At 63.6% G+C, this 57671-nt stretch carries 54 protein-coding genes (2 of these 54 cut by a window edge); 17 read left to right on the top strand and 37 right to left on the bottom strand.

The window, feature by feature from the left end; translation table 11 throughout:
- Positions 1–854: the 5' portion of an NtaA/DmoA family FMN-dependent monooxygenase gene (locus tag AC5RVD_RS03270; RefSeq protein ID WP_494125958.1), read on the bottom strand. 472 nt of this gene lie to the left of the window's left edge; 854 of the gene's 1326 nt are visible here — the first part of the coding sequence; it begins with the start codon at positions 852–854; its stop codon lies off the left edge, out of view.
- A 138-nt stretch (positions 855–992) separates the two neighbouring features.
- On the opposite strand from AC5RVD_RS03270, the gene AC5RVD_RS03275 reads away from it, so the two are divergent.
- From AC5RVD_RS03275 to AC5RVD_RS03290, 4 genes are all read left to right on the top strand, one after another.
- Positions 993–1922 (top strand): LysR family transcriptional regulator, encoded by a 930-nt coding sequence (locus AC5RVD_RS03275; RefSeq protein ID WP_494125959.1) that lies wholly within the window; start codon positions 993–995, stop codon positions 1920–1922.
- 203 nt (positions 1923–2125) lie between these two features.
- Positions 2126–3232: a zinc-dependent alcohol dehydrogenase gene (locus AC5RVD_RS03280; RefSeq protein ID WP_494125960.1), complete on the top strand. Its 1107-nt coding sequence runs from the start codon at positions 2126–2128 to the stop codon at positions 3230–3232.
- 129 nt (positions 3233–3361) lie between these two features.
- Complete coding sequence (locus AC5RVD_RS03285) at positions 3362–4732, top strand: MFS transporter (protein ID WP_494125961.1); 1371 nt, start codon at positions 3362–3364, stop codon at positions 4730–4732.
- A 298-nt stretch (positions 4733–5030) separates the two neighbouring features.
- The gene (locus AC5RVD_RS03290) at positions 5031–5741 is read left to right on the top strand and encodes an NADPH-dependent F420 reductase (RefSeq protein WP_494125962.1); all 711 of its coding nucleotides are present in this window, start codon (positions 5031–5033) and stop codon (positions 5739–5741) included.
- Between the two features lie 266 nt (positions 5742–6007).
- Here AC5RVD_RS03290 and AC5RVD_RS03295 read toward each other — a convergent pair whose 3' ends face one another.
- From AC5RVD_RS03295 to AC5RVD_RS03310, 4 genes are all read right to left on the bottom strand, one after another.
- Entirely contained in the window at positions 6008–6448 is a 441-nt protein-coding gene (locus AC5RVD_RS03295) for a riboflavin kinase (protein WP_494125963.1), read from the bottom strand.
- Between the two features lie 8 nt (positions 6449–6456).
- A complete protein-coding gene (locus AC5RVD_RS03300; protein WP_494125964.1) occupies positions 6457–6981 on the bottom strand; it encodes an NUDIX domain-containing protein in 525 nt (174 codons plus the stop codon).
- A 321-nt stretch (positions 6982–7302) separates the two neighbouring features.
- Positions 7303–7803, bottom strand: a complete 501-nt coding sequence (locus tag AC5RVD_RS03305) for a flavin reductase family protein (protein WP_494125965.1) — start codon at positions 7801–7803, stop codon at positions 7303–7305.
- A 124-nt stretch (positions 7804–7927) separates the two neighbouring features.
- Positions 7928–9319, bottom strand: coding sequence for an NtaA/DmoA family FMN-dependent monooxygenase (locus AC5RVD_RS03310; RefSeq protein WP_494125966.1), 1392 nt, complete (start codon positions 9317–9319; stop codon positions 7928–7930).
- 354 nt (positions 9320–9673) lie between these two features.
- On the opposite strand from AC5RVD_RS03310, the gene AC5RVD_RS03315 reads away from it, so the two are divergent.
- The 3 genes from AC5RVD_RS03315 to AC5RVD_RS03325 all read left to right on the top strand — a co-directional run bounded on the left by AC5RVD_RS03315 (position 9674) and on the right by AC5RVD_RS03325 (position 14519).
- Entirely contained in the window at positions 9674–10468 is a 795-nt protein-coding gene (locus AC5RVD_RS03315; RefSeq protein ID WP_494125967.1) for an HpcH/HpaI aldolase family protein, read from the top strand.
- Between the two features lie 50 nt (positions 10469–10518).
- Positions 10519–11379, top strand: coding sequence for an MBL fold metallo-hydrolase (locus AC5RVD_RS03320; protein WP_494125968.1), 861 nt, complete (start codon positions 10519–10521; stop codon positions 11377–11379).
- A 104-nt stretch (positions 11380–11483) separates the two neighbouring features.
- Positions 11484–14519 (top strand): AfsR/SARP family transcriptional regulator, encoded by a 3036-nt coding sequence (locus AC5RVD_RS03325; protein ID WP_494125969.1) that lies wholly within the window; start codon positions 11484–11486, stop codon positions 14517–14519.
- 411 nt (positions 14520–14930) lie between these two features.
- Here the strand turns inward: AC5RVD_RS03325 and AC5RVD_RS03330 are convergent, their stop codons facing one another.
- Positions 14931–16133 (bottom strand): AlbA family DNA-binding domain-containing protein, encoded by a 1203-nt coding sequence (locus tag AC5RVD_RS03330; RefSeq protein ID WP_494125970.1) that lies wholly within the window; start codon positions 16131–16133, stop codon positions 14931–14933.
- A 197-nt stretch (positions 16134–16330) separates the two neighbouring features.
- Between AC5RVD_RS03330 and AC5RVD_RS03335 the strand changes: the two genes are divergently transcribed.
- Positions 16331–16588, top strand: a complete 258-nt coding sequence (locus AC5RVD_RS03335; protein ID WP_494126064.1) for a transcriptional regulator — start codon at positions 16331–16333, stop codon at positions 16586–16588.
- A gap of 197 nt (positions 16589–16785) precedes the next feature.
- Here the strand turns inward: AC5RVD_RS03335 and AC5RVD_RS03340 are convergent, their stop codons facing one another.
- On the bottom strand, positions 16786–17958 hold the full coding sequence (locus tag AC5RVD_RS03340; protein ID WP_494125971.1) for a hypothetical protein: 1173 nt from the start codon (positions 17956–17958) through the stop codon (positions 16786–16788).
- Between the two features lie 701 nt (positions 17959–18659).
- On the opposite strand from AC5RVD_RS03340, the gene AC5RVD_RS03345 reads away from it, so the two are divergent.
- Positions 18660–20783 carry a calcineurin-like phosphoesterase C-terminal domain-containing protein gene (locus AC5RVD_RS03345; protein WP_494125972.1) on the top strand — a complete coding sequence of 708 codons (2124 nt, stop codon included), beginning with the start codon at positions 18660–18662 and terminating at the stop codon, positions 20781–20783.
- A 284-nt stretch (positions 20784–21067) separates the two neighbouring features.
- On the opposite strand, the gene AC5RVD_RS03350 is transcribed toward AC5RVD_RS03345, so the two are convergent.
- The 4 genes from AC5RVD_RS03350 to AC5RVD_RS03365 are packed head-to-tail and all read right to left on the bottom strand — an operon-like array spanning position 21068 to position 25286.
- On the bottom strand, positions 21068–22171 hold the full coding sequence (locus tag AC5RVD_RS03350; protein ID WP_494125973.1) for a zinc-binding dehydrogenase: 1104 nt from the start codon (positions 22169–22171) through the stop codon (positions 21068–21070).
- Positions 22168–23187 carry a Gfo/Idh/MocA family protein gene (locus AC5RVD_RS03355; protein ID WP_494125974.1) on the bottom strand — a complete coding sequence of 340 codons (1020 nt, stop codon included), beginning with the start codon at positions 23185–23187 and terminating at the stop codon, positions 22168–22170. Before AC5RVD_RS03355 ends, AC5RVD_RS03350 begins: the two co-directional genes overlap by 4 nt.
- Positions 23184–24281 (bottom strand): glycosyltransferase, encoded by a 1098-nt coding sequence (locus AC5RVD_RS03360; protein WP_494125975.1) that lies wholly within the window; start codon positions 24279–24281, stop codon positions 23184–23186. The genes AC5RVD_RS03355 and AC5RVD_RS03360 overlap by 4 nt, the downstream gene beginning before the upstream one ends.
- Before the next feature lie 33 nt (positions 24282–24314).
- Positions 24315–25286 carry a glucosyl-3-phosphoglycerate synthase gene (locus AC5RVD_RS03365; protein WP_494125976.1) on the bottom strand — a complete coding sequence of 324 codons (972 nt, stop codon included), beginning with the start codon at positions 25284–25286 and terminating at the stop codon, positions 24315–24317.
- 203 nt (positions 25287–25489) lie between these two features.
- Between AC5RVD_RS03365 and AC5RVD_RS03370 the strand changes: the two genes are divergently transcribed.
- Positions 25490–26203 carry a histidine phosphatase family protein gene (locus AC5RVD_RS03370; protein WP_494125977.1) on the top strand — a complete coding sequence of 238 codons (714 nt, stop codon included), beginning with the start codon at positions 25490–25492 and terminating at the stop codon, positions 26201–26203.
- Positions 26204–26394: 191 nt separating this feature from the next.
- Here the strand turns inward: AC5RVD_RS03370 and AC5RVD_RS03375 are convergent, their stop codons facing one another.
- Positions 26395–26589, bottom strand: a complete 195-nt coding sequence (locus AC5RVD_RS03375; protein ID WP_494125978.1) for a hypothetical protein — start codon at positions 26587–26589, stop codon at positions 26395–26397.
- A gap of 143 nt (positions 26590–26732) precedes the next feature.
- On the opposite strand from AC5RVD_RS03375, the gene AC5RVD_RS03380 reads away from it, so the two are divergent.
- From AC5RVD_RS03380 to AC5RVD_RS03390, 3 genes are all read left to right on the top strand, one after another.
- Entirely contained in the window at positions 26733–27263 is a 531-nt protein-coding gene (locus AC5RVD_RS03380; protein WP_494125979.1) for a hypothetical protein, read from the top strand.
- Between the two features lie 417 nt (positions 27264–27680).
- Positions 27681–28409 (top strand): hypothetical protein, encoded by a 729-nt coding sequence (locus AC5RVD_RS03385; RefSeq protein ID WP_494125980.1) that lies wholly within the window; start codon positions 27681–27683, stop codon positions 28407–28409.
- Between the two features lie 284 nt (positions 28410–28693).
- Positions 28694–29350, top strand: coding sequence for a 4a-hydroxytetrahydrobiopterin dehydratase (locus tag AC5RVD_RS03390; protein WP_494125981.1), 657 nt, complete (start codon positions 28694–28696; stop codon positions 29348–29350).
- A 559-nt stretch (positions 29351–29909) separates the two neighbouring features.
- Here AC5RVD_RS03390 and AC5RVD_RS03395 read toward each other — a convergent pair.
- Complete coding sequence (locus AC5RVD_RS03395) at positions 29910–30521, bottom strand: FMN-binding negative transcriptional regulator (RefSeq protein WP_494125982.1); 612 nt, start codon at positions 30519–30521, stop codon at positions 29910–29912.
- A 614-nt stretch (positions 30522–31135) separates the two neighbouring features.
- Between AC5RVD_RS03395 and AC5RVD_RS03400 the strand changes: the two genes are divergently transcribed.
- Positions 31136–32974: an FAD-dependent oxidoreductase gene (locus AC5RVD_RS03400; protein ID WP_494125983.1), complete on the top strand. Its 1839-nt coding sequence runs from the start codon at positions 31136–31138 to the stop codon at positions 32972–32974.
- 334 nt (positions 32975–33308) lie between these two features.
- Here AC5RVD_RS03400 and AC5RVD_RS03405 read toward each other — a convergent pair whose 3' ends face one another.
- The 8 genes from AC5RVD_RS03405 to AC5RVD_RS03440 all read right to left on the bottom strand — a co-directional run bounded on the left by AC5RVD_RS03405 (position 33309) and on the right by AC5RVD_RS03440 (position 39489).
- The gene (locus AC5RVD_RS03405) at positions 33309–33767 is read right to left on the bottom strand and encodes a sortase domain-containing protein (protein ID WP_494125984.1); all 459 of its coding nucleotides are present in this window, start codon (positions 33765–33767) and stop codon (positions 33309–33311) included.
- A gap of 275 nt (positions 33768–34042) precedes the next feature.
- Entirely contained in the window at positions 34043–34816 is a 774-nt protein-coding gene (locus AC5RVD_RS03410; RefSeq protein WP_494125985.1) for a hypothetical protein, read from the bottom strand.
- 91 nt (positions 34817–34907) lie between these two features.
- Positions 34908–35522, bottom strand: coding sequence for a TetR/AcrR family transcriptional regulator (locus tag AC5RVD_RS03415; protein ID WP_494125986.1), 615 nt, complete (start codon positions 35520–35522; stop codon positions 34908–34910).
- Positions 35523–35618: 96 nt separating this feature from the next.
- Positions 35619–36806, bottom strand: a complete 1188-nt coding sequence (locus AC5RVD_RS03420) for an NAD(P)/FAD-dependent oxidoreductase (RefSeq protein ID WP_494125987.1) — start codon at positions 36804–36806, stop codon at positions 35619–35621.
- The gene (locus AC5RVD_RS03425) at positions 36803–36997 is read right to left on the bottom strand and encodes a ferredoxin (RefSeq protein ID WP_494112212.1); all 195 of its coding nucleotides are present in this window, start codon (positions 36995–36997) and stop codon (positions 36803–36805) included. Before AC5RVD_RS03425 ends, AC5RVD_RS03420 begins: the two co-directional genes overlap by 4 nt.
- Positions 36994–38166, bottom strand: a complete 1173-nt coding sequence (locus AC5RVD_RS03430; RefSeq protein ID WP_494125988.1) for a cytochrome P450 — start codon at positions 38164–38166, stop codon at positions 36994–36996. The genes AC5RVD_RS03425 and AC5RVD_RS03430 overlap by 4 nt, the downstream gene beginning before the upstream one ends.
- Positions 38167–38471: 305 nt before the next feature.
- Positions 38472–38894 (bottom strand): DUF1801 domain-containing protein, encoded by a 423-nt coding sequence (locus AC5RVD_RS03435; protein ID WP_494112210.1) that lies wholly within the window; start codon positions 38892–38894, stop codon positions 38472–38474.
- A gap of 178 nt (positions 38895–39072) precedes the next feature.
- The gene (locus AC5RVD_RS03440) at positions 39073–39489 is read right to left on the bottom strand and encodes an ester cyclase (RefSeq protein ID WP_494125989.1); all 417 of its coding nucleotides are present in this window, start codon (positions 39487–39489) and stop codon (positions 39073–39075) included.
- Positions 39490–39774: 285 nt separating this feature from the next.
- Between AC5RVD_RS03440 and AC5RVD_RS03445 the strand changes: the two genes are divergently transcribed.
- The gene (locus AC5RVD_RS03445) at positions 39775–40743 is read left to right on the top strand and encodes a M20/M25/M40 family metallo-hydrolase (protein WP_494125990.1); all 969 of its coding nucleotides are present in this window, start codon (positions 39775–39777) and stop codon (positions 40741–40743) included.
- A gap of 108 nt (positions 40744–40851) precedes the next feature.
- On the opposite strand, the gene dnaB is transcribed toward AC5RVD_RS03445, so the two are convergent.
- Positions 40852–42219, bottom strand: a complete 1368-nt coding sequence (dnaB, locus tag AC5RVD_RS03450; RefSeq protein WP_493941666.1) for a replicative DNA helicase — start codon at positions 42217–42219, stop codon at positions 40852–40854.
- Positions 42220–42711: 492 nt separating this feature from the next.
- On the opposite strand from dnaB, the gene AC5RVD_RS03455 reads away from it, so the two are divergent.
- Positions 42712–43500 (top strand): hypothetical protein, encoded by a 789-nt coding sequence (locus AC5RVD_RS03455; RefSeq protein WP_494125991.1) that lies wholly within the window; start codon positions 42712–42714, stop codon positions 43498–43500.
- Positions 43501–43595: 95 nt separating this feature from the next.
- Here the strand turns inward: AC5RVD_RS03455 and AC5RVD_RS03460 are convergent, their stop codons facing one another.
- From AC5RVD_RS03460 to AC5RVD_RS03515, 12 genes are all read right to left on the bottom strand, one after another.
- Positions 43596–44435, bottom strand: a complete 840-nt coding sequence (locus AC5RVD_RS03460; RefSeq protein ID WP_494125992.1) for a PhzF family phenazine biosynthesis protein — start codon at positions 44433–44435, stop codon at positions 43596–43598.
- A 76-nt stretch (positions 44436–44511) separates the two neighbouring features.
- On the bottom strand, positions 44512–44961 hold the full coding sequence (gene rplI, locus AC5RVD_RS03465) for a 50S ribosomal protein L9 (RefSeq protein ID WP_493988326.1): 450 nt from the start codon (positions 44959–44961) through the stop codon (positions 44512–44514).
- Between the two features lie 27 nt (positions 44962–44988).
- A complete protein-coding gene (rpsR, locus tag AC5RVD_RS03470; RefSeq protein WP_136787674.1) occupies positions 44989–45228 on the bottom strand; it encodes a 30S ribosomal protein S18 in 240 nt (79 codons plus the stop codon).
- Positions 45229–45286: 58 nt separating this feature from the next.
- Positions 45287–45856, bottom strand: coding sequence for a single-stranded DNA-binding protein (locus tag AC5RVD_RS03475; RefSeq protein WP_493988327.1), 570 nt, complete (start codon positions 45854–45856; stop codon positions 45287–45289).
- 94 nt (positions 45857–45950) lie between these two features.
- Positions 45951–46256, bottom strand: a complete 306-nt coding sequence (gene rpsF / locus AC5RVD_RS03480; protein ID WP_136787676.1) for a 30S ribosomal protein S6 — start codon at positions 46254–46256, stop codon at positions 45951–45953.
- 280 nt (positions 46257–46536) lie between these two features.
- Complete coding sequence (locus AC5RVD_RS03485; RefSeq protein WP_494125993.1) at positions 46537–47256, bottom strand: response regulator; 720 nt, start codon at positions 47254–47256, stop codon at positions 46537–46539.
- On the bottom strand, positions 47249–48517 hold the full coding sequence (locus tag AC5RVD_RS03490; RefSeq protein WP_494125994.1) for a sensor histidine kinase: 1269 nt from the start codon (positions 48515–48517) through the stop codon (positions 47249–47251). The genes AC5RVD_RS03485 and AC5RVD_RS03490 overlap by 8 nt, the downstream gene beginning before the upstream one ends.
- Before the next feature lie 19 nt (positions 48518–48536).
- Positions 48537–49385: an ABC transporter permease gene (locus AC5RVD_RS03495; protein WP_494125995.1), complete on the bottom strand. Its 849-nt coding sequence runs from the start codon at positions 49383–49385 to the stop codon at positions 48537–48539.
- 2 nt (positions 49386–49387) lie between these two features.
- Positions 49388–50374, bottom strand: a complete 987-nt coding sequence (locus tag AC5RVD_RS03500; RefSeq protein WP_494125996.1) for an ABC transporter ATP-binding protein — start codon at positions 50372–50374, stop codon at positions 49388–49390.
- Between the two features lie 274 nt (positions 50375–50648).
- Complete coding sequence (locus tag AC5RVD_RS03505) at positions 50649–52007, bottom strand: protein kinase domain-containing protein (RefSeq protein ID WP_494125997.1); 1359 nt, start codon at positions 52005–52007, stop codon at positions 50649–50651.
- 299 nt (positions 52008–52306) lie between these two features.
- Complete coding sequence (locus tag AC5RVD_RS03510) at positions 52307–52714, bottom strand: NAD(P)H-dependent oxidoreductase (RefSeq protein WP_494125998.1); 408 nt, start codon at positions 52712–52714, stop codon at positions 52307–52309.
- Between the two features lie 73 nt (positions 52715–52787).
- Positions 52788–53777, bottom strand: coding sequence for a LysR family transcriptional regulator (locus AC5RVD_RS03515; protein ID WP_494024948.1), 990 nt, complete (start codon positions 53775–53777; stop codon positions 52788–52790).
- Positions 53778–53851: 74 nt separating this feature from the next.
- On the opposite strand from AC5RVD_RS03515, the gene AC5RVD_RS03520 reads away from it, so the two are divergent.
- Positions 53852–55600 (top strand): L-aspartate oxidase, encoded by a 1749-nt coding sequence (locus tag AC5RVD_RS03520; protein WP_494024947.1) that lies wholly within the window; start codon positions 53852–53854, stop codon positions 55598–55600.
- A gap of 125 nt (positions 55601–55725) precedes the next feature.
- On the opposite strand, the gene AC5RVD_RS03525 is transcribed toward AC5RVD_RS03520, so the two are convergent.
- The 3 genes from AC5RVD_RS03525 to AC5RVD_RS03535 all read right to left on the bottom strand — a co-directional run.
- Entirely contained in the window at positions 55726–55911 is a 186-nt protein-coding gene (locus tag AC5RVD_RS03525; protein WP_493967226.1) for a PspC domain-containing protein, read from the bottom strand.
- Between the two features lie 97 nt (positions 55912–56008).
- Positions 56009–56827 (bottom strand): class I SAM-dependent methyltransferase, encoded by an 819-nt coding sequence (locus AC5RVD_RS03530; RefSeq protein WP_494125999.1) that lies wholly within the window; start codon positions 56825–56827, stop codon positions 56009–56011.
- A 326-nt stretch (positions 56828–57153) separates the two neighbouring features.
- Positions 57154–57671: the 3' end of an MFS transporter gene (locus tag AC5RVD_RS03535; protein ID WP_494126000.1), read on the bottom strand. The gene runs 673 nt beyond the window's last position; only the last 518 of its 1191 coding nucleotides appear in the window; its start codon lies beyond the right edge, outside the window; it ends in the stop codon at positions 57154–57156.

The raw sequence follows: 57671 nt of genomic DNA on the forward strand, positions 1-57671 counted from the left end.
GCTGTTTCCGCATCCTCAGCGACGATGACCTGGACAGCAGGCAACACTTTGAGCGAACCCGCCTCACGCCCGGCTGCCAACAGCTGCTCCGTTTGGTTTTGGTAGTGCTCCTGGGCCTTTTGAAGATTGCGCGGACCGGTAAATGTCATGTCAGCCCAGCGAGAGGCAAACTCGACGCCCCGACCGGACTGTCCTGCCTGAAGGAGAACAGGCCATCCCTGCGGGGGCTGCGGAACGGTCAAGGGACCCCGAGATGAGAGCCACTTACCCATGTAGTTCACTTCGTGGACCTTGGCGGGATCGGCAAACACGCCCGTTTCCCGGTTCATCTGAAGTGCATCTCGTTCCCAGCTCTCCCAAAGACCAGTCGTGATCTCGAGGAATTCATCCGCCCGGTCGTATCGGGTTTCCGGATCCAGGTACTCGGTGCCAAAGTTTTCCGACTCATTGGAATTAAGTGAAGTGACGATATTCCACACGGCCCGGCCACGCGACAGATGATCCAACGTCGCGAAGGCACGCGCGACGTGGTAGGGGGTGTAGTGGGTCGTCGAGTAGGTGGCCCCCAAGCCGATGCGCTGCGTGTGCGAAGCAACCAGGGCCAGGATAGTGAGCAGGTCGAGCTTCACGGCGCGTGAACCAAACTTGGCGGTGGCCTCAATCGAATTCCGATATGCCGCCGGCATCGCCAGGCGATCATCGAAAAAGAGAAGGTCGAAGCCGCCCTGATCAAGGGTCCTCGCTAGGTTGATGTAGTAGTCCGGCTCCAGAATCCGCGGATCCGTACGAGGATGCATCCAGGAACCGATGGAGCCGTAAGTAGTCGACGCGGAAGCAAAAGCAGCCAGCGCCATGTGATCAGAACGAGGGGACACGTCTCACACACCTTTTCATCTCGTGATTTGGGTTACATCCATTTCATGAGAGACAACCACTTTTGTCCAATGCATTTATGCGGTCGTCACATGCGCTGACCGCATACTATGGAGGGTATGGAAATTGATCTGCACAAACTACGGCACGTTCTTGCGGTAGCACGCGAAGGAAGTTTCATAGCTGCTGCAGCTGCGCTGCCGCTTTCACAATCAGCACTAACCAGGAGTGTGCAAAACCTGGAAAGGGAAGTGGGATTTGCCATCTTTGAGCGCGGCCGCTCCGGATCCTTCCTGACCAGTGAAGGCACTGAACTGATTCGCCTCGCCGAAGACCTCCTCGCACGATCCGAGCATGTCGCGCACGAAATCCAGACCCTGCGGGACGGGAGTCGATCGGAGCCGGTGCGGATGGGAGTGGGGTCCCTCACGGCCGCTATGTTCATGCCCAGCCTCTTGCCCAAAATCCTTGATCAGTGCCCCAGAGTGCATGTGACGCTGGAAACGAACTCCAGACTCAACTGGATGCTGTCCCGCAATGAACTGGACTTCTACATCGGCGGAGTTCCGGCAGGCTCGGACAACTTCGCCATAACGAACCGCTTCGAGGCTAGAAACTTTGAGGGTGGAACAGTCTCGCTCCTGGTCAGGCAAGGCCACCCCTTGCTGCAGTCCACAGGATCAGCAGATGACCTCATGAGATACCCAGTGGCAGCGGGAACGTTCGTCGCAGAGACATGGGCGAAGCCAGAAATAGAACGCCTGGGACTCCACGAACCCACCGTCATAACGGACGACTACGCACTGCTGGCTGCACTGGCGCAACGTACCGATTACATCCTCGTAGCAAGCGAACTCCTTGCAGATTTGCGCCCAGATCTCGGCCTCACGGTTCTGGCCAATCTTGAAACCGATAACTCTCTGAGGACGCAGTACGTACTCATGTCACCCCCGCAGGAACTGATGACGGCCAACGCCAGAAACGCTGCGGACATCGCCTTCGACCTCCTCCAAAAGGCTCTTCAAAGACATCGCGAAAGATCGGCGTGAGGTCAATTGCATGCAGTGCAATTAGGCAGTGACGAAATGCATTGGATAACGTGCATCACACCTGCTTCCATTGGTCTGTAACTCAGGTCACCCTTCCCGCCACCATCGAAGGCAGGAAGGCGCCAAAGTGCGGCACAGTCACCTCAAGAGAGGTGGGAGTGTACACGGGGTTGGGATGAGCCATTTTCGGAGAAAGACTATTCATGACCGCCACCGCTCTCGTTCAAACAGGTCCACGCCAATGCGAGTTCCAGGAGTTCGCGCTTCCAAAACTCAAGGAAGGCGAAGCAATTGTCCGCGTTGAGGCGAACGGCGTCTGTGCCAGCGACATCGAAGCGTACGAGGGGACATTCCTGTCCCACACTCTGCCTCGCATCAACGGCCACGAAATCGTCGGTGTCCTCGAAGGTTTAGGCCCTGGAGGGCCAAGGCGGGATGGGCTTAAGGTCGGGGACCGTGTCGCCGTCAACCCTCTCCTCGGGTGCGGGCGGTGTCCGGCATGCCGCCGGGATGAGGCCGCCTTCTGCACAGGATGGGACTTTAGCCCCGCCACCTACGGGTTTATTCCAACCACCAATGCACCGAGCCTGTGGGGCGGCTACTCCACACATGCCTACGTTAGTCCGAACACAATTCTCTACCCTTTCCCCGAGGAGACCGACCCCCTTGACGCCACGTTGTGGAATCCTCTCGCAGGCGGAATCCAATGGGCTGTTTTGACCCCGGGCACGACGATCGGTGCGTCCGTCGCCGTCCTTGGCTGTGGGCAGCGCGGCCTGTCTTCCATCCTGGCCGCCCGCGCAGGAGGTGCCGGAACCATCATGACCACAGGCCTCACGCGTGACCGGCATAAGCTGGACCTCGCCCTTGAGTTCGGGGCAGACGCCGCTGTTGACGTCGAACAAGAGGATGCCGTCGACCGGGCACACGAAGTAACCCAGGGGCGAGGATTCGACATTGTTGTCGATACGTCGCCCGGTGCCACAAAACCGCTGCTTGACGCCATCGAGATGCTCCGCCCGGGAGGCACCCTCGTAGCCATTGGCGTCAAATCCCGCACTGTACCCGATTTCCCCATCGACAAAATTGTCTCAAAAGGGATCCGCATCATCGGCTCGATCGGCGCCAAGCATCAAGCCTTCGCCATGGCGGCAAACCTCATTGCTGAGGGCAAGGTACCGGTTGAGAAACTCCGAACGCACGTCTTTGGCTTTGATCAGCTACCGCTTGCTCTCGACACACTCAAGGGAGCTGTACCGGGCGAACAGGCGATCAATGTCGTCGTCAAACCAGAGTTCATGCTGAGCTGACCTTCACCCTGGACCTACCCGGTTTACCTGCACACAGGCGGCGCCGGCCCTTTCCCGTGGCCGTAGCCCGCCATGCCCTCTCCGCAGATGAAGAGGGTTTTCAAAACAACCACTAGAGAGCAGACTGCTATGGTCAATTCTTCTGACACGAACACCGTGGTGGCGGGGCCAAGCCTCAACGCCCGGCTCGACAGGCTCCCCACTACCAAATACCACTTGGTATGGGTCATTCTCCTCGGAGCCGCCTATCTGGTCGAAACGTTCGACAATACCGTTTTCGCGTTCGTTGCGCCGTCTATTCGAGAAAACTGGGGCCTTTCACTTGGCCAGGTTGGCGTGATTACGTCATCCGTATTCCTTGGGATGCTTGTGGGTGCCGTCGCCGGCGGGCGGTTGTCCGACCGGTTTGGCAGGCGTCCAGTCCTTATCTGGGGCTCTGTCTTCTATTCTGCAATGTCTCTGGTCTCGGCTATCGCACCCAATTATGAGATTCTGACTCTTAGCCGCGTACTCACTGGCATCGGTGTGCAAGCTGCCACTGGCGTTCTTATGGTGTATTTGAGCGAGATGTTCCCGAGAAGCACCCGCGGACGGGCTTTCACGGTCTTAACATTTGTCGGTTACGTCGGCGGGCCGGTCACGGCGCTGACCGCACTCGCAATCGCCCCCACAGGCCTCGAAGCATGGCGGTGGGTCTTCGTCATCGGCGCGGCTGGCCTACTCATCGCCCTCGCCGCCGCACTGTGGTTACCAGAGACAGTCCGTTGGCTCAGCACCCAGGGTAAAGAGGAAAAGGCTGAACGCATCGTCGCCAAACTCGAAGCCAGCGTGCTGGCCAAAGGAGGCACCCTCGCCGCCCCGGAGGCCGACCTCCCCGAGGTCAAACAAGGTTCGTTCCGCGACCTGTTCCGGCCGGAGTACTTCAAGCGGCTTGTGGTTATGTCCATCGCGTTCTTCCTCTATCTTTACTGCCTCTACGGGTTCATCTCCTGGATCCCCACGATCCTCACCGATCGAGGTATGCCCCAGGCTGAGGCGCTTGGATTTGCAAGCGTCCTATCGTTCGCGTCCTTGCTCGCACCGGTGTTGCTCTTCCCCGTTGCCGACAAGCTCGAGCGGAAAACGACAATGCTTATCGGTGCCGTTCTAGGCGCCGCATCGCTTATCGTCTTCGCTTTTGCCGAATCGACCGCCATCAGCATGGCAGCTGGGTTCGCGGCGCAATTCTCCACTTCGATCATGGCTGTAACTTTCTACACCTACCTGCCCGAAGTATTCCCCACAAATGTACGAGGAGTGGGAGCAGGCGTCGTAAGCGGATTCGGGCGCATCGCCGGAATAATTGCCGGCCTTTCAATCGCCGGCATTTATGCCGCGCTTGGCTTCCAAACGCTCTACGTCATACTCGCCGTCGGGCTCACCCTCACCGGGCTTGTGACGTGGCTGTTCGGCCCGCGCACAACAAACCGGTCGCTCGAGGCAATCTCGTCCAAAGGTTGACGATCACGCGCACTTCAGTGCCGGGGCTGGGCTCAGGCTCGGTCCCGGCACTGGGGCGCCACTCATAGATAAGCGTCCGCTATCGTTCATCGCTCCCATGGACCCCGGACAGGCGCACAGAGCTCTGGATATCACCCTCGTATCAAGCAGGATCACAGGTGGCCCCTTGACTGGACTTGAAGGTAGGGACGGTTTGAGCAGTAGGCGTTAGGGCGCGGATCCCCTGCCACAGCAGGGGAGAAATGCGGTAAGAGCGAAGAAACTCACAGCGACAGAAAGAGGTTGAAGAATGGTAAGCATGGAAATCGGAATCATAGGAGCCGGCTACATCGGGGGAACACTCGCAAGGAAGCTTGCATCTGTCGGACACCGCGTCCGGATCGCAAACTCGAAGTCACCCTCGACCCTCACAGACTTCGAGGGTGAGGACAACATCACACCGATGTGGGCGGCAGAGGCCGCCCGGGGCGCCGATGTCGCGATCCTCAGCGTTCCGCAAAACGCGATCGGGAAGTTCCCGGAGAACGTCCTGTCCGCCCTCTCATCGGTTCCGATCGTGATCGACACCGGCAACTACTACCCGGTCCGGGACGGAATCATTGACGACATCGAACAGGGCATAACCGACAGCGAGTGGGTTGCGTCCCGTCTGGAGCGGCCGGTGTTTAAGGTGTTCAACAACATCGCCGCCCCGAGTTTGAAGCACAAAGGAACGGCCGGTACCGGCCAACGTCTCGGACTGACCGTCGCCGGACCGGCCACACAGGACAAACGGAAGGTGTTCGCGTTGGTCGACCAGATCGGTTTCGATCCCGTCGACGGGGGCGAGCTGGAGCAGTCCTGGCGCCTACAACCCGGCACCCCGACGTACTGTAAGGACATGACCGCCGACCAGTTGCGGGCGGGGCTGGCCAAGACCACCCGGACAGACATCGGAAAATACCACAAGCTCCGGGATCAGTTGCAGGATTTTGACGCCGCGGCAGAACGTCAGCGCGCATTAATGTAGGTCTTGCTAAATACCTGACCGCCACCCCGCTGCCCAGGGCGCGCGCCGAGCGTGTGCCGGGCAGCGGGGTGCCGCACGTTAGACAAGGCAGTTAATCACCTTCTGAACGACGGGAGGCTCCGCACGCGCACTCATTCAAACTGGAGCCCAAATTTGGGCGGGTCAGATACGGCTGCTGTGTCGCGCAAGGCGGTCCGTCAATGCGACATGGTGCGGCCGTGAACCGCTGGTCCGATGCGGTGCTTCGGATTGCCGCGCGTGATCTCTCACGACCAAAATAATTCCTCGCCAGCACCCAGGGCCCAGTTACGGGCGCACGCCACGTCGTCCCTGATCTGGGTTACCAGTTCATCGGTTCCCTGGAATCTGCGCTGGGGGCGGATATAAACGTGCAGACTCACCATAACGATGCGATCGTACAAGTCGCCGGTGTAGTCCAGAAGGTGAGCTTCCAGCAGTCGCGTTCCTTGGCGGTAATACGTCGGGCGGCACCCCACTGAGACAGCGGCAGCATATGTCTCGCCTAGCCCTTCCGGCCCAAGGGAGACAGTGCCCGCCCAGACACCGTCCCGGATCTTCGCGTCCAGCACGGAAATGTTGGCCGTGGGATAACCAAGCTCCCGGCCACGGGCATCACCATGCTCAACTACGCCTTCAAGCCGGAAGGCGCCGCTGTTTCGGGCGCCGGCTTTGGTCATAACTTTCATTGGCTCACTCACTGATCTTGGCAGGTTTGGTTATAGTTCGGCCTAGTGGCATGCCGGGAGGGTTGCGGGCTGTGACCGGTTGCCTCGAGTACGTTGTCCAGCCAGCTGACCCGGTTGGCAAAGCGCTTCACCTTATGCGGGGCGGTCCACCGGTAAGAATCGTGTTCCAGGTCGATTTTCAACCGCCGCCGAGAGGTGCGGGCAGTGAACGTGTGCACAAGCCATGGGGATCCGGAGCCGTCAAGGACCACCAGGTCCGGTCCCTGACGTAGGTCCAGGAGGTCTTTGGTTTGCAGGCCCGCTTCTTCAAAAAGCTCTTCAAAAGCCTGCTGTTCAGGCGTTGCCCCGGCCTCCACAAATCCGGTAACGCAGTGCCAACGACCGCTGTCGTGGCCAAGGCTGCGGCTCCTTCTGAACAGGGCAATCTTGCCCCGCCACTCGACCACCGCAGCGATGACCACGTGATCCGGTGTGATCTCAGGTGCAGCATCAGAGGGAAACCTGACGCTAGGAGATGGATTGGTTGTGCTCATTATCCTGTCCTAACAACTTGCCCCTGGGTCGGGCACTTCTTTCCTTGGCTACCGCTGGCGACAACGGCCAAGCCGTCAGCAGCCGCAAAGTTCACGTCAAGTCAGCGCACCCGCGGTTCTCCGAAGGAAAACGCCGCTCGATAGAGCGGTAATCGTGCGCATACGAGAGCGTGCCGCTCCGAAGGGACTAAAACCACCTTCTCTTAGCGATGCCCCACAGCGTCGAGCTGGCCCGCCGGGAACGCGAAGGCGGACAGCGCCGGCAACGTTCACGACAATCCACCCCCGCCTCGCCGGCGCTGGCGCCATCGGCACGAATTTTTATACCAGCGCAGCAGCGCGGAGGTATTGACCCTTGAAGAAGAGGAGGGGGTCGGCGTCACCTCGGGCCTCCATGGCCCTGACTTGGCCCAGGACGATCGTGTGATCGCCTCCGTCATACTCCTCGAACAGTTCACAGTCGACCCAAGCCAGCGCGTTATCCAGGATCGGATTGCCCAGCGGGGACATTGAATGGCAGACGCCTTCGAATTTGTCCGTTCCGGACCGGGCAAACTGACCGGACAGTTCCCGGTGCTCTTCAGGGAGAACGTTGATGCAGAATTTCCTGGTTTCTCGGATTGCCGGCCAAGTGGTTGATGACCGGGCAGGACTGAAAGTGACCAAGGCCGGTTCCAGCGAGAGGGAGGCAAAGGACTGGCATGTGAAGCCGATTGGCCCGTTGCCAGTGGATGCTGTAATGATGGTCAATCCCGAAGCGAAATGTCCTAGGACCTCGCGCATCCGCTTCGGACTGACGTCTAGCGTGGTGGTGTTGTTCATATCCGTTCCTTCCATTGTGATCGAGGCAAGCTGTTCCAGGGGTTATGGAGCAGCAGTCCGCCGTTACGGGAGGGTCGAAGCTGCCTGCCGCCGCTCCACGCGTTGCGGCAGGCAGCCCTGCCCCCTAGCTGGTGAGGACCTGGGACGGCCGCAGGTGTGCCGCAGGGTGCCTACCGTTCAGACGCGAACCGCTGGCAGCCTCCGTTCCGGCAAACATTTTCTGGCGCAAAGTTCCGGGAGAGTACTGGCTCTGCATGAGCCCCCGGCTCTGCAACTCAGGCACAGCGTGCTCAAGGAATTCGTACGTCTCATTTGGTCCGGTGATCATGGTGACGTTGATGCCGTCGACGCCAGCGTCCTTCCACGCCTGAACTTCGTCTGCGATCTGCTCGGGCGTACCCACTGCGCGAGAGGTCGTCATCGCCATGACCACCTCGCGGAACGTCCAACTCTTATCGGGAGCCGCTTCGGCTAGCGCTTTGAACTGGCCCTGAAGGGAGTTTGTCTCAAAGTTGCCCACGGGCTTGTCGAGATCGATCGCCGAGAGGTCGGTGCCCATCGTGGAACTTGCGAAGACGAGATTCGCCTCGCTGCTCAGGTACTCGTCAGCCTCAGCACTCTTGCGCTTGGCTTCCTCTTCCGTCGATCCAACAATGAAGTTGCGGTGCACGAAGAAAAGGATGTCGCCGGTGCGTCGACCAGCGGCCTCGAGGCGGCGGTTCACGTCGGCAATAACCTCAGCGGCTCCGCGCGGATTATGCGCGGCAATAAACATCGCCTCAGCATTGCGGGACGCAAACTTCCGCCCGTCGTTTGACGAGCCTGCCTGGAACAGGAATGGGACGCGCTGAGGGGATGGCTCGAGCGTGTGGATACCGGGCACGTTAAAGTACTTGCCCGTGTGGTTGATCGTGTGAACCTTCTCGGCGTCTGCGTAGACCCGGCGCTCCAGGTCACGCACGACAGCGTCGTCCTCCCACGACCCCTCAAGCAACTTGTAAAGGACCTGGAGATATTCCTCGGCCTGCTCGTAGCGTTCAGAGTGCGCCGCGACGTTGCCGCGTCCCAGGTTCGCCCAAGCCGATGGCTGAAAGGATGTCACGATGTTCCAGGCGATGCGTCCACGCGTCAAATGGTCGAGGGTGGACAACCGACGAGCGAACGCGTACGGGTGATCCTGGATCACGTTGGCACTGAAGGCGAAGCCGAGGTCCGACGTCGAGCTTGCAAGCGCTGCGGTCAGTGACAAAGGGTCTCCGAGCGGGAACTGCATCGCTTCGCGAACCGCCGTCGCATACGACCCTTGGTAAATGTCATGAACACTGCTGTGGTCGGCCCAGAAAATTGCATCGAACTTCGCGCTTTCTAGCGCCTGAGCCAGGCTAATCCAGTGCTCGAGGTTGAGGTAGTCGAAGTCTCGAGCTTTTGGATGGGTCCACATGGCCCCCGGTGGCCCAGCAGGAGCGAAGCTCGTGAAGTGTGTGAAACGCATACGGCCGGGTTTGTGGTCAGTCATCGACTTCTCCTTTGTCAGCTTGTGCATTCATGGGCTCGCGCATGAGCGGCGCCCGGCCGCTGATCCGTTGGGACGATCCTGTCCATTTCAGCGGCGTCAGTATTGAGCTTCACCGGGCCATGTGATTCCAACGTGATCGTGAGGCGAGTCACAGATCACGCATGGATCACGGTGGGTGGCGATGCTGATTACACCAGGCACCCCACCGGGCGAGGGTTGGTCGTCTGCTGCTAGCGGATCCGCCGGCCGGCGGGAGCCCGCGGGTCGCCTACCACCGGTACCCCCTTCCGCACGGCTTAGCGCACCGCCACGGGAGGTCACATGACAACTAAAAGACGCCAAAGGAGACGCCACATGCCACGTATGAACGCACGGCAGAAGTTCGACCAGATGGTGGAAATACGCCGGCCACCCGCCGGCGTATTTGTCATGTCAATCGATCCAGCGATCACGGCAGCCGCTGCGACGACAGGGATCGACTTTGTAATAATCGACCGCGAGCACGGACCCAACGACACCGTCGCAACGGCGAACCATATCCGGGCCGCCGAAGCGAACGGAATCACGCCAATTGTGCGCGTGCTAACAAACGATCCGGCACAGATACAGGCGACTCTCGATGTCGGTGCGCATGGGATCGTCGTGCCGAAGATCGGCACGGCCGCACAGGCCCAAGCAGCGCTGCGAGCCACGCAATACACGCCCGGAGGCCGCGGCATGTGCCCGACTGTTGAGGGTGCAAGGTGGGCGGTCGGCGATCAGTGGTATGAGCATCGCTCAGCATCGAACGCGAATGTGCTCCTTATTCCGCTGATTGAAACTAAGGAAGGTGTCGACAACCTTGCCGAGATCGTCGCTGTTGACGGGATCGACTACGTCTTCTTCGGCCTCGCTGACTTGTCGCAGGACCTGGATCTTCCGGGCGGCATGTTCAATCCGGCTTCGGCAGCCGAGCTGGTAGGCATCTGGAACCAGAGTGTCGAGGTCGTGCATGGAGCCGGCAAGAAGATCGGAGCTCCAATCGGATACGGCTTCGAGGGCGGAGACTTCGGGACGATCGAGAATGACTTTAACTTGTTGGTCACGCAGTTGCGTACCCAACTCAGTCGAGCACGTGAGAACGTACACGTCTCGCAGGTCTCCGCCTGAACCACAGCGTTGCTCAATGCCTGTTATTCAATCCACTACAAAGGGAAAACATGGAACACACCACCTGGACAATCGGCGACGTCACTGTAACGAAGCTCGCCGAGATGGTCTCGCCTCTCAAGGCCGAAGTCTTGTTCCCCGGCTCAAGCACGGCACTGGTTCGCGAGAACCGCGACTGGTTATACCCTGACTTCATCGACGACGAAGACCAGCTTCTCCTCGCCGTCCAGTCCTTACTTGTCTCTGCAGACGGCAAGCGAATCGTGGTTGATACCGGCATGGGCAGCCAACTACCCGATGCAGACTTATCAGGCACGGACTACATCGACGCTCTCACGAGCGCGGGTTTCCCACCGGAAAGTGTGGACTACGTCGTCTGCACGCATCTCCACATCGATCATGTTGGGCGTAACACCGTGAAACGCGACGGCATATGGGTACCAACTTTCCCCAACGCGCGGTACGTTTTCCCGTCGGAGGCGGTCGCCGCCTGGCACGAACACGAGCCGTTCGAGGCACAGTCAGAAGGTGCGGCGCACACCATCCAACCGCTGATTGATGCTGGCGTCGTGGATCAGGTTGGCACCGACCACCAGCTCACTGAATCCATCAAATTCATGGCGACACCTGGTCATACCCGCGGGCACATCTCACTCAAGATCAAATCCGGGACCCAGGAGGCTATCATTACCGGGGATGCAACACACCATCCGATCCAATGGATTCAGCCTAGTTGGGGTCAGGTGTCGGACGTCGACGTCGAGCGTTCGACCGCCACGCGGCGCAGTCTGATGGAGCAGTACTCCGATTCTGACGTGCTGATCATCGGAACACACTACCCTGCCTTCACCGCCGGCTACCTGGTTACTGCTCCAGATGGCAGAGCTCGCTTCGTCGCCGACCGGGGGTAAGCGTCTCCCGGAAAACAACGTTTTCCCACCTAGCGCGGGTATCCGTCGAGTCGAGGCCTCGACGGATACCCGAAGAAGAAGACCTAGATCGCACTATGAAGTCTGTGAGTAAATCATCCACGCCGCCTGGGGATCCGGCGTCTGCGGTTCCAAAGCCGCCTTCTATGATTCGGCGGAAAATCTCCCCACCAGAACTACCCGCGGAGTTCTGGTCGAGGCAACGGCTTGAGAAGCACCTCGCCGCAGTCATACGGGCACACAATCTGACGCTTCTCTCGGCAGCAGGCGGGTCAGGCAAGTCGGTCGCTGTCGTTTCCGCCTCCAAACTGCTCGGTTGGCCTGTTGCATGGATACGACTCGACACCACCGACCGGTCGCCAGGGCGCTTCCTCGCCTATCTCGACGCCGCTGTCGCTGCACTCCAGTCTGACCGAAACGGAACCGAGGCGAGTGTGCTCATGTCTCAACTGCCTCCCGGAGAAGTGGCCGGCCTGATCGCCGAGTCCCTTGACGACCGCGAGCTCCTATTCGTCTTCGACAACTATGAAGCGGTCACCCAGTCTGAATCGACTCTTCAAGCCATCGCCTCCTTCATTCGATATCTACCGGCCCGATCCCGATTGGTTCTGATCAGCCGCAGTCCGATCGATCCGAGCGCACTCGAGTTTTCAGCGTCGGTTTCTGTCGCACGTGTCAAACCTGCAGCCTTCGCGCTGACGCCCGACGACGCGGCAGAAATCCTCACCCGGCACGGCCGATCAACCGCTAACCTCGTGGAACGACTACAGTCGGTCGATGGCTGGCTCGCAGGTGTCGTCTTCGGTCCTGACCAGGCGGATTCATCAGGTCCTGAGGAGAGGCAACACATGCACGAGCTGCTATATCAGCAGCTCCTCGATGGTCTGAACCCAACAGATAAAGACTTCTTGGTACGAAGTTCCGTCCTTCCAGAGGTCAACGTCGAGAAGGCGCTCACGCTTGGTCTTCAGGACGCACAGGCTCGACTCATCAGCCTCCGCAATTATCACCTTCCGTCGTCGTGGAGCCGTACTTCGTTGTCCGTCCGAATGCACTCCTCATTGCGCGATCAGCTCGAGAGAGAGTTCCTTCAACTCCATCCGGACGAGCAGAGTGACATCAACCGTCGTCATGCGCACATTCTCATCCAAGATGGCGACCATGAAGGCGCAGTCGCTAAATACCTGCTTGCAGGGGATCGCAGGTCGGCATTCGCATCAGCGCGGCGGGCCATCACACACGTCATCGATCGAGGAGACCTAGAACTCGCACACTCGTGGATCGCCGAGTTCGAAGCCGAAGAATCAGAGCAACGGCCGACCGAATTCACACTCGCGCGACTTTCCATGCTGGTAGCCAAGGATCACGTATCGGAGGCAATTGTTCTTGCCGAGGATGTTACGAAGAACCTAGGCATGGATGCGTTCCCCGACCCGATGCGGGCCGCAGAGATGCTCGGCTGGTTGTACATGCGGGTCGGCAAGATAGAAGATTTTCAGCGCACGATACGCATGGCCGCGTCCTCGCGTGGCCTCGAAGCCCTCCGCTACGGAGAATCACTCATGATGCCGGGCCGACCAAAACCACGACCGGCCGCCTCCGGCACACCACTTGACGTACTCACATTTCAATGTGACTACTTTCTCGGCCGTCTCGACAGTCTTATACCCAGACCCGACTCATGGGTCGCCGAAGTGATCATTGCACCCTTCAGAATTGCGGCTCTCCGAGTGCAAGGGCGCACGCAGGCGGCCTTGGACACTTATCGCACTTACTCCTCGAGTTTCGGCCAAACACAGTTGTTGACTTTGGCAGCCCCCGAGGTGCTTGCGGATGCGGGGCTCATAGACGAGGCGCAAGAGACTGCACACCGCGGGTACGAGACAGCGCTCGAGGCAGGAGATTCTTTCCACATGGTCGTAGCAGCGATCGTGCAAGCCAAGATCGCCCTCCGCCACTATCGCAACCCTCAACTCGCCCTCACCTTCCTCGCCCGCTGTGATTCCCAGCCCGTGTACGCGCTGCTGAAAGAGCTCGCCGACCTCTGGCGGGGGCACGCTCTGCTGTTACAAGGCGACGACCATGCTGCATTGGCACTGTTGCGACGTGTAGTGGACTCGATGGTTGAGAATGACCACCGACTCGAGCTTTCGACAGCGGCCGTGTACCTGTCCGAAGCAGAATGGCGGGGAGGAAACACCGACGAGGCAGATTCTGCTGCTGACCTCGCTATGCAGGCGGCTGCACAACTTGGTACCAATCACCTGCTCATGCAGGCGCTGGCGGATTTTCCGGCCGTTGCAGCTCGTAGGCTAGACGCTGAGAGCGAGCTCGACACCGAGTGGCACCACCTGGTTCGCCCCCTACTGGACGGCCCGTACGTCACCGTCTCGTCGCCCCACCCCACCGCCGTGCTGTTAGACATGGGCCAGCCAGCCTTGAGGGTAAACGGAAAGACCGCAACCGTGCGTCTCGCCAAAACCTACGAGCTTCTCGCCTACCTGCTAGAGCAACCGAATATTCGGGCCTCCAGGTCACAGTTGCTCATGTCGATCTTTGACGGTGACACCCCGCAGGCGCGCACATACTTACGGCAGTTGCTGAAGTGGTTGCGTCAAATCCTGCCCCCTGACGGATTCGTTGTGGAGAGCGAGTCCATTAGCATCAATCCCTCCGTCGTGGTCTTGAGCGAGTCCCGCCGGATGGAACGCCTCGCAATTGAAGCTTCCCGCCTGCGTGGTGCCAACCGGATCAATGCTCTGAGGGAAAGCCTGTCTATCGCCGGTGGGGGCGCCTACCTTCAAGGAATCGAATCTGACTGGACAGTGCAACGGAGGAACCATCTTGCATTCATCGAGTCGCAGGCGCGCTTCACCCTCGCTCAAGCGCTGGTCGACACCAATAACCTTATAGAGGCTCATGCCCTGCTCAAAGGAGCTCTCACAAGCGAACCGCTACATGAATCGGGATGGCGCTCATTGATGAGGATTCACCATCAGTTCCACGACCGCGATGGTCTCATTCAGGCCTACCGGCAGTGCATCAAAGCGCTATCACGGGAAGGACTAGAGCCTTCCGGCGGCACCCACCGTCTGTTTGAGTCGCTCTCGTCCACATGGTGACGAATGCCTTCGATAATGCCGGGACGGGAACACCCATCGGATTTGCCGGTCCTCCACCCCGACAAGAATGAGCGCAACAACTTTTGCGCATCTTGCATGCCGGCCACAGCTTGCTTCCACAAGAGCCCGGCCCCTAGACCTCACCGCCGTCCCGCAAGCCGGTCCTTCACCGCGACACTTACGCACCGCTCCCCTGCCGGGAAAATCCCATACAAGTACTGGCTTCTTAGATTCGCGTATACCCCGCCCGCAAAAAACCCGCCGGGGTGCCCCTTATGGGTCACCAACTTCAGTCGGTCTGGCGTTTCTCGGTATGCGACATGAGATTGCACCTTATTTTTCTCCAGTTCAGCGGCCAGCTGCGATGCCTAGGACAGGTGGCCGCGCGAGCTGGCTGACTTGGCAATCCTGTTAGCCCACTTTGCCTATATGATGCTGGGTGGTCCCAAGCATTTTAAGGAGTCGCCCGACCAGTGACTCGACCGCATCATTGGGTGAGGTTTCCAGCGCATCGGCACTGACCGTGATCGTGCGTGAGTAAACATCACTGGGCATGGTCTTAGGAGGTTCGAAACTGCTCCAGTCGTCCATCATCATGTGTGACCGTAGACCCTTGACACCATTGATCCGCAGGCCAAGAGTCCACAGGGAACGGTATCCATAACGTTCACTAAGAGTGCTTGTCCAGAAGGTCAACCGCTGAGCATATGCCACCGCCAGCCCATCACAGATGAACGACTCTTCAGGGGTCCACTTGGTGGTGCCGTGTCCTATCAGAATGCGAATCCCTCCCGAATCCAACAATTGGACGTCGAGAATTGATTTTTCGTCGAAACCGGGCGGCCTCGGCACCAGGGAGGCACCGTCAGCGTCACTATTCATCATCGAGATGCCGAGTTCCCGATGCTTGATTGTTGTGGCGTACCGAGGCGTGGGGTAGAAATCGATCAGGTTCGGCTTGCATTTGTTATGACCAGAAACTAGGAATTTGAGGAGGGCTTCGTTGTCGTCCATAAACTGCTCCACGAGCGTGCCGTTGACTGGCATCAACGGTTCGGCGATGAGATATATATGCCCGTACTCGCGTTCGCCGGGAGGAATGGAATCACTCGCCTCGGCGATGTCCAGAAGTCTTATGCCGAGGTCGGCTTGCTCTTGGCGGCGCTGATGATGTCTCAGGACTTCGGCGTCTGATAACGCGTGTTTCGATGCGTCCCCTCGCCCGTAGTACTTGTTTCCTGTCATGTGCGGGGCGAGCGGTGACGGCGGGACCGTGACCACTACAAAACCTGTGCCATCACCTACCTGAATCACTCGGGTCGTTACCGGCAGTGGCGGCTCGATGGCGTTCCGGGAGATGCCATCCATACGTTCAGCCATTCCCTCGACGGCGAGAGGCTTGGGAACGAGCCGCTTGGATCCGTTGCCCTCCTTTACCTCCGCGATGCCGATGATGAACATTCCCCCGTCGATGGCGAAACTGGCCAGTGTCTGGGCAATTTGTTCGTTTCGTGCCTGTTCCTTGACTTCAACGTAATGCGACTCAGACAACGCTCCGCTTCGGATGCCCTCCACGATGTCTGCCTCGTTGGCGGGTTGCCACATCTTTGCCACTCTGCCCCCATTTGATTGTCTCGGGTAAAGGTGCAGCGAAAGCCGCCACCGATCCAATTTACGCTGGGTCGCCTGAAGGATGGCACTTCCTGTAGAGCTATGCGGGGTGTCCCACTTCCTAGAACCGGGACACTCGCGCGGGACACTCCCCCATCAGTTCGGAGCTTGAGGTCATTCATGCGCCACTGCGCCTACGCATCTGCGGACTTCTCCGCCCCGTCGACCGGCTCGATTTTGCGGTTCTAAGGACTTCACTGGATGTCTCGGACGCCACCCTGTCCAAGCACGTGAAGACGTTGGTCACATCTGGCTACGTTGTCTCCCACAAGGCAGCATCAGCGGACCGTGGCGACGCGCGACGAATCATGTGGCTCTCACTCTCTCCGACAGGAAGACGCGCATTCGACGCCCATGTACGGGCCCTCCAAGAGATTGCCGGCACAGCAATAATCTGATCTTGTCCCACTTAAGGCCCCGTTGGGCCTAATCGAGATTTTACCTGCCTGAGACGAATTGATAAGACAGGACAAGTCCTTGGCAATACCGCATCAAAGCAAGCCGTAGCCCAACTGCGGGCTCCGTCCTAACAAACGGTCCTTTGATGAGAGACGGGGGCAAAGCTAAGCCCCCACACTTGTCCCCAAACTTTGGGTTAGGCCGTGTCTTCAGACGATGCCGCATCGGGCATCAGAGCAGCCTTGACGATCCTTACTCGGTCCGAGGAGACAACGCCAAAAGCATGCTTCTCCAGGATCGCCAGAGCTAATGCCTTGACTCTATCCAACTGCGGTCCGTCAATTGCACGTTTGTTCCCGTGAACGAGTTTGCTTCGAATGCCGTAGAGCCGTCCGAGAGGCTGCTTTATGACTGGTTCACCTACACCAAGGATCTCGGCGAGGGTCCGCCGCAAGGGAGCAATGTTCGCGTTCTCACCCAACTCGAGCGATTCAAGCACGAGCCAGTAGGCGATAAATCTCATCACGGGGTCGGCCTGGGATTCAGCCACCCAGTACCACTGAGAGGCAACTCTTATCTGCTGACGAGCCTGGGCAGAAGCGCCCGTAAAGCGGTCTACCTTGGGTTTGAGTGCATGGAGGATTTCCGCCGCCTCCAATACTTTAAGAGTTGCTTGGGATTCGAGAGAAACCGTCCGGCCTCCCAGCAGTCGGTTCCAGTGCCAATCGCTGTGTACTTCACCAATTTCCTCAGTAATTAAGGGGCCAAGAACGCGTTCTCCGTACAGAAGGTCCAGCATCACAATCAAAGGCGAAACGGCGGCTCTTCCGGCGGCTACCATTTGTTCATATTGAGTCGGAACGTCGGCATCCAAGATGTATAGGAACTCCACGTAGTTCCCCACCGGAGTCTCACTCTGGTGTGCTTGAATGTTCACCTGGACGTTCTGCATGAACTCGTAGTCGAAGGCGTCGCCTTCATTCTTTAGCTTGCCCCACTCAGGCAACAGGAAATGCCCTGGTTGCCGGGCAGATAAGGTTCCTTCAAATACGGGTTCTCCCAGAACAACCGCATCGTTGCCGAAGACCAGTCGCAAGTTGCCCATCTCGATATTCAAGCGCGGGATGACCACGGTACGAATTGTCTTGTAGACGACTCGGTATCCGGGCGTGCCGCAGCCCGGAGGATGCTCTTCATCGGACATTTGCCAGCCCCCGAAGCTCAGAGGCGTAGGCGTCTCTGCCTGTGGTTCCCATGCAGCAATGAAGTCATCAAGTCCCTGGACGCGGTCATCAGGGATGGCCGCACTACGTCCACCCGTCCCTGTCACTCGTACGCCCGGGTCGCCGTTTTCCTGACTTACGTCCATTTAGCCCTACGTCCTCTGATCCGGCGCCGTTAGAAAACCGGCACTTCAGACGGTGCACCTACCCCGATGGCGGCCGACGGCGGCCGCGTGTGTGAGCCGCATCAATTGAGCGGTGCGCCGCGCGCCATGTCGAGTTGGGTGCCGTAGCGAATAACCTAACTGACAACATGCTCGAGCTGAACAAGGTTAAGGACGAAGCGCCGATAACAGCGCATATGTTCGTTGAGGGTGACCGCACGTCGGCCTTTTCTGCGTTCAGGAACGTGCCGGCTCTTATCGGTGCCAACGGGACCGCAGAGCCGCAAGAGGGATGCCATTCGGCACAGGGATGGTTGTTAGTTGGCGGGCAACAAGTCCAGGCGGCGGTGAGCTTGTCTTCCCCAAGCCCGAAGGCACCGTAGGGCGGGGTCCGGCGGGTGACCTGGGTGTGGCCCTCCGCTGCGCAGCGGCGGAATAATCAGGTACGGAACACAGCCGGAGACAGGACCGCACAGGCCAATGACGGCGGCACAGGAACAAACGGGCGAAAGCGGTGCTGGGAGGGCTAATTATCCGCCTTGGTGCCGGCACCGGCACTCGGGCAGGCCAGGCTTTGCCGCCCGTTCACCCGGGCGTGGCGGAACAGGGACCGGTCGGTCATACGGAAGTCCTAGCTTGAGTGGTTGCTTCCATCAGCAATCACCCTGGCGAAAGGATTCTGTATGTCTTCCCCTGTCTCCCGGCGTCGTCGTGCCCTGACGGGCGGCACCGCCCTGGCCCTGCTGGCACCGCTGGCGTTCTTCGGCGTGCAGATCGCTGCGGCGGATCCGCCGAAGCACTCCAGCGCGGAGGGCAGCCCGCCGGCCCATGCCACCGCCAAGGGTCGCGGGGACAAGCCCGTCGATGATGGGGTGGACCCCACGACGTACGTCGGCGGTCCCGAAGTCGTCACCAAGGGTGAGACCGGGGAGGACGTCCTGGATGGTGTGGTCTTCGATGACGCCAACCAGAACTCAATCCGGGATAAGGGCGAGAAGGGCATCTCGGGGGTGACGGTGTCCAACGGCCGCGAGGTGGTCCAGACCGATGCCAAGGGCCGCTACGAGCTGCCGGCGCAGGACAAGGACACCTTCTTCGTCACCAAGCCCGCCGGCTGGGACACCCCGGTCGATGAGAACAACATCGCGCAGTTCTCCTACACGCACGCCCCCCAAGGCACCACCGAGCAGGAGTTGCGCTTCGGCGGCCTGGAGCCCACCGGGGAACTGCCCGCCGAGGTGAACTTCCCGCTGACCAGGAATCCCTCCTCGGCCGGCGAGGACATTCGGTGCCTGGTGCTGGCCGATCCGCAGGCCTACTCCAACCAGGAGATTTCGCATGCGCGCAACGGTGCCCTGCGGGAAGCAGCGGCCTATGATGCCGCCGACTGCGGCGCCCTGTTGCTGGGCGATATCGCCGGCGATGACCTGGGCATGTACGACCGGGCGAAGGAGGCCCTGGGCCTGATGGGCATGCCTGTGCGCGCGATCCCCGGCAACCACGACTTGGACTTCGACGCCACGGACGCCCGATGGTCGTTCGATACCTACCGGCAGCACTGGGGACCGGAGAACTACTCCTATGATGTCGGCGAGGTACACGTGCTGGCGTTGAACAACGTGAAATACCCGTGCACGCCCGAGGACGACAACGCCGACGGCAAGCGGCCGGCCTGCGAGGACCCGGCCGGCGCCCCGGCGTACAACGGCCGCCTCGGGGAAGACACCCTGGCCTGGATCAAGAAGGATCTGGCCACCGTGCCCAAGGACAAGCGCGTCGTGGTCGCCACGCACATCCCGCTGGTGTCCCACTCCGGCGCCGACAGCGCCCAGCACCAGACCGACGACGTCCGTGCACTCTACGAACTCCTCGAAGGACGCGAGGCGTTGTCCCTGTCCGGTCATTCGCACTGGGTCGAGTCGATGGCCGAGGGAGATTCCCTCGGGGCGTGGGAGGAGGCCGTGGGGGTGAAGGCGGTGCCGTTCGACCACATCGTCGCCGGCGCCGTGTCAGGAGACTGGTACGCCGGGGACTACGACGTCGACGGCCAGCCGATGAGCTTCCAGGGCGACGGCGCGCTGCCGGGCTTCTGGACCTTCGACTTCTCCGGCACCGACTACCGGCACGCCTTCCACGCCACCGGCCGGGACGGCGACCAGATGGGCCTGGGCCTGAGCTCCCCGCACTACCGCCACTGGGCGCAGACCCTGATCGACTGGCGCGACGAACACCCCGTCACCTGGGAGAACAAGCACAAGGACGCGGTGCCTCCGCTCACCCTGGGTGATCTCGGGGATCAGAACATGGTTACCCGCGAGGACCTTGACGGGGGCACCTACCTGACCGCCAACGTCTGGGCGGGCACCACCGACTCCACCGTCACCGTCTCGATCGACGGTGCCGAACCCGTCACCGCGGAGATCACTCAGCCCGCGGCGGGTGAAGAGGTCCGGCGCGGCGTCGAGTGGTCCGACCCGTCGGCGCTGATCCGCCAGCTCACCAGCGCCCGGATGTCCTACCAGTCGACCTCGGGGAACCCGGAGGCCCAGGGCCTGCACCTGTACAACGGCCAGGTCTACGGACCCTCCGCACCGCGCCCGGTAGAAGGCAACCTCGCCGATGGGTCGCCGCACCTGTGGCGCATCCCGCTGTCGGCCGACCTCGAGAACGGCATGCACCTGGCCGAGGTGGTCTGGACCGACCGCTACGGCAACGGACACACCGAGACCCTCGCCTTCGAGATCGTCGACGAACGGCCACAGCAGAGCTTCCGGCTGGACACCTTCGGCGAGGACGTCGTGTGGTGATCCACGGTCCTCGGCCAGGCCGCCGGCAACACGGGCGGGAAGCGCTGCATCTGCCAGACTGATCAGGGCCCGATCAGGCTCGTGCAGGACCGCTAATCAACCTCAAGTACAGGCCGTAAGCGTCCCCGGCGTTCAGCCGGGGACGCTTCCGTTTTTGAGGCATCCTCTCGATGCGACGAGCGCCGGCGCCGGATTGGCGGCTTGTACCGTCCCTCCGGAGCCGTGGATCCCCTGCCTGGTTAAATGCCGCTTGGGCCATTTCCCCGGGTGCCTGCCAGCCGTGCTCACAGGAAAGCGGGCGCGACCGCGAAGACGGCGGTCAGGACGTGCCGTTGTCGGCGGGAGACGTCGTGCATCAGCAGCGGCGCGTCTTCGTAGGGTACGACGTCGGTGATCAGGTGCTTGCGGATGGTGTCGCCATGGGTGCCGAGCAGCTTGATGGTTTCGGCCGAGAGCCGCGCCCGGTCCCACTGTGCCGTGAGGCCGCGGGGCACCCTGCCGATCTGCGCGCAGCGCAGGTTAAGCCCGTTGTGGTGGAATTCCTCGCCCAGCCGTACGGCATCGGCTCCGCTGGTGTAGAAGGCGAGGTCGATGATACTTCCCTGGGGGCGGGCCGCGCGGAGGGCGGCGTGGAGCGCTTCAGGCCGTCCCCGGCATTGGAAAACGACGTCGGCGCCCCGGTCCCCGGGACCATGGCGCCATCGTGTTTTCAGGATTTTGCCGGGGTCGTCATTCAGGTCGAGGGCCAGGAATCCCAGCTCTTCGGCCAGCTGCCGGCGGCGGGCGTCGGAGTCCCCGACGGCGACTTCGCGCGCGCCGAGAGACCGGGCGAACAGGGCGGTGACCAGCCCGATGGGCCCGGCGCCGGTGACAAGTACCAGCCGGCCGTCCACGCCGTCGCCCAGCGCGCGGACCAGGCCGCCGGTTTCGTCTGCCGCTGCGTGCAGCAGGCCGTTGGCACAGATGGGCCCGAAGTGTGCGACGAAGACGCCCAGCAACGGGTCGAGGTCGCGGGGCAGCGGCACCAGATGCTCGCGCAGCGGGTCGGCCACATGCGCGGTGGCGTGGCCATAGGCCGTGGCAAGGATGTCCCCTTCGGCGAAGGCCGGAGTGCGGGATTCGGCGACCCGGGCGACCTCCATGTAGCCCAGCCGGCGGATTGGATAGGCCGCCTCAGCCGAGTCCTGCAGGAACAGGCCGAGCTCATGATCCAGGCGGGATCGCAGCCCGGGGTGGTCGCCCTTGACGAAGGCCAGTTCCGTGCCGGCCGACAGGCCGGTGACGAGGGTTTCGAGCAGGAGCCCGCCGTCGGGGACTTCGGGCAGCTGCTCCTCGACAATTTCCAAGGCTCCTGCTGCAGGAATGACGAGGTTGCGCCGGTTCCTCATGGCGCTGCCCCTGCCGTGACCGGCCGCTCTTCGGGCAGCTTCACCGGCAGCCCCGTGCGCGCCGATTCGGCAATGGCACAGCCGAGCCGGTGGCTGCGCAGGGCCTCGGCATAGGGTGCGCGGGTGCTTTCCCGTTCGCCGCGGACTGCTTGGATGAATTCCCGGTCGACGGCGATGCGAGGGTCCTCGGCACAGCCCAGGTCCATGCGCGACGTGCCGTCGAAACTGCTCAAGCCTGCCTCGGACAGCTCGAGGTAAAGGCCTCGACTCACAATGTGCAGAGCCGCACGGTGTTTGGCGGCCAGCACCGAGGTCGCCGCCAGCGTGGCGACGGTTCCGCTGGCAAAGCGGACGGTGGCCGCGGTGGCGTCGTCGACGTCGTCCGGCTCCGGCCCTGATCCGTGGGCCGGCGGCTGCCCGGTCTCCGTCCCGGAGCGTACACCGGCGGCGTAGACCTCGACGGCTTCGCCGAGCAGGAAGCGCGCGGTGTCCAGGACGTGGGTGAGCTGCTCGACCACCTGACCGCCGGAGCGGTCCATGCGCCCCCACCAGGGGACCGGCGGCCGTTTGTCCAGCCAGTAGCCGTTGGCCAGCAGGGCCGGGGCCTCCTCGAGCAGGCCGCGGGCATGTCCGACGGCGTCCATGCAGCGCCAGTGGTAGCCGGTGCCGGTGACGACGCCGGCCGTTTCCACGAGCGCCCCAATTTCCTCCGCGGTTTCCCGGCCCAGGCCGACCGGTTTTTCCACGAACAGCGGCAGTCCCCTGGAAAGCGCGGCTCGTTCACCGGGCCCGTGCGCGAAGGGCGGAACGCACACGTAGACGGCGTCCGCTTCCGTGTGGTCGAGGGCCGTCTCGGGATTGGTGAAGGCCGGGGCGTCCACTTCACGCCCCAGCTTCTCGGCCGCTGCCGTATGCGCGTCGGTGACGCTGGTGATCCGGGCGCCGAGCTGCTGCAGGACGCCGACGTGCCGCCGCCCGACGGAGCCGGCCCCGATCAGGGCTACTTTCACGCTCATATGGCCTCCTGGATGAGTTGGTCGTACAGGCGCAGGTAACTGGCAGCCATCGCCTCGGGTGTCCATGCCGCTGCCGCGTCGATGCAGTCCTGTGGGCGGATATCGTCCAGTTCCTGCAGGAACCGGGCCATTTCCTGCTCATCGGCGGCGAGGAAACCGGTGCGGCCGTGGTCCACCAGCGAGGGCAACACTCCCAGCGGTGTCCCCACCACGGGGATGCCGCGGGAGAGGGCTTCGACTACCCCGGTGGCGCCAGGTTCGGCCCACCGGTTGGGGGCCAGCAGGACCCGGGCCGAGCGCAGGACGCGCTCCTTCGCTTCGCCTTCGACCCCGCCGATCCAGCGGTATCGGCCGCCGTCGAGCAGTGGCCGGACTTCTTCCCGGAAGTACTTGGCATCCGGGTGGGAGGCCAGCTGCGGGTCCCCTGCGGCCAGCCGGCGGTCCAGCTCTGCCGGGTCGTTGATTCCGGCGACGGGGCCGGCGAGTACGAGCGGCAGGCCGGCCAGGCGGCAGATCCTGAGTGCGGTGTCCTGCCCCTTGTCGCGGGTAATGCGGGCCAGCACCAGGGCGTGCCCGGCTCTCTCTGCGTGCACGTCCAGGGCGGGCGGAGCGGCCAGCGGGACGACGCCGATCGTCTGGCGCTGCAGCGCTGTTGGTGCGCGCTCCAGCTGGGACTGCGAGACCGCGGCGAACCTGATGCGGCCGCGGCCGTTGAAGGACGAATAGAACGCGCTGTGCTTGGCCAGATCCCAGTGCAGGGTCTGCAGCACCGGCGGAGCAGCCGGTCCCATGGCGGCAAACACCGCCGGTCCCACCACCTCAAGGTGGTCGTGCACCAGATCCCAGGTGCCGCCGTCGTACATGGCCTGCACAACGCCCTGCATATGCGCGTGGGCGATACCCGAGACCTGGTTATAGGGCAGGGCGATCGAGGCGAACTGGGGTTCGTCGAGCGGGCACAGGTAGGCGTCGGCCTCGATCGTGCTCGGACCCACCGTGGCGAGGGTGACATGCGCCCCGGCGCGGCGCAGCTCGGGAATCAGGGTGGCGATGACCGTTTCGATGCCGCCGTACCCGCGCGGCGGAACAGGCAACCATGGGCCGGCGTTGATGAGGACCCGCACGGCTTAGGCCACGTGCCCGGTCGCGATCCGGTACTGGCCAATGTCCAGCATCGCCGGACGTTCGGACACTTCAACGGTGGAGGTTTCCCCGACGTAGTCCTCCCCCTCGCGCATGAACTGAGTCAGTTCGACGGCGGGAGGGGCAGCCGGGGCCAAGCCACGGCGGTGCAGCCGGGCCTGCACGGTGAGCTGGATCTGCAGGGCCATCCGGGCCAGCTCAGCGTCGGTGGAGTTGCGGTGGCAGCGCTCACCGAGGTCCACCTGGGCCATCCCGTCCAGGCCCACGGCTTCCAGCACGTCAATCAGCATGCCGGTTTCCACCCCGTAGCCGGAGACGAAGGGTATGCGTTCGAGCAGGCTGCGCCGGCCGGCGTATTCTCCGGCGAGCGGTTGGACGATCCCGGCCAGTTCGGGCCAGAACAGGTTCAGCAGGGGGCGTGCCACCAGTTCCGTGACCCGGCCTCCGCCCGCGGGCATGATTCTGACGCCGTCGTCGAGCGGCCGGTCATAGTAGCTCTTGACGAAGTGGGTCCGGGGATCGGTCAGCAGGGGGCCGATCAATCCGACGGCGAACTGCGCATCGAACCGGCGCAGGTCCGAGTCCATGAACACCAGAAGGTCGCCGTTGGAGACGGCCAGGGATTTCCACAAGGCTTCGCCCTTGCCCGGGTTGCATCCGGTGCCGGGCAGAATCAAGTCCTGGTGGGCAACTTTCGCGCCGGCGGCCGCCGCCACGGCGGAGGTGTCGTCCGTGGAGTTGGAATCGATCACGATGATCTCGTCCAAAAGCGGTACCGCCTCGACAAGTTCGGTGCGCAAAGCGGTCACGATCGACCCGACCGTCGCCGACTCGTTCTTGGCCGGAAGTACCACGCTGATCCGCTGGCCGTCCTTGCCTTCCACGAGTTCGTGTCGGTCGAAGCTTTTGCCTTGATAGTTTCTGCCGGAGAACCACTCCAGAACGTCTGCCCGCATTCCGGCTTCCTCTCATCGAGCGCCGGTTCATCCCCCAAGGCCGGCTGTCGGTAGGATCAAGTCGAAGCCTACGGGTCCGGATCCTGCTCTGTGAATAGTTTCCGCGAGATTGGCAGGGACGGCCGGCCCCCAGAAAGGGCGGCGGTTACCGGTGCAGACGGATCGGAACGTCTGCGCGACGGCGGCGGCAGTGAGGAGAATTGATGCAGCAGCAGGTCCCCGCCGGTCGCCACGTCCATCGACCCCGCCTGGTGCTGTGGCGGCACGGCCAGACCGAGTGGAACGTCTTGGAAAAAGCCCAGGGCCATGCCGACATCCCGCTCGATGCGACCGGTCGTGTCCAGGCCAAGCAGGCGGCCAGGCTGCTGGCAACGTTCCAACCCGCTTTCATCTGGTCTAGCGACCTGGAACGCGCCCGCCACACTGCTGGCGAACTGGCCGCGCTGACCGGGCTGGAACCGGTGCTGGACAAGCGGCTGCGCGAGTACGATGTGGGCATCAGGCAAGGCACCACATTCGCAGAGTTCCGGCAACAGCATCCAAGCATCTATGAGAAGTTCTTCCGTGAGGAGAACTACCGGGTCCCCGGAGCCGAACTGCCCTCCGAAGTAAACGCACGGATGAAGTCGGTCATGCAAGACGCCGCCGCAGCGCTGGGCCGGGGTGGCACGGGCGTCCTTGTGGGACACGGTGCCGCCCTCCGAAGCGGGCTGTTGGCCTTCTTCGACGCGCCGGCCCACATGCGCGAGATGTTCGCCGGCATGGCCAACTGCGCGTGGACGGTGCTGGAAAAGCACCCGGACCGCGGGTGGCAGGTCCTCGACTACAACGCCCAAACCCTGCCCGACGCCTCCTCGGCCCTGGCAGACGACATGCCGGCCGAACACGATGACCAGGGGTCGGATTCGGCCGGCTAATTTCGAGGTTGAGACGAGGCGTCCATAGATCCAGCGCAGCGTCAGGCCCGCGGAGAGCACTACGGCGGACTGGTGGTGACATCGCAAAAGACTGCACCAACCCGAGCTCGGTGGAGAGGCCCCGGCCGCGGCATCTCAGCCCTGTAGCCGCTGCAAGTGGACTGGGCGCAGCAGGTATCAGCGCGAAAAGGCTATTCCTCGCTGCGGAACCGCACAATCCGGGCGTCTCTGCGCACCCTCCGATTGATGAGAATGGTTGTGGAACCGACGATCAGGCCTCCCGTGACGAGGATGAGCGGCCCCAGCCATCCCCACAATTGGTACATCATCCACAACAAGATCAGGTACCAGGCAATCCATAGGGTGCGTCTGGTCCGCTTGCTCATGGCTCATCGTATGGCAGGACTCTTTCCTTGCACCCCTCGGGACGAATGACCTCTGAAAGCAAGACCAGCCCTCATATCTGGAGTGCGAGGAACAAAGGCACCGCCTTAGGCCTAACTGCAACCTTGTTCAAGGCTGTTTGTGCTTGGATATCGGTATGCGAGGTCGCGTCGAACTCATTGCGCTGGCCCTTCGGGGCGGCTATTGGCTTCTCTTCGTGGCCCTCATCCTTTACCTCTGGATTGAAAGATCAAACCCTTGGCCTGTCATCGGGGCGCTGATTGGTGCAGTGTTGGCCCTGGCCCTGAACCTCGGACTTAGAAGGCGTCGAACTCAGCGGTTGCAGATTCGGGACCAGTTTGAGGGTTATTTCCGGGCCTCGGCGGAGGTTCTTCCTCGGCCTGAGAGTAAGTGGCAGTTCGGCCTGGCGACTCCGGCCTTTGGAAGGTTAGCTTTCCAGCCGCGCTGGAAGAATTCACGTCACGACTATGGGGACGTGGTCATTCTGCCCGTCACCGGCATCGGTCAGGTCAGGGAGCCCACAGTCTTTGACGCGGTCTTCCGGATGCGAGCCCGCACCCGGGTACTTGAGCTTGACACGAATTCCGGCCCGGTAGAACTGGCCGGCCCCTTCAAGGACCTCCACAACACCGCACACATCATCAACGGGTCCTAGCCTTCCGTCGATCAGGCGTCGGCCTGATGAACGTTGTCCCCCAACAACTATCCAGTTCTCATCCGTACCAGAAGGGGGGGTCCAGATGACCGGATTCTGACTAGATAACACGGCGCCCGTCCTTCTGCGCCACCACGAGCCTGGTCAGCATGGTGATGAAAACGACGAGCAGAACGACCTGACCAATGACCGAAACCCATATCCACCGCGCCCCTGGACGAAGGAATGTTCAGGATGAAATTTCCGACCCCGAGCAAGCCGATGGCCACCCACATTGTTGGTCCCGGCTTGCCTATGGACGGGGTGAATGCTGGAACAAGCTTTTTACAAGAGGACCAGTGAAGGATACGCCCTATGCCGCGCATCATGCCGGCACGTCCACGGCCGGTGACCGGCGAACCGAGGGAGACGGTAAGAATGGCACGCACAACCGGGGTTTACGCAGTGCTCCTGTCCACAATGCTGATGCTCACAGCCTGCGGAGGTGAAGCAGCCCCGGAAGGGACCGCCGAGCCGGCCGCCCCTACCGCCCAATCACCGCAGACCACCTCGGCGTCCAAAACGTACAGCAACGACGACCTCAAGGAAGTGATCGCGGGTCTAAAAGACGCGCAGGGCCAACAACTTTCAGTCGTTCCGGCAGCCCAAATCGATCAGGGACTGGCGGCCGCGAAGGAACTGCTGGCGAACGCGACGATCACCCCTAAAGCCTGTTCCATGTTCGCGACCGAACAGACCCAGATACCCGACGGCAGCACCTACGCCGCGGGAGCCAGCCAATCGGTCGAAGAAAAGTCCCAGACCGTCATCACCCTCGTCTCCGTCAAAGACGCGCAAGTCGTCGCCGACCAGCACGAACAAGCACAAGAATCCATGCAGCAGTGCGCCGACTTCGAAATCGAAGCGGAAGGACAGAAAATCAGCAGCAAGATCACCCCACTGGACGTGACCACAGACGGTGAACAGTCCCTCGGCTCCATCACCACCCAGAAGTTGCCGAACGGGCAAAGCCAGAAGGTCATGTCCATAGCCGGAACGCAAGGGACCCTCGCTGCAACCGCCGTGAAAATCGGCCTCGATATCGAGGAAAAGGCACAGGACGAACTCATCAAACTCGTCAACGACGCCCTGGCCCAAAGCGAGTAACCCACACAGCCCCCAGAACAGAATCAAGACCCCAGGTTCCGCCTCCCCAGTAACGTACCCCATGCCTCATCAGCGCCAAGCTGAACCCGGTCGCTCATTGGGGATAGCCGGGTTCATCTTGGCAAGAATCACCATAACTACGGGCTCCGGATATCGTTACACACAGCATTCCCGGTGACCGAACTCAAAACCGGAACCCATCCGAATTCGGAGAGCGCGCCCTCGGGCATTCCAGATACTTTGGAAGGCCTCAAGCTCTAACTCGAAACCTGGAGGAGAAAGTTATGGAAGCAAGAGATGTTCTGAACCAGGAGCAAATCCGAGCAAATCTGCTCCAGTTGCCGGAATGGCGCTACGGTTTGGGCGCTTTGCGGACCGCATTCAGATGTGAATCACCCGCAGCTGCCTTGGACCTGCTTTCCACCATTGGTGGGCTGGCACAGGAATCCGACCACCACCCTGACGTGGACTGGCGTTACGACACAGTGTTCATCACGCTCACTTCGCACGATGCCGGAGACAGGGTGACGGCGCGTGACGTAACGCTGGCCCGTTCAATATCGAAGCAGGCCCAAGCCACTGGCGTCACGCCCCTCCCGGAACTCTTGCGTACGGTGGAGATAGCCATCGACACAGATGCCCCGGAAGCCATCTCGGAAGTTTGGCGAACTGCACTGGGGTACAAGATGCATGAAGACGGAAGCCTGATCGATCCCTATGGCAGGGGTCCGGCCATTTGGTTTCAGGAGTCCCAGAGTCCCAACATGAATCGTTTTCACCTGGACGTCACGGTCCCCTTCAGCGAAAGCGCCTCGACTCTGGATGCCCTGGTAGGCGTAGGTGCAACACTCGATGATGAACATGCGCCCATGTGGGTAGTTGCCACTGATGCCCAAGGCAACCGGCTATGCATCAGTACTGAAGCCGGACGCGGCGACTAGACGGGGTAAATGCACGTTGCCAAGGCCAGGGTCCGCAGCCTGACCTGGCCGCACCGGCAGCTGCCCGCCCCGCCGCCGATCGCCCGGCTGCTGGGACCGCAGCAAGAAGCCCGGACCGATGACGGTCCGGGCTTCGTTGTTTCCTGTCAGCCGCAGTCGCCGCCGCCGCCTCCGGCATCTCCTCCGTAGGCAGTGGCTCCGAAAGCTCCCGTGCTGGCTGCATCCGTGCTTACGGGAGCCCGGGCACTCTTCACTGGTCGGCGGTCAGCGCGGGCACCAAGAACAACCCAGGCAATACACGCCGCACAAAGGATTGCAATGATGATGGCGAATTCCATGCCGGTCTCCTGTCGTTGAGCTCAGCGTATGGGCGGAATGAGGTGGGGGCAACAGTTCCGCGTTTTCTTTGTCCGGTGACGGTTACGGAAACCTCCGCCCATATGGAAATCAGCACAGGCGCAAACGCTGCCCCCGGCGAGGCCGAGCAGCTGGCCGAACTTTTGCGCCCCGCAAATACTAGTCCCCCCGATGGTCGGTAAGGGATGGCCGGGATCCTCGTCTAGTCGGCACGCGGGAGGTGAATTCGTTTCATCTCGTGGGCGAGGTGAGGGTTTTGCTGATCCATATGGGCGATCACATTCTGCACCACGTCCGGTTGCTTGTTCTGGCTGAGTTTGGCCCTCGCGTCGAAGCGATCTACGCGCATCCGCAGTCCGACGGTACCCTTCGCCGCGCGACGGGTTCCCTGTTCGTCTTCGCTCAAATGCCTGCCGCCCGGTTGGTGCTGCTCAAAGTGCTCGGTGAGACGCGTGAGCATTTCGTAGTTCTCGTCGTCGCTGAGAATTCCCGGGATGCCGTAAAGATGTGCGGTGAGGTGGTTCCAGGTGGGCACGACATCTCCGGCCGCGTACCAGCTGGGGGAAACGTAATCGTGCGGACCTTGGATGATGACAAGGATCTCGTGCCTGCCAAGTTCGTGCAGGGTGTCGTCCGGCCGGCCGAAGTGGCTGACGATTGAGATCTCGTCGCCGTCTTCCTCGAGCAGCACCGGGTAGTGGGAAGCGATCAGTCCGGCGCTTGTGGCGGAAACAAAGGTGGCCCAAGGGTGCCTCCGGATGAGGCGCTTGACTTCATTGGGGTCCGTCATGAGGTAGCTGGGTGTGTGGCGCATCAGGGGTTTTCCTTTCGGTTGAGGTGATGGAGGGGGCGCCGGAGACGGCTTGCCCGACCGGTACGGCATGCCATGGAGTTTCCTTCCGCGAGTTCAGGCGAGACTTAGGACGATGACGGCGAGCGCGACCAGCGGGTTCGCGCCGAGGCAGGTGGCCGCCGTCGTCGTCGCGGTGGAAAACATTGCAGCGGCACCCGTGTCCGAGCCGGTGAGGTACCCGCCAAGGGCTCGCGTTCCCCGCAATGCGGGCCTGCGAGGCGCCACTGGTTCCGGACGGTACGCCGGGGCCAGCGATGTCCCCCTCGGTCCTGCCGGCGAACTGCTGACAGCGAAGTCGGTGGCTGCCAAGGTCCGAAATCAGATCGAACGCACTCCCGGAATTCGACACTTGGCATGGTCCTTGATGTGATGGAGACGGAGGAGCGAAAAGTTGACACGTCAACTATTCGCCACTAGAGTAGATGCATATGCATGTACTGCATGTACTCGTCCTGGACCTGCATCGGTTCGCACTCCCGAGGGCTGCTGCGGCAAGCGGCCCGCGCATGGACTTCTGCAGCGCCTCGCTGAACCGGTGAGGCCAGGTGACGGGGACTATCTGTAAGGAGGAAATCGTGGTTGACAGTTCGACTCGGCACAGCGGCTCCATCGGGACAGTATCCCAAAAGGGCATCCCCGACGAGGTAGATGTAGCAATCGTCGGCTCCGGCGGGGCTGGCCTGATGGCGGCGCTCACCGCTGCCAGGGAGGGCGCAAGGGTTCTCGTTGTCGAGTCCCGGGAACTCGTCGGAGGCGCCACCGGCATCTCCGCGGGTGCCGCCTGGATCCCCAACCACGGCTTCTCGACCAAGGACCTCAAGGTCAAGGACAACCTGGACCAGGCCCGGCGCTACATCTACGGCCAAGGTCGGGACAAGGTTCTCGACCACGACCTGGTGGAGAGTTTCCTGGAAGCCGGACCCCACGTCGCCCGCTTCATCGAAGAGCACACCTCCTTCGGGTGGATCCCGACCATCTGGCCGGACTACCGCTCCGACATCGACGGCGCGTCCGTCGGCCGGGCGCTCTTCCCCGGGCCCTACTCCCCCGAGGGACTGGGAGAGGCCGCAAAGTACGTGCGGCCGGCCCTCACGACGGGCATGGCCAAGAACCCGCTCCCGTTCTGGTTGCTGGGCGGCATCGGCATCGACGACGTCTGGCTCGCGGGACCGGCACTGGTCGGCGCCCTGCTCGAGGGTAGCCTGCGCAACGGCGTCGACGTACGTGTTGAGGCGCCCGCAGTCCGGCTCGTGACGGACGAGTCGGGCGTGCAGGGAATTGTCGTACGAGCCGACGGCGGGGAGCACACGGTGCGCGCCACCAAGGGTGTACTGCTGGCCAGCGGCGGGTTCGAGAGCTCGGACGAGGTCACTACCACCTACCTCGACGCGCCCTTCGGCGTGCAGGTCTCACCGAAGGGCCACGACGGCATCGCGGTGCAGTTGGCCAACGAAGTGGGCGCCGACCTGACCGGGATGGAAGACGCCTGGTGGATGCCCGGCGTGCAACTGCCCGGTGAAGAGTTGGAAGGCCAGCCGCTCAGCCGCGTGTTCCTGGGTGAGCGGGCGCTGCCGCACAGCATCATGGTGAACAGCAAGGGTGAGCGCTTCGCGAACGAGGCGCTGGCCTACGACCAGTTCGGGCAGATCATGCGCGAGGTTGACCCGGAGACGGGCACCATGCCTAACGCCACCGCGTGGCTGATCTTCGACCAGAACTACTGGGAGAAGTTCGGGATCTTCGGCGTCACACCGGGCGGAGAAGTGCCCGAGTACCTCCAGCGCGCCAATACCCTCTCGGAACTGGCGGCCAAGATCGGCGTCGACGAAGTGGGGCTGCTCCGCACCGTTGACCGATTCAACCCCGAGGCCGCACGGGGACGCGATCCGCAGTTCAACCGCGGTGAGACGATGTTCGACCGCTACTTCGGTGCCTACTATCCCCGGCTGGGCAAGAACTCGCCGGACGCGCGCTTCCCCGCCGCCACCGCAAAGGCCAGGGTGCTCATCGCCAAGGCCGTCGGTCCGATTGCGAGCAAGCTCGCCGGCCGGGTGGCAAAGAGGAACGACCCCGAACGCCTCCGTTCCGTGGTGGTCAAGCCCCTGGCGAAGATCATCCGGCCAGTGCTGAAGAGCCCGAAGTCGAGCGTGCTGGGGCCCGTCGACACGGCCCCCTTCTACGCGCTCCAGGTCGAGGCCAGCGCACTCGGCACCGTCGGCGGCCCGAAGACCGATGCATTCGGGCGTGCGCTGAACACCGAGGGCAAGGTCATCAAGGGCCTGTACGCCGCCGGCAACGCGGGCGGCGCACCCACAAAGGGGTTCTACGGAGGCGCCGGCGGGACGATCTCGCTCGGACTGGTGTTCGGCTACGTGGCGGGACGCGAAGCAGCCCGACGGCAGGATAAGGCCTGAGCATTCGTTGGTGCCCTCGACCGACGAAACGGCGGTCGGGGGCACTCCGCACGGGCGGACCTTGACTGCTGTGATGGGCATGCCCAAAAAGCACACCTAGTCCTGCGGTAGCCAATACCGGGGTGCACTGGCGGGGCCGCGCCTCCCGTGCGAGGTGCGGCCCCGCATCACTGCTTGCGTGCCGCGACCGCAATGGAAGCTGATCAGCCCGTCCCTGTGATTTGGCTACCGCGCCGGCGCCGGCTGGCCGACGGATGTCGCTGCGTGGAGAAGTGCCGGCCATTTGGGTTCCTGCGGCGTTTCAACTGAGCCCACACTGCGTTGTCGGCTGCATTCAGCCCTTGTCCCCCGCGCCTCCGGTGGCGACGGCAAGTTTTCCGTAGGCAACAAGGTTGTCTTCGAACCTGCCGTTATCTGGGTTGTACCCGTCGCAGGTAATGAGCCGGATCTCTGCTTGCTTGGTGTTCCCGTACACCTGCAGGGCCGGGAAGTTGTCTTTGGCATAGCGCTTGATGACCGTCAGCCGGAAGACCGCGGTCGTGCCGTCCTCACGCTCCACCCTGACTTCGTCTCCGGGTACCAGTTCCTGCAGCCTGGCGAAAACACCCGGGCCCCCGCCCAGGGAGTTGACGTGGCCCAGGAGGATCGAGGGCCCCCTTTCCCCCGGCGTCGGCGAATTGATGTACCACCCTGCCGGGGAACCGGCCTCTTCGGGCGGCACCTCCAAGGTGCGATCCTCCTGCTGTGCGAGGTCGATGATGTCGCTGCTAAGTCCGATCCGGGGAATGCTCAAAGCTGAAGGCCTGGCTTTCTCCATAACGAGGGAATCGCCGCCGGTAGCGGGAACGGCGGCTTGGGGCGTGGCTGTGTTTCTGTCAGCTTGTTCCGGCTTTTGCCCCGGTTCAGGCCGTTGGGCGGGGCGAGGAGCCTGCTCGACGGCGGTGCTCGAGGGTGCGGAGGTCGGGGGTGACCCGGTAGCGGAGGGTGCAGCGCACCCCGGCATCATGGCCAGGACAAGGGCCAGCCCGGTGAAGAAGGGTGGCCCCGTCCTTGCCGTCTTCACGTCGATCAGTCCTTGGAAGCGGAACGCCTGCGTGCGACGGCCGCCGTCGCGCCAGCGGCAAGCAGAACTCCCAGACCTGCGGCGACGGATATTGCGCTTCCGTCTGTTTGCGTGCGGGTCTCGATGCCTGTGTCGGGGGCACCGCCAGGCATCGGCCCGGTCATCTGGGAAGCAACCAGGGTTCCGCAGGCCGCGGAAAGTGTGGCGGCCAGCGGCAGCCCCGGGGCTTCAGGGCTCATTTGTTGCTGGGCAGCCGGAGGGAGCCTGTTCGGGTCTACGCCGTGGACCTCCACTGTTGCAGTTCCGGCCTGAATCGCCTGTATTGTTGCCGGATCCAAGGTCAGGGTCCGTTCATAGGTGTAGGCCCCGCCGGCGGGGAAGCGGTCGGTTGCCACCATGGAGGCCGGGCTTGTGTCTCCCTGGACCGTCAGCGAGGTACTGACGGCACCGGCGTAAGGTTCGCCCTCGGGTGAACTGATGACACCGTCGCCGTCGGTGTCTGCTGCCGGCCCTGGGCACAACCCCTGGCCGCCGATGTGAATATGCTGGCCGTGTGGGAACGGCGCGTTCATCCAGATTTCCGCGGCGCCCGAGACGTTCATGCTGACCGTCGCCTGCTGCCCGTGTATCTCGATCATCGCCTGTCCGGCGGTTCCGCTGTTGTTAGCCGGTGCAAGGTCAGCCTGCCACACGCCGTCCTGCGCTACGGCCGGCCCGGCCGCGAAAGCCATCGCGCCAAGCGCGACGGCAGGGGCAATGAGAAGAGTCTGTGCCTTCATGATGTAGGCCTCTCAGTAAATAGTAAGGGTGCTTACGGTTCTCCCGTGCGTCACACCCTAATCCAACGCCCTCAATCTGAAAAGTCTTTGCTCAGCCTTCGTCGCAGAGCAGGTGATACCAGCTTTCCGCGAGAACCCCGAGCGCCTGGTCACGGTTTGGTTTTGATGTGCGGCTCGTCCAGAGGGTGGAGACGTAGTTGAGCTGGGTGAACGCGAGCGTTCCCCGGACGTGGTGCGTCTCCTCCGAGAAGCGGCCGGCCTGCTGCATGCCGCGGATGAGGTCGGAGACCACTTCCTCACGCCAGTCCATGATCAGGGCCCGCACTTCGCGGTCGACGGCGGCAGCTTCGTCGAGGACGTCCAGGTAGGGGCGGAACACGGGCCAAAGTGCTGCGCGCGACTCGAGCCAGTCGAGGATGCCCGCGAGCTCGCCCGCGCGGACCACGTCCACGAGCTCGGGGGCCGTCGACGCGTGGTCTGGTCCGCCGGCGCGGTCAAGGACCGCATTCACCCGGGCCATGAAGTCCCTCATCAGATCGCTCCGCGAGGGGTAGTGCGCGTAGAAGGTCACCCGGGTGGTGCCGGCAGCGGCGGCGATATCGTCGATCGTCGTGGCGGCGTATCCCTTGTCGAGGAAGAGTTCGAGCGCCCGTTCGACGATCCGGTCGCGGGTCAGCTGTTTCTGGGCTTCTCGCAGCGACGGCATGAGGCAATCCTCTCCGTGGTGCAGGGACGCCTATCCGGTGGCACGGCACCCCTGCTGCCGCTGGAACCCCGACGTGCCGTCAGGAGCAACACCTGCTCACAGTTTTACCGGCGTAACCGGTTGCAGCGCCGAGGGTCCCGTGTTGGCGAGGCGGCGCAGTTTGGGAATGGGGATGCGGTAGTTGATCGCCGCCGCGGTCCCGCGGCCGGCGTCCGCGTTCTCCCAGCGCAGCAGCATCGAGTCGGTCTCGCCGCCCGGCTCCAGGTAGTCCGGCGCCCCGGTTACGGGTGTGAAGCCGATCGCCTTGAGGGACAGTCCGAATCCTTCGGTCCAGAAGTACGGTTGGAAGTCGAGCTCTGGCGCCGCGTCGCCGTTGAGCAGGCCGGCAGCCGCGACCTTGGCCTGGTCGATGGCGCTGGTCCATAACGGCACGCGCCCTACGCCGCGGCCGGTCGGGAAGAACGCCACGTCACCGGCGGCAACAACGTCCGGCCGGACCCGGCCGCGTGAATCGACGCGCAGCGCCCCGTCGACGAGAAGATCCGAACCGGCCAGCCAGTCGATGTTCGGCTCGTCGCCGATGGCGGTGACGACCAGGTCCGCCTCAAGCTGGGTGCCGTCGGCGAGGGCAACCCGCGTCCCCGAGCCGGAGTCAACGAGTCGCGCCCTGCTGCCGCTGACAAACCGCAGTCCGCGCCGGACGGCGGCAGACGTGAAGAGCTCGGACAGGTGGTCGCCGAGTTGGCGCGAGAGGGGCTTCACCTCGGAGACCAGCGTGACGTCGCAGCCTACATGCAGACAGCCCGAGGCGACCTCCATGCCCAGCGGTCCGCCGCCGACCACGATCACCGAGGGGCGGCCCGCGACCCGCTGCTTGAGCGCCATCGCGTCCTCGAGAGTGCGCAGGGTGAGCTCCCCGGGAGCGCCCTCGGGCGGAGGGCCCGCCGCGAGCCGCTTGGCCCGTGAACCGGAGGCGATGACCAGGCCGTCGTACGGCAGCTCATCGCCCCAGTCGGTCCGGACGATTTTGGCTTCCGGGTCGATGCCTGCCGCGCTGACACCGAGAAGTTCGGTCGCTTCGTGGGTTGGCTCGGGCAGCTCGTGGGCTTGCAGCCCGCCGTCGCCATGCAGCAGCGCCTTCGACAGCGCCGGGCGGCTGTACGGGTGGTGCGGCTCGGCGCCGACGACGGTCAACTCGCCGTCGAACCCGTGCGAGCGAAGGGAGTCGCAGGCGGTGAGTCCGGCGATGCCGTTGCCGACGACGACGATCCGCCGCATCGTCATTTTTCCGCCAGCCGCAACGCGGCGACCGGGCACACCCGTACCGCGGCTTTCGCAGCGGCCAACTCCGCCCCGTCGATCTCGGGGACGTCGATCACCAATTCGCCGTCGTCGTCCAGATGCATGAGCTTCGGTGCGGCTTCCTCGCAGAGTCCGTGCCCTTCGCAGCGGGGGCGGTCAAGTTCGATCCTCACACCGCCACCACCTTCACGACGTCGAGCCGTTCGTGGCTGCGGGTGATGTTGCTGGGCACCCGGACCTCGTCCCCGAGTTCCAACACATTGGCCCGGCGGGCCAGGGCCTCGATGATCGCGTGGGCCTCAAGCTTCGCCAGGCCCTGGCCTGCGCACCCGTGCGGCCCGTAGCCGAAGGTGAGATGGTCCACCGGGTTGCGCGTGACGTCGAAGACGTCGGGATTCTCATAGTGCCGCGGGTCGCGGTTGCCGGCGCCGAACAGGATGCCCACCTGGGCTCCTGCCGGAACGGTTGCTCCATCAATTTCGACGTCGCGGGTCGCGGTCCGGCCCCAGATGTGGATCGGGGGCCAGTAGCGCAGCACCTCGGCGAACGCTGCGGGCACGAGCTCCGGGTTCTGGCGGACGAGCTCGAGCTGCTCAGGATGGCGGCCGAAGAGTGCGACGATGTTCCCGATGGAGGCGATCGTGGTGTCGACGCCGGCGCCCAGGTACTGGTGGATGATATGTCCGGCGGCTCCTTCCGGGATGTCGCCGCGGGTCTCGGCGTCGAAGATGCCGCGACCGATCGACCCCGGTACCAGGTCGTCGGCGGTGACGGAGGAGCACCAGCCGTAGAGCTCGCCGGCGATCGGGAAGCTCTCCTGGGTGCGGTGGTTCATTGGTCCCAGGACCTGCATCGCGGCCTGCCCCCAGCGCAACATGTTGTCCTTCACATGGCCGCTGAAGCCGATAAGGTCGGCGACGATTTCGAGCGGGAAGGCGCGTGCCAGCGAGTCGATGGCTTCAAAGCTGCCGCTGGCGACGAGCTCGGCGACGAGCTTGTCCGCTTTGTCGTCGATGGTGACCTTCAGTCCGCGCAGAGCGCGCGGCGTGAGGTTCTCCGACAGGGTCGCGCGCAGCTGGGTGTGCGTTGGCGGGTCGGAGGCCAGCGAGGTGCCCTGCAATGCCTCGTTCACCATCGGGTTGAAGCCGAGGCTGGTGGAGGAGAACGTCTCCGGATCGGCGAGGGCGTCGCGGATGATGTCGTAGCGGGTCAGGACGTAGAGGTCATTCTTCGGCAGGCGGACTACCCCGGCCTGCTCGCGCAGCGCGGCGTAGGTGCTGTAGGGGTCAACGAGGACGTCGTCATCCCAGATGTCGATGTCTGCTTCGATCGGTGCGGTCACGGTGTGCTCCTTGGATCGTCCTGGGTGCGGTTCGGAAGCGGACGATGCGGACGCCCATAGCTTCGGAGAGCCGCGCCTCGGCAGTGAGGCGTAGAACACAGTCTGCCCGGAAGCTTTACATGGTGTCAAGTAGAATTATGGCGTGTATCACCGAATAACACGCTGTGACTTCGAGCGCGCCACTGCTGCGGAGTTGATAGCCCTGGCTAGGAACCGATGACTCCTGCGGCACGGTTTCTTGCCCTGATGTTGCGCAGCGCGGGAGCACGTGGCGGCTTAGAAACGTCGCGCGCTCGTCAGTGCGCTTAGCGAAGTGGCGACCGTGTCTCGGCGAGCGAGCGCTCCAGCAGCTCGCGCAGCGCGCTGCGATCCACCCCCGCCAACCGCGTGAGATAGAGGCAGGCCTTGCTCGCACGGTGCTTGCCGAGCCGGGCCACTAGATCGGGCCAGCGCTCCGAGAAATCGTTGACGAGGTAGATCGTGTGCTTGGTCGGACCCGGCGCGAAGGCGAGCAGGGGAGCACGGCCCCCGTGCCCCGTCTCGTAGCGGTACTCGTACTCTCCAAAACCGATGATGCGGCCGGCCCACACGACCGGCTGCTCGCCGCTGATCTCGCCAAAGATCGCGAGCAGTTCGTCGGCCTCGGCGCGCCGAGGGCCCAGGGCGCGATCGAGTACCTCCGCAACCGGCAGGTCGGACGGTGACATTGCGGGCGGCTTCGCTGCCATGGGGTTTTCCTCGCGATCGTGCTTGGATAACCCAGAGTACTACGGCGGTTCTTGGGCTCCGGTGGAGGTGCAGTCATCCATCCATGCCTTGTACTCGACCTGCCTGCCGGGACCGCAGTCGAGGGACAGAGGACCTAAGGCGCACCCACACCGAGGCCCTTTTGTGCGTTGCGGACAGCTACATCTGGACGGCGCCGATCTGCTGAAGCATCTTTAGCGTGTCAGTCGATCCCCAATGCTCGACCACCTTACCGCCCTGGATGCGGACCATGTCGATACCGCTGAACTCCACTGTATTGCCGGTGGGAGCCGTACCCATGAGCTCGCCCTGGTGAGTGCCGGTGAGGACGACACGGGCTGCCTCCAGGTCCCCGTCGACCATCGTAGGCTCGATGGCCTTCACACTGATGTCGGGAAAAGCCGACCTGAACATGTTGACGTAGAACCTGATGCCCTCCAGGCCGGGCGGCTGCCCGGGCATGGGCTCTTCATGATCGGTGTAGTTTTCGCTGCCCAACTCGTCGATCAGGTCAAGATCCCCTCTCTCCAAAATCTCCCGGTAGAACCGCTCGATCAGTCCTGATCCGCCTGCCATTTCCGATTCCTTCCTGGTTTGAAATTCCCCCGTTTCAATGCTCCCACCGGCGACACTGCGACACGCCGTCAGGATGAGTCCTTAGGGTCGCCGCACTTGCGAGTTTGCGGGGTGTGGGCCAGCGGGTGATCCGGCCGGTGGGGATGAACGGAGCCTTCCCCGTACCGAGACGTTTCGACTGGTGTTTTGATCCCCACCCCCGCAGACCGGCCGCCAGGGTATCGCCTGACCTGCACCGCGAGGGTAGACTGCCACCGTCTCCGTGTCGTACTGGATAGGGACGATATGAAGCTGAGCCGGCGCCTGAGATCAGGTCTCGTCATTTCACCGGGCAAGGTTCCCGCCGCCTACGAGCACCTTGAGAAGTTCCAGGCCCTGGCCGAGGAGCACGGCGACCGTGCCACCGGCACCTCCGGGTACGAGGCCGCGGCCCAGTACCTCGAACGCCAACTCGCCAGCGCCGGATATCGCAGCACGCGCCAGTACTTCACCTTCAAACACCGCGGCGAGCAGATCGAGACCTTCAACATCCTCGCCGAGACCGCATCCGGCAGCGACGAGAACGTGATCATGCTCGGGGCCCACCTCGACGGGGTGCCGGACTGTCCGGCGATCAATGACAACGGCTCCGGGGTGGCGGCCGTGTTGGAGGCCGCCAAAGCGCTCGGCCGGCAGGAGGGCCTCAGCAACACGGTGCGCTTTGCGTGGTGGGGGGCCGAGGAGTACAAAAAGGAGTACGGGTCCCGGCACTACGTCAAGCACCTGGCCAAGAGCGACATTGAGGCACTCGACAGGATCGCCGCCTACTTGAACTTCGACATGATCGCCTCACCCAACCCCATCATCGGGGTCTACGACGCACGGGACCCGAAGCCCCATCACGACGTGCCCGAAGGTTCGACGGAGATCATGGACGTCTTCACTGACTACTTCGACGTCCACGACCAGCCCTGGGTCGCCACCTATTGGGACATGGACTCGGATCAGTTGTCGTTCCTTAAGAAGGGTGTCGCCGTGGGCGGGCTGTACACCGGAGACGACGAGAAGAAAACCACCAAGCAGGCCCGCCTCTTCGGCGGCACCGCCAAGCGGCCCTGCGATCCGAACTATCACCGACCAGGCGATGACCTCGGTAACGTCGATCTAGAGGCGCTGAGCCTGATGACCGACGCGATCACCCACGCCGCCACCCGCCTGGCCCACGACAACGGCGCCCTCAAGCCAGCGGGGCACCGCCAGGACGCTGCAAACTAACTATGCGCTATTTGAACAGTAGGTCCACGAGACACCTGTCGTGAGGAGTCGATAACTGGGTGACAACCAGCTCGAGAACATGACAACTGGGCTGAAACCCTACAACTGCTAGCCGTGCTCAACCGCCATGTTGGCGAAGCGTGAGTAGTGGCCCTGGAACCCGACCACGATGGTCTTCGTCGGTCCGTTACGGTGTTTGGCCACGATGACGTCTGCTTCGCCGGCGCGCGGAGACTCCTTGTCGTAGATGTCCTCGCGGTGGAGCAGGATGACCATGTCGGCGTCCTGCTCGATCGAACCGGATTCGCGAAGGTCGGAAACCATGGGCTTCTTGTCCGTACGCTGCTCGGAGCCACGGTTCAGCTGCGAGAGCGCGATGACGGGGACTTCGAGTTCCTTGGCCAGCAGTTTGAGGGCACGGGAGAACTCCGAGACTTCCTGCTGGCGGGATTCGACGCGCTTGCCGGAGGACATCAGCTGGAGGTAGTCGAGCACAACCAGCTTCAGGTCGTGGCGCTGCTTCAGCCGCCGGCACTTGGCACGGATTTCCATCAGCGACATGTTGGGGCTGTCGTCGATGAACAGGGGCGCGTCATTCATCCGGCCCATGGTGGTGGCGATCTTGCCCCACTGCTCGTCCTTGATGGTGCCCTTGCGCAGGTCCTGAAGCCCGATGGTGGCTTCCGCGGAGAGGAGGCGCATGGCGATTTCGTTCCGGCCCATTTCCAGGGAGAAGAAGACCGTGGTCATGTTGTTCTTGATCGCGGCAGAACGTGCGAAATCCAGTGCGAAGGTGGACTTGCCCACCGCGGGCCTCGCAGCGATGACGATCATCTGGCCGCCGTGCAGGCCCTGGGTGAGCTCGTCGAGTTCGTAGAAGCCGGTGGGCACGCCGGTCATGCCTTCGCCGCGGTGGCCGGCGGATTCGATCTCGTCGACGGTGCCTTCGATGATGTCCTTGAGCGGGACGTAGTCTTCCGCGGTGCGGCGTTCAGCGACGGCGTAGATCTCGGCCTGGGCTTGGTTGACGATGGCGTCGACTTCGCCGTCCTGCGAGTAACCCAGCTGGACGATCTTGGTGCCGGCGTCGACCAGGCGCCGGAGCACGGCACGTTCCCGGACGATCTCAGCGTAGAAGCCCGCGTTGGCGGCCGTAGGGACGGACTGGATCAGGGTATGCAGGTAGGCGGGTCCGCCGATGCGGGAGATTTCGCCGCGCTTGGTCAGCAGGTCGGAAACGGTGACGGCGTCGGCCGGTTCGCCTCGGCCGTAGAGGTCGATGATGGCCTCATAGATGCTTTCGTGGGCGGGACGGTAGAAGTCCACGCCGCGGAGCACTTCAACGCAGTCGGCGATGGCGTCCTTGGAGAGCATCATGCCGCCCAGGACCGACTGTTCGGCCACGAGGTCTTGCGGCGGCGTGCGGCCGAATTCGGAATCCCGACCTGTTGCCGAATCCGCGTGCGCTAACGACACCGCTGCCTGCTTTCTTTGCTCCTCGAACCGGATACCGCATCCCACTGGACCCAGAATTACCAGCCGGATCGGACCATTTCGTCGGATCGTTGTGGGCGCGCAGGCTGCAATTCACTGCGCGGTTCCAAGGTGGGATACTCCGCAACGGTAGCCCCCTTCCCCCTTCCCACCAAGCGAGTTATCCACCGACCCTGTGGATAAAATGTGGATCAGTGGGCGTGTCTTGTGCACAGGCTGTGCGCAGAGCTGTGGAAACAATACTGAACTCGCGAGTAACCCCGCGCTGACCTGCGGAAACACTATCCACTGGTTGTGGACAAAAAGAAGTTTGCTGTTGTTTTTCCCGCCATTTTTGCTGTTGACAGATTCGGAATAGACGCGTAGGGCAAATGTTATCCACGGGTTATCCACAGGCGTGAATTACAGTGCTGTGATGCCCGCTTTCGAAGACTTTTGGCGCGCGGGCCATCGTGCGGGACGTACGATTCAAGTATGGAATTTGTGGTGCCGTTGCTCATCGCCGTACTGGTGGTCGTGATCGGCCTGGTGATTACGCGGTTGGTCTCACGCAACAAGGCCGGCGGGCCCCGCCCGGGGAGCGGATCGTCGGCGAGGCCGGCACCGGCCGCGACCCGGGAAGCCGCTGTCGCAGCCAGCGGACGCTTGAACCAGCAGCAACATACCGCGGTTTACGCTCTGATTGCGCAGGGGCAGGCTTTTGCTGCAATTCGCGAATACCGGACCGCCACCGGTGCGGGGCTCAGGGAGGCTACCTCGGCCGTCGCTCAAATGTCCGCGCACCCGCAGCCGTACACGGCACCCCGCCACGAGGCCGCCCCTACACTCCAACCGGAGGATGAGGAGGCCCGGGAGGGGCACCCGGCCCGCCCAGAGGACGAGGAGCCCCGGAAGGCGCCCCCGGCACAGCCGGAGGATGGGGCACCGCGGCAGGCAGAACCCGCACGCCCACAAGAGGATGAGGCGCCCCAGGGTCCGACGCCCGCAAACCCCCCGGAAGAGGTTGTGTCGCCGGCAGAGCCCACTCCTGCGGCGCGCCCCCAGCCGGCCGGATACCGGTACCGGGCCATTGTGTCCAAGGGCGACACCATCAGGGAAGTGGCCAGCACACGCCTGAACGACGACGTCTTCGGGCGGATCCGCAGCGCGGCGCTTGGCGGCGACCGCGACGGCGCCGTTCGGCTGCTTTTGGAGCACTCGGAAGCCAACGAGACGGAAGCGCGGGAATTCGTGGATCTGATCGAGCCGGACGAGGAGCGCTAACGGCCCGGTCCTGCAAATATGCCAGCGGCCGCGAAGGTGACCCCGCCCCACCACCGACCACGAATCCCCGCAAAGCCAGCGTTAGGGCCGCCGGGTCAGAGCTCCACCGTCCCGCTGATCACGGTCTCTACCGTCCCGCCGACCCAGACATCGCCGCCGTCGGAGTCGATGTAGACCCGCGCGTCCCGCCCGAGCGCCGTTCCCTGGCGAACGGAGTACGCGGCGGGTGCCGCGCCCTCGGCAATCAGCCACTGGGCCAGCGCGGCGTTCAGGCTGCCGGTCGCCGGGTCCTCCGCCGGAAGGTCCTCGAAGCCCATCAGCCCGCGGACCTCGAAGTCGACGGCGGAGCCGCCGGGATGGGCGCCGATCAAACCAACGCCAAACGGTGACAGGGCGGCATAGTCGGGCACGACGTCGAGGACGGCCCGGGCGTCCCGCAACTGCAGGGCCTGCCACTCGGGGCCGTTGTCCGCCCACTGGTGGCGCAGCACGTCGTCGCGCTCAATCCCCAACGCCGCACAGATCTTCGCGACGTTCTCCTCGGGCAGCGGCCCGCTCCTCCGCCGGGGCGGCGCAGCGAAAGCCAGCCGTCCGCCGTCGTGCTTGACCTTCACCAGGCCGGCTCCGCATTCCTGCACGATCGCTCCCCCGGCCTTCGGCTGCCCGTCCCCTGCCAGCCAGACGTAGGCCGTACCCAGCGTGGGATGGCCGGCGAAGGGCAGCTCGCCGCTGGGCGTGAAAATCCTGACCCGGTAGTCGGCTTCAGCGTTCCCGGGCGGCAGGAGGAAGGTGGTCTCGGAGAGATTGGTCCAGTTGGCGAAGCGCCGCATCTGCTCGTCGCCCAAGTCACCGGCGTCCGACACGACCGCCAGCGGATTGCCCGTGCACGGTCCGGTAGCGAAGACGTCCACCTGGCTGAACTGATGTGTGCTCACGTCCTACAGCGTACCGGGCGTTAACCGCTGCAGGCCGGGTCCTGGACGGACCCGGCCTGCAGCAACAGCGAGGCTGTTAGCCAGCAACGACCTTCAGGTCGATGACGGCGGAGACCTCTTCGTGCAGACGCACGGTCGCCTGGTAGTCGCCCACCGACTTGATGTGCTCGGTCAGTTCGACCTTGCGCTTGTCGATGGCGCCGAGGCCGGCGGCCTCGACAGCGGAAGCCACATCGGCCTGCTTGACGGTGCCGAACAGGCGGCCCGACTCGCCGGCCTTGACGGTCAGGGTGACCGGCTTGGCGGACAGCTGGGCAGCGAGCTGCTGCGCGTCTTCCAGGGATGCGATCTCGCGAGCGGCACGTGCAGCCTTGATGGACTCCACCTGCTTCTCGCCGCCCTTGGTCCAGGTCAGGGCGAAGCCGCGGGGCAGAAGGTAGTTACGGGCGTAACCGTTCTTTACCTCGACGACATCGCCAGCAGTGCCGAGACCGGTCACTTCGTGGGTCAGAATGAGCTTTGCCATGTCAGTACTCTCTCCTCTTCGCTTCGCTTAGCCGCGGCCAGCGCCGGAGTAGGGCAGCAGGGCAACTTCGCGGGCATTCTTGATTGCCAGTGCGATCTTGCGCTGCTCCTGCACGGTGACGCCAGTCACGCGGCGGGCGCGGATCTTTCCGCGGTCAGAGATGAACTTGCGCAGCAAAGCTACGTCCTTGTAGTCGATGACGGTGACGTCAGCGGCCTTCAAGGGATTGGACTTTGGTTTGGGCTTACGAATTTCAGCCTTAGCCATCGTGGAGCTCCTTTATCTTGTGGAGCCCGTGGATCTTTTCCACGGGATGGGGTTTGTTTTAGAAGGGAGGTTCGTTGGAGTCCGGACCGTTGCCCCAGCCGCCGGACGAGCCGCCGGCCGGTGCGCCCCAGGGATCGTCCTGGGGGGCGGGCTGCTGACCGGACTGCTGTCCGCCCCAACCGCCCTGGTTCTGGCCTCCGCCGAAGCCGCCGCCGCCAAAGCCGCCCTGGCCACCGCCGAAGCCGCCCTGGCCACCGCCGGAGCGCTGGGTACGGGTGACCTTGGCAGAGGCGTAGCGCAGCGAGGGGCCGATTTCGTCGACCTCAAGCTCCATGACGGTACGCTTTTCGCCCTCTTTGGTTTCATACGAACGGGACTTCAGCCGGCCCTGAACGATCACGCGCATGCCCTTGGTCAGGGTTTCAGCGACGTTCTCGGCAGCTTCGCGCCAAACCGACGCCCGGAGGAACAGGGTTTCCCCGTCCTTCCATTCGTTGGACTGGCGGTCGAAGGTCCGCGGCGTGGATGCAACGGTGAAGTTCGCTACCGCGGACCCGGACGGGGTGAACCGCAGCTCGGGATCGTTGGTGAGATTACCGACGAGCGTGATAACGGTTTCGCCTGCCATGTTGCCTCCTGATGTCCTAGTCCCGCTTGCCGGCGGCGCGCAGGAATGTCTTCGTCAATGCCGCTCCCGGAAAGGGTGCGGCGATCACAGCTGGTTACTCAGCGGAGATCTTCTGCTCCTCCGGGCGGATGATCTTGGTGCGCAGGATGGTCTCGTTCAGACCAAGCTGGCGGTCAAGCTCAGCAGCAGTGGCGGGAGTGGCGGTGAAGTTAACCACCGCGTAGATGCCTTCGGACTTCTTTTTGATGTCATAGGCGAGCCGGCGGCGTCCCCAGATGTCCACCTTGTCGATGGTTCCACCATCGTTGCGGACAACGTTGAGGAACTTGTCGAGCGAGGACTCTACGGTACGCTCTTCGACCTCGGGGTCGATGATTACCATCAGTTCATAAGCACGCATTGTGAACCCACCTCCTTCGGGCTAAGCGGTCACGGTCTTTCCGTAACAGGAGGTTCTGTTGCGTTGCCTGCCTGCCACCGCGCGGCGACTTCCGTGTGTTTTGGCTATTGTCACAGGAAATACCAGCCGGCGCTGACAGCACAGACTTACCAATGGTACCGGACGGCGGTCCGCGCTCGTGAATCCGCCGCACGGACCTGTCCTCCACAGGCCCGTGCGGCCGGAAGCGTTGTCCGTCTCAAGGCACGGCGGCCGAGCCGCCGCCCGGGGGGCGGCGCTCTCAGTAGTCCAGCCCCAGGCTGGGCACCACCAGTCCGGTCTCGTACGCGTACACCACGGCCTGCACCCGGTCGCGCAGGTGCAGCTTGGCGAGGATCCGCCGCACGTGCGTTTTGACGGTCGCCTCCGAGAGGAAGAACCGGTGGGCGATCTCCGCATTGGAAAGCCCCTCCGCAATGGTCCGCAGCACTTCCAGTTCGCGCGGCGTCAGGTCATCCAGCAACGGGTCGCGCTGCGGCGGCACGGCCGGGCTGCCGCCCGGGGCCAGGCCGCGCACATAGGTCTCCAGCAGGCGCGCCGTCACCCGCGGCGCCACCACGGCGTCCCCGGTGGAGACAAGGCGCACCGCCTGGACCAGTTCCGCCGGTGCCACGTCCTTGAGCAGGAAGGCGCTCGCCCCGGCCTGTAGCCCGGCAAAGGCATACTCGTCCAGGTCGAAGGTCGTCAGGATGATCACCCGCGCGCACAGCCCGGCGGCCACGATCTGCCGGGTGGCCTCGATGCCGTCCATGACCGGCATCCGGACGTCCATCAGCACCACGTCCGGGGAGAGCGACCGCGCCAGCTCCAGCGCCTCGGCGCCGTCGGACGCCTCCCCCACCACCACGACGTCGTCTTCGCCCTCCAGGATGAGCTTGAAGCCCATCCGCAGCAGTGGCTGGTCGTCCACCAGCAGCACTTTCACCGGCCCGGCCGGGCTCCCATCCGCGCTGTCAGACACTCGTGTTTTCCTCTCCGGGCCAATACAGGGTTGCCTCCACCATCCAACCACCGCCGGACCGCGGACCTGCGGCAACGCGGCCGCCGTAGATGGCGGCCCGCTCGCGCATGCCGTGCAGGCCCTGCCCCGCGCCGAGTGAATCGGCCGGCCCGTCCTGCCGGCCGTCGTCGGCCACCGTGATGTGGATGGCGTCGCCGTCCCGGACCAGGGCAACGTCCACCCGGGTTGCGTCCTTGGCGTAGCGCAGCACGTTGGTCAACGACTCCTGCACGATGCGGAACACGGTGAGCCGGAAATTCTGGTCCTCCGGCAGCGCCGGTCCTGCCATGACCGTGCGCAGCGGCAAGCCCGCGGCCCGGAAGCCGTCCAGCAGCCCGGTCAGCTGGTCCCCTGTCGGGACCGGCACCAGCGGGGCCGCGTCCGTTCCGTTCTCGCTGCGCAACACCCCCAGCACCCTGCGCATGTCGGCCAGCGCCGACCGGCCGGTCGCGGAGAGCTGGTCCAAGACCTCGCCGGCGCGTTCCGGATCCTTGCGCGCGACGACGGCGGCGCCGTCCGAGAGCGCGATCATCACCGAGAGCGAGTGTGCCACCACGTCGTGCATCTCCCGGGCGATCCGGGTGCGTTCGGTCGCCGACGCCAGCCGGGCGTTGTCAGTGGCCCAACGCTGGAGTTCGGCGTCGTGGAGCCGGTCCCGGCGCACCGTGACCCCGATGCCCGCAGCGATGACATTGGCCAGGACCAGCACCAGGCCGGTGACCAGTCCGACGTAGCTCGGGACCTGCCCGAGGGCAATCTGCTTGACGATCTCCGGCGGCATCCTGACACCCATTCCCACCAGCATGGGCACGGCGGCGAGGACCGCTGCGATGATGGCCTGGACCGCCGGCCGGGTGGTGGCGACCGTGTAGACGGCGAACCACATGGCAAAGGAGCCACTGCCGGTACTGGTCAGCACCACGATCAAAAAGTCCACCAGGGCGATGGCAGCCAGCACCAGCAGCGGCGACCGACGCCGCCAGACCAGTGCGACGCCGCCGGCCAACAGCAGCAGCAGGGGCGGCCATTCGCCGCCGAGCGCGGTGGTCAGGGCATTCGGCAGCCCGAACAGCACGTGGATGCCGACCAGCACCCAGTCCATCACCACGGGGTGGGTATGGAAGTAGCGCCGGATCGGGCCCCGGCGCCTGGACGATATTTCGGTGAAGGAGACGGCGGCCGTTCGTTCCGCCGCCTCCTTCACCGAGGCTTGATGAGTCACGCGTCGAGCCCGCCCGCGCCTAGACGTCCCGCGTCTTGGTCGTTACCGCCGCCCCGGCCAGCAGTACTGCCGCCCAGGCGGCCATGACCAGCCCGCCCTGCCACTGGGTCAAGTCGCCCTCGGCCGTTTCGAGCATGAGCATTTGGCGTCCCGCGTTGGAGGGCAGGTAGGGCATCACGCCGTCCTGCACCCAGTCGAAGGGGATGATCTGGGCGACGATGGGCAGCACCAGCAGCAGCACGACCAGCGTGACGATGCCGCCGGCACTGTTGCGCAGCAAGGATCCGAGCGCCAGCGCCATGAGGGCCACCACCGCCAGGTAAAGGCCGGACAGCAGCATGGACTGGACCAGATTCTCCACGTCGAGCCCGAATTCTTTGCCGTAATTGGCCAGGATCGGCTGCAGCAGGAAATAGGTGGCAAAGCTGGAAGCAATTCCGACGACGGCCGCGACGACAGCGACGACCAGCGCCTTGGCGAACAGCGGCGACAGCCGGGACGGCACGGCCGTCATGGTCGAGCGGATCATGCCGGTGGAGTATTCGGAGGCGATCAGCAGCACGCCCAGCGACCCGATGATCAGCTGGCCGAAGTCGATCCCGCCGCTGGTCATGAGGTAGAGGATGGACGCATCCATACCGGCTGCCGCTGGATCCTGACCGGCGGCCTCCATCTGCTCCATGCCGGTGGCGACTCCCCAGCCGCCGAGCAGTCCGATGCCGACCATCACCACAACGGTGGTGGCCAGCAGCACCCAGGTGGAACGCAGCGTGGCGAACTTGACCCACTCGCTCTTCAAGGTCCGGGGGAAGCTCACGCCGGGGCCGGTGACACGGCCGGCCTGCGGGGTCAGGGTTGCAGCGCTCATGGTCACTTTCCTTCCTGGCCGACGCCGGCGGCGACGGCAGCGTGCCGTCCCGACCCTGCGCTGCCGGCATTTTCGTGTACATCGGCCACCGGGCCGGAGTGGTATTCGACTTCGTCCTTGGTCAGGTCCATGTAGGCCTCCTCCAAGGACGCCTGCAGCGGGGTCAGCTCGTAGACGAGCACCTGCTGGGCGAGGGCCGTCTCGGCGATGGCCCGCGCGGGGACACCGCTGACCTCCAGCAGTTGCGGTTCGCGGGCTTCGACGGTGACCCCTTCCCCGGCCAGCGCGCGGGTGAGGACGTCGGGCCGGTCGGTGCGTACGCGCACCCGCTGGGCCCGGTTGTTGAGGATGTCTTGGATGGGTGCGTCGGCGATGATCCGGCCGCGGCCGATGACGATCAGGTGGTCTGCGGTCAGCGACATTTCGCTCATCAGGTGCGAGGAGAGGAACACCGTCCGGCCCTCCGCGGCGAGTGCCTTGACCAGGTTGCGCACCCAGAGGACGCCTTCCGGGTCCAGCCCGTTCACCGGTTCGTCCAGAATGATGGTCTGCGGATCGCCGAGCAGGGCGGCCGCGATGCCCAGCCGCTGCCCCATGCCCAGCGAGAAGCCGCCGACGCGCTTCTTGGCCACGGCCCCGAGGCCGGTCAGCTCGATCACGTCGCGCACCCGCTTGGTGGGGATGCTGTGGGTCGCGGCCATGGCCCGGAGGTGGTTGTACGCAGTCCGGGAGGTGTGCACCGCCTTGGCGTCCAGCAGGGCGCCGACTTCGCGCAACGGGGCCCGGTGCTTGGCGTAGTGCTTGCCGTTGACCAGGACGTCACCCGAGGTGGGACGGTCCAGTCCCATGATCATGCGCATGGTCGTGGACTTGCCGGCGCCGTTCGGCCCCAGGAAACCGGTCACCCGGCCCGGCTGCACGGTGAAGGAGACGCCCTGCACCGCCGGTTTGTTTCCGTAGACCTTGACCAGGCCCTGTGCCTCGATCATCTGAACCGTCCTTCGTGGATTGGAGTAGCGCCCGGATTCCCGGGGGCCATTGAATACGTTACGGATTGCCGGCCGGCCGCACACCGCACTGCGGGATGATCTTCGCGTCCGGCCAAATCATCCCTGCGGATGACGCTACGTGCCGGGGGCAGGCGGGCGTTACCGGGGGAAGCCCTGAGCGGCCCCTGACCGTTCCCGGAACGCTGCTGCGTACTGGAAGAGGTGCCGGCGTGCTGCCGCGCCCTCGTTGGCACGGGGCCTCGCCCAAAATTTCTCAGACCGCCACAGCGGCAGGGGGCGATTGGTACCGGCGGCTTTCCAAGCGCAACTCCAAGTCGTCCATTACCAGGGCGGCCAAGTCCTCCAACGTCTGAGTATCTTCGTCGCTGAAGTCGCGCGGTTCGAAGTCCAGTACGCAAAGGGTGCCTAGGTTGAATCCGTCCCGGGTTCTCAGCGGGACGCCGGCATAAAACTTCAACCCGAAGTCGCTGGCCACCAGCGGGTTGGCAAACGCCCGGGGATCCGCGGGCGCATTATTGATGACCCAGGGTCCGTGCTGCAGGATGGCCGAGGCGCAGAGTCCGGGTTCCCGGTCGATCTGCTCGACGTCCAGGCCGTGGTGTGACTTGAACCAGATGCGATCGTGGTCCACCACGCTGACAATGGCAATCGGGGCGGCGAAAAGGCGGGAGGCCAGTGCGGTGATGCGGTCGTACGCTCCGTCCGGCGGGGTGTTCAGGATCTCGTAGCGTCGAACCGCTTCCATACGTTGAGCTTCGTCTACGGGGATTATGGATGCGTCCACCCTGTGCCGGCCCCGGAGCGCGAGCCCTAGATCAGCCAATGCCAGTGCCACCTCTCGCCCTGTGGGCCGTTCCTCTGGTTCACGTGCCATCATGGCGGTCAGCAACCCCGCCCACTCCGGCCCGAATCCGGCGGGGACGTCCGGATCACGCAGCAAACGGGCAACAGCCGACTCCAGCGGCGGGCCGGGAAAGGCAGCCTGGCCGGTAAGGCATTCCAGCAGAACCAGGCCCAGCGAATAAATGTCGCTGGCCGGGCCTATCGGTTCACCCCTCGCTTGCTCCGGGCTGAGGTAGGCAGCTGTCCCGTAGACCCCCGGAACATGGGCATCATCGGAAACTACCATGGCGACTCCGAAATCGGCGAGCTTGGCGCGCAGGCGCGAGCCGTCGTCGTCGTAATTAAAGAGCATGATGTTGCCCGGTTTTACGTCGCGGTGGACCACCGAGGTGTTGTGGATGTAGGCCAGTCCCTCGGCCAATTCGCGGCCGATTTGGGCAACGTGGCGAGGCGGGAGGGCACCTTCGGCCAGCCGCACCCTCAAGTCGGCGCCTTCAATCAGTTCCATCACCAGATAAATTTGCGGATGTCCGGCTTCGATCTTGTCGATGCCTGCGTCCAGCAGGGTCACCAGATTCGGGTGGTTTAGCCGGGCCAGAAGCTTGATCTCCGCGTTGTCGCGGTGGAATTCTTCCTCGTTCATCGTGGGCCGCTGAATAACCTTGACGGCTACCTCCCGCCCCAAAACCTCATCTTGGGCCCGGTAAACCTTGGCGTTCGCTCCGGTACCTGCCAACTCCTTGAGCAGGTAGCGCCCGTCGAGCAGCATTCCGGATCGATTTAAATGAGGCGCCAACGTCTCCTGCTTCCCGGCTGCCTGTTTAACAGCACCCTTAGTATCTTACGGTCCAGCGGCGGCCCGTCGTAGTAGCGATTGGGCTTTCGGCCCGTGTTCGACCGGCTTACGGAGCCCGCTCCACAGGGCAGCAGAAGGAATCCGTTGAGCGAGTCCACTTTGCTGCCCGATAGGAGCTCATCCGCGCGAAGGTTTCGACGACCGAGCGCGCTTCTTCACGCAGCCCGGCGACGAACTACTCCCAGTTAGTGACATCTTCACCGAGGGTCCGCCTACGATACCTTTTTTGGTGTCACCAGCCAGGCCAATTTAACGAACTGCTCGAATTCCGATTCGGCGTCGCCTCCATAGAAAATTCCGTGGTTCCAGACCCGGGCAATGCGACCTTTCAGTGCTGCCGGGACCGAGTACCACCAGACGGGAAAGACCACAATCAAACCGTCAGCTTTTCGTGTTCTTTTGGCAACCCCATTACTTCGTCGCTGTACTGTTTGTCCAGGTTGTCCAGTCATGTTCATCGGGTTCAGTGAGGGCGGGATCGAACCCATATCAATTACGTCGACGTTGAACCCCCTCTCCCGGAGCGAGGGCACCACTTCGGCGCAAATGGTCGCGGTGCGCGGTTCGGCACGGATTTCCGCGCCAATGAATACGTTACGGATTGCCGGCCGGCCGCACACCGCACTGCGGGATGATCTTCGCGTCCGGCCGGATCATCCTGCGGATGACGCTACGTGCGCCGGTCCGGCGGCCCTAGCGGCCCTTACTGGTCTCGCGCGGCGTCACGGTCACGAGTCGCGAGAGGTCGGTGCCTGGGGCAGCGAGTCGGTCCACCGTTTCGAAGACGAACTGTTGCATGGCGGCTGCCGCGGCCGAGGGTGGGACGTCGGTACGCCGGGCCAAGTTGACAGTTCGGGCCAGTTGGGGGCTCACGAGGCGGGTGCTGTCCAGCGTGGGGCGGTCGATGACCACCATGGCCGGAACCACGGCCACTCCCAGCCCCCGTTCCACGAATCGGAGCACAGCGTCCATCTCGGCGCCCTCGACGGCGATCGTCGGGGTAAGTCCTGCAGCGGAGAACGCCGCGTCGGTGGCCACGCGCAGGTCGTAGCTGCGGTTGAACGCGACTTGGGGGATCTCCGCCAGCTCCGCCAGGGTCAGCTCGGCCCGGGTCGGGCTTTCGCCCCGTTTCTCCTGCTCCTGTCCTGGCATCGGGGAGCCTGCGGACGAGATGACCACCAGTTCCTCGGAAAGCAAGGGGATCAGCTCGGTGCCGGGCACGGATGGTTCGGACCCGCGGGTGACCATCAGGGCCAGGTCCAGTGCGTTCTCGTTAAGAGCGTCCACCAGAAAACGCGAGCCGCCCTCGGTGATGTGCAGGTCCACTCCGGGATGCGCGGCCCGGAATGCCGCCAGTACGTCGGCGACCAGTGAGACACACAGGGTAGGCGGGGCGCCAAGCCGGACGTGGCCGCGGCGAAGCCCGGCCAGTTCGTCCATCTGGTCACGGGCGAACCGCGCGTCACCCAGCATGCGCCGGGCGATCGGCAACAACACCTCACCTGAGTCTGTCAGCGTCACTCCGGCGGGTCCACGGCGGAACAGTTTGGTGCCCAAATCGGCCTCCAGCGCGGCGATCTGCCGACTCAAGGACGGTTGCGCGAGGAAGCGCTCCTCGGCCGCATGGGTGAAGTGCCCTATCCGGGCCACGGCCTCGAAGGAGGACAACTGCTCGAGATTCATCATAGCCCTTTTGCATCTGGTTTAGTAAGATAATGCATTGGACTCATCATACGCACCTTCCTAGCATGGTGGATATGAGCACAAAGCACGCACCTGAACGACTGATGTCCACCTCTGTACTCGTCATCGGTACCGGTGGTGCCGGACTGCGCGCCTCAATCGAACTGGCACAGCGAGGGATTCAGGTACTGGCGGTGGGTAAGCGGCGCAAGCATGACGCCCACACCACGCTGGCGGCCGGCGGCATCAACGCCGCGCTGGCCACCATGGACCCCGAAGACAGTTGGCAGCAGCACGCGGCCGATACTCTGCGCGAGTCCTATTTCCTGGCCGATCCGGCCATCGTCGAGACAGTGGCGCGCAATGCGGCCGGCGGTATCCAGGAACTTGAGAAGTGGGGGATGCCCTTCGCGCGGGAGGAGGACGGGCGGATTTCCCAACGGTTCTTCGGCGCCCATAAGTACCGCCGTACGGCCTACGCCGGTGACTACACCGGCTTGGAAATCCAGCGCACACTGATGCGCCGGGCGGCCGAACTGAACGTGCAGATCATTGACAGCATCTACATCACCCGCCTGCTGGTGGCCGACGGCACGGTCTTCGGCGCTTACGGGTTCGACATTGTGGACGGCACGCCCGTTCAGATACATGCCGATGCAGTGATCCTTGCCGCCGGCGGGCATACCCGCATCTGGCGCCACACCTCCTCCCGCCGGGACGAGAACACCGGCGACTCCTTCCGTCTGGCGGCTCTGGCCGGGGCGCGGATCCGGGACGCGGAGCTGGTCCAATTCCATCCCTCAGGGCTGCTCGAGCCCGACGACGCTGCCGGCACCCTTGTCTCAGAGGCCGCCCGCGGAGAGGGCGGCATCCTCACCAACGCGCTCGGTGAGCGATACATGGAGCGCTACGATCCCGAACGCATGGAGCTCTCCACCCGCGACCGGGTGGCCCTGGCCGGATATACCGAGATCGCCTTGGGCCGGGGAACCGAGAAGGGCGGGGTCTATCTGGACGTGTCCCATCTGCCCCGGGAGGTTATCCTGCAGAAGCTGCCGCGGGTCTACCGCACCTTGATCGACCTGCAGATGGTGGACATCACGACCACGAAGATGGAGATCGCCCCGACCGCGCACTACTCCATGGGCGGGGTGTGGGTGGCCCCGGAGGACCACGGCACCGGCGTGGACGGGCTGTACGCGATCGGCGAGGCGTCCTCGGGCCTGCACGGGGCGAACCGCCTGGGCGGGAACTCGCTGATCGAACTGCTCGTCTACGGACGCATCACCGGCGAGCACGCCGCAGAGTACGCCGCCTCCCGCACCACTGTCCGCCGGGACCCCTCCGCCGTCGAGTCGGCCCGCGCCGAGATGCAGGCCCTGCTGAGTGAGCGCGGGACCGAGTCGGCCCGGCGGCTGCAGCGCGAAGTGCGCAACCTGATGACGGAGCACGCCGGCGTCGTGCGCACCGGGCAGGGGCTGCAGGACGGCCTGAACAGGCTTGCCGCCCTCGAAGAACGCGCGCGGCACGTCACCGCGCACCCGGACATCGCCGGGTTCGACGACCTGGCGCACGCCTACGACCTGCTGGGCTCGCTCCTCGCGGCCCGGGCCACGCTCGAGTGCGCCCTTGAGCGGCGGGAGACGCGGGGCTGCCACAACCGTACGGACTTTCCCGAGATGGATCCGTCACTGCAAGGCAACTTCGTGTGGTCCCCGACTGAGGGAGTCAGCTTCGAGGCCCTGCCCCCTGCCCCGGACTCCTTCCGGTCCCTGGCCGAAAGCGACGCCGACGACTCGGTGGCCGGCAAGCTCGTCGAGTAGCCCTGACCTGCCGTCAGCCGTCATCAGTGGAGCGTTTTGGGGCGTGAGTGTGCCGAGGGACGGACCTGGACGGCAGGCGCCAGGGACCTCCGGCCTCGGGTATGCCGGGGGCGGCGGGGCGAAGCCTACACCTGAGCCTTGGGGATCATGATCCACAGCGCGATGTACACCAGTTCCCCGATACCGACCAGTCCGAAAATCACGAACGCGAGACGCACCAGCAGTTTCGGCAGGCCGAAACGAGTGGCCAGGGCCGCGCAGACGCCGGCGATCAGCTTGCCGTTCCGGGGACGAACCAATACAGCAGCCATGGCCACAGTCTAGTAACCGGAACCGCTTTCCCAACAGCATCCCGGGGCGGAAACGGCCCGGAGGCACCGATCTGCTTCCCGGCCGCTTCCAGCGCAATCACTTCTTGCAAGCCGTGAACAACAGATACTCCCATTCCATCCGGCCGTCGCCGAGATCGTGCCGGCGGGCCAGTTCTTCGAGTTCCTCATCGAGGGCTTGGACCCGGTCGGGTTGGTCCGCAATGTAGCGGTAGGTGTTGATGGTGGGGCCATACGTGGCCTTAAAGAAGTCGCGGAACTCCCCGGCGGTGGCGAACCGGTCGACCGTCAGCTTTTCGCGCCGGGCCACAGCGTCGGTGGCCCGGTCCCCGAGCAGGTCCAGCACGTGCTGCTGGTTGCCCCACAGCGGCGGGGGTTGCGCCCCCGGAGGAGGCGGGGGCGCGTAAGGCCTCATGGTCGCAAACATCTGGCCAATGAAGCCTTCCGGCGTCCAGTTGGCGAGGGCGATCGTGCCGCCGGGCCGCAGCACGCGGACGAGTTCGTCGGCACTCGCCTGGTGGTTGGGGGCGAACATGATCCCCACGCAGGAGATCGCGGCGTCGAAGGTACCGTCCCCGAACGGCAGGTTCTCGGCGTCGGCCTCCAGCCAGTCCACAGAAACCCCTGCCTCTTCGGCCAGCCGGCGCCCTTTCTCAAACAGCTCGGGAGTGAGGTCCGCCGCGGTGACCTGTGCCCCGGCCTGCGCCGCGGGGATGGCCGCGTTGCCGGAACCGGCGGCAATGTCCAAAACACGGTCGCCCTTCCGAATGCCGCTGGCCTCGACGAGAGCGGTGCCCAGCGCCGGGATCACCTCAGTAGCGACGGCGGGATAGTCGCCGAGGGCCCACATGGCCCGGTGCTTTGCCTTGATCCCCGAATCGTCCGGTTGATTGCTCATGGCCATTGCCTCCTGCGATTGAAGGCCCCTCGTTTGGGGTTCTTCAAGGATGGGTCCGGGCCCGAATAAATTCCAGTGAAAAGATCCGGACGCGTCGGCCGCGGGCCGAACCTGCGCTGCCGCCGCACACGTGGGCCGAGGACTTCCGCGGCCTTCGCGGGGTGGTGGCTGGCGGCGCTTGGGTACAGGGCCGGCGCCTTGCCAGGCAGCGCTATGCGGTGGTCAATTCCATCCCCGCACTGCGGAATAAGGAGTTGGTTACCGTCTTCCGGTACGAGCGCTTGTTCAACGTGTACCTGAACCGGACGCTGCCGGGACTAGTTTATTTAGGAAGGGAGTAGACTCAAGCGGTTCTCCTGCCGGCCGTGCAAGAAGTAGTACAACACACCGGTCAGCAGAGCCAGTCCAGCCAACGTTCCGTACATACCTTGGTATCCGAGCAACGGGACCAACGCGCCCAGCATGACCGGCCCCACGCCCACACCGAGATCCAGCAGCAGGAAATAAGTGGCCGTGGCGGTACTGATGCGGGCCATGGAGGACTTTTGGACGGCTATTGTCTGGGACCCGGGCATAATTGTGCCAAACCCCACACCACTGAGGATTGCCGCACCGGCGATCGTCCAGATGGTGGGTGCCGGAATCAGCAGCGCCAACCCCAGCGCGAAGGCCAGCAGCGCTGGATACATGATGCTATTGTCACCGCGGCGGTCTTGGATTCGGCCGACGAATAGGCGGCAGACCAGCACGGTGGCAGCATAGATAATGAAGAAGATGCTGGCGAGGCTGGCGGAGTCTTGTGCCGCTGCATAAGAGGTCAGGAAAGTCAGAATGCACGAGTAGG

It is taken from the genome of Arthrobacter sp. THG-b23 (genome assembly GCF_059091265.1).

Coding starts and splice junctions, on each gene's coding strand:
- AC5RVD_RS03275 (WP_494125959.1), top strand. CDS start 993: ATGGAAATTGATCTGCACAAACTACGGCACGTTCTTGCGGTAGCACGC.
- AC5RVD_RS03280 (WP_494125960.1), top strand. CDS start 2,126: ATGACCGCCACCGCTCTCGTTCAAACAGGTCCACGCCAATGCGAGTTC.
- AC5RVD_RS03285 (WP_494125961.1), top strand. CDS start 3,362: ATGGTCAATTCTTCTGACACGAACACCGTGGTGGCGGGGCCAAGCCTC.
- AC5RVD_RS03290 (WP_494125962.1), top strand. CDS start 5,031: ATGGAAATCGGAATCATAGGAGCCGGCTACATCGGGGGAACACTCGCA.
- AC5RVD_RS03295 (WP_494125963.1), bottom strand. CDS start 6,448: ATGAAAGTTATGACCAAAGCCGGCGCCCGAAACAGCGGCGCCTTCCGG.
- AC5RVD_RS03300 (WP_494125964.1), bottom strand. CDS start 6,981: ATGAGCACAACCAATCCATCTCCTAGCGTCAGGTTTCCCTCTGATGCT.
- AC5RVD_RS03305 (WP_494125965.1), bottom strand. CDS start 7,803: ATGAACAACACCACCACGCTAGACGTCAGTCCGAAGCGGATGCGCGAG.
- AC5RVD_RS03310 (WP_494125966.1), bottom strand. CDS start 9,319: ATGACTGACCACAAACCCGGCCGTATGCGTTTCACACACTTCACGAGC.
- AC5RVD_RS03315 (WP_494125967.1), top strand. CDS start 9,674: ATGCCACGTATGAACGCACGGCAGAAGTTCGACCAGATGGTGGAAATA.
- AC5RVD_RS03320 (WP_494125968.1), top strand. CDS start 10,519: ATGGAACACACCACCTGGACAATCGGCGACGTCACTGTAACGAAGCTC.
- AC5RVD_RS03340 (WP_494125971.1), bottom strand. CDS start 17,958: ATGGACGTAAGTCAGGAAAACGGCGACCCGGGCGTACGAGTGACAGGG.
- AC5RVD_RS03345 (WP_494125972.1), top strand. CDS start 18,660: ATGTCTTCCCCTGTCTCCCGGCGTCGTCGTGCCCTGACGGGCGGCACC.
- AC5RVD_RS03350 (WP_494125973.1), bottom strand. CDS start 22,171: ATGAGGAACCGGCGCAACCTCGTCATTCCTGCAGCAGGAGCCTTGGAA.
- AC5RVD_RS03355 (WP_494125974.1), bottom strand. CDS start 23,187: ATGAGCGTGAAAGTAGCCCTGATCGGGGCCGGCTCCGTCGGGCGGCGG.
- AC5RVD_RS03365 (WP_494125976.1), bottom strand. CDS start 25,286: ATGCGGGCAGACGTTCTGGAGTGGTTCTCCGGCAGAAACTATCAAGGC.
- AC5RVD_RS03370 (WP_494125977.1), top strand. CDS start 25,490: ATGCAGCAGCAGGTCCCCGCCGGTCGCCACGTCCATCGACCCCGCCTG.
- AC5RVD_RS03375 (WP_494125978.1), bottom strand. CDS start 26,589: ATGAGCAAGCGGACCAGACGCACCCTATGGATTGCCTGGTACCTGATC.
- AC5RVD_RS03385 (WP_494125980.1), top strand. CDS start 27,681: ATGGCACGCACAACCGGGGTTTACGCAGTGCTCCTGTCCACAATGCTG.
- AC5RVD_RS03390 (WP_494125981.1), top strand. CDS start 28,694: ATGGAAGCAAGAGATGTTCTGAACCAGGAGCAAATCCGAGCAAATCTG.
- AC5RVD_RS03395 (WP_494125982.1), bottom strand. CDS start 30,521: ATGCGCCACACACCCAGCTACCTCATGACGGACCCCAATGAAGTCAAG.
- AC5RVD_RS03410 (WP_494125985.1), bottom strand. CDS start 34,816: ATGAAGGCACAGACTCTTCTCATTGCCCCTGCCGTCGCGCTTGGCGCG.
- AC5RVD_RS03415 (WP_494125986.1), bottom strand. CDS start 35,522: ATGCCGTCGCTGCGAGAAGCCCAGAAACAGCTGACCCGCGACCGGATC.
- AC5RVD_RS03420 (WP_494125987.1), bottom strand. CDS start 36,806: ATGACGATGCGGCGGATCGTCGTCGTCGGCAACGGCATCGCCGGACTC.
- AC5RVD_RS03435 (WP_494112210.1), bottom strand. CDS start 38,894: ATGGCAGCGAAGCCGCCCGCAATGTCACCGTCCGACCTGCCGGTTGCG.
- AC5RVD_RS03440 (WP_494125989.1), bottom strand. CDS start 39,489: ATGGCAGGCGGATCAGGACTGATCGAGCGGTTCTACCGGGAGATTTTG.
- AC5RVD_RS03445 (WP_494125990.1), top strand. CDS start 39,775: ATGAAGCTGAGCCGGCGCCTGAGATCAGGTCTCGTCATTTCACCGGGC.
- AC5RVD_RS03455 (WP_494125991.1), top strand. CDS start 42,712: ATGGAATTTGTGGTGCCGTTGCTCATCGCCGTACTGGTGGTCGTGATC.
- rplI (WP_493988326.1), bottom strand. CDS start 44,961: ATGGCAAAGCTCATTCTGACCCACGAAGTGACCGGTCTCGGCACTGCT.
- rpsR (WP_136787674.1), bottom strand. CDS start 45,228: ATGGCTAAGGCTGAAATTCGTAAGCCCAAACCAAAGTCCAATCCCTTG.
- AC5RVD_RS03475 (WP_493988327.1), bottom strand. CDS start 45,856: ATGGCAGGCGAAACCGTTATCACGCTCGTCGGTAATCTCACCAACGAT.
- rpsF (WP_136787676.1), bottom strand. CDS start 46,256: ATGCGTGCTTATGAACTGATGGTAATCATCGACCCCGAGGTCGAAGAG.
- AC5RVD_RS03495 (WP_494125995.1), bottom strand. CDS start 49,385: ATGAGCGCTGCAACCCTGACCCCGCAGGCCGGCCGTGTCACCGGCCCC.
- AC5RVD_RS03500 (WP_494125996.1), bottom strand. CDS start 50,374: ATGATCGAGGCACAGGGCCTGGTCAAGGTCTACGGAAACAAACCGGCG.
- AC5RVD_RS03505 (WP_494125997.1), bottom strand. CDS start 52,007: ATGCTGCTCGACGGGCGCTACCTGCTCAAGGAGTTGGCAGGTACCGGA.
- AC5RVD_RS03515 (WP_494024948.1), bottom strand. CDS start 53,777: ATGAATCTCGAGCAGTTGTCCTCCTTCGAGGCCGTGGCCCGGATAGGG.
- AC5RVD_RS03520 (WP_494024947.1), top strand. CDS start 53,852: ATGAGCACAAAGCACGCACCTGAACGACTGATGTCCACCTCTGTACTC.
- AC5RVD_RS03525 (WP_493967226.1), bottom strand. CDS start 55,911: ATGGCTGCTGTATTGGTTCGTCCCCGGAACGGCAAGCTGATCGCCGGC.
- AC5RVD_RS03530 (WP_494125999.1), bottom strand. CDS start 56,827: ATGAGCAATCAACCGGACGATTCGGGGATCAAGGCAAAGCACCGGGCC.